Below are 57,671 nucleotides of genomic sequence, written 5' to 3' on the forward strand. Positions count from 1 at the left end.
CCCGCCGATATAAATGGCGTCGGCGCCATGCAAGATAGCCTCGCGCGCGATGGCAACGTCGCGGGCAGGGCTGAGCAATTCCAGGTGATGCTTGGGCAAGGACATAGTTTTTTTAGTCAGGCTTGTCACGGTCGAGGCGCGCATTGTAGCTGTGAAATGCCTGAGCGGCATCTACCACAGGGCTGTGAGGGCAGCATGTAACCAATGGGGAACCTGATGGGGAACTGAGGGCCGATCAGGATTTTGTGTCGATCCCGGTCCAAATGTGGGAGGGGGCTTGCTCCCGATGGCGGCCTCTGGGCCGACCAGGATGTTGGATTGGACCGAGTACATATCCGTTTCTGCGGTAACGGCTGCAATGGGTTCCGCTTTTACAGCGGCTCACTTTTGAAAAGCGCAAAAGTAAGCAAAACGCTCTTGCCCCACCACTCGGCACCTCGCTTAGGCTCGGTGTGCCCGAACGCAGGCTTGAATCCGTGGGCCGCCGCAATGGGCCATCCATGGCCCAGTGCGGCTAACCCGGCGTCCTGCCGGGTTACCCACGGATTCAAGCCTGCGTTCGGCCAGCGTGGTTTAACGGGGCGCCTAAGATCGAGATCAAAAGCCAGATCAAGAGCGACTCGCTTCGCATCGTGGTTAGGGTTGGGCGCTTCGGGGTAAGCCCCCTCTCACATTTGCTACAGCATCCCCAGGTATCAGGCCTTGGCGGCCATCGCGGTGACTTCAACCCGCATGCCTTTGACCGCCAGTTCGGCAACGCCCACCGCAGCTCGTACCGGCCAGGGCTTGGCGAAAAAGCGTTTGTACACGTCGTTGAACGCGGCGCGGTCAGCCATGTCGGTGAGGTAGATGGTCAGGTGCATCACCCGGTCCATGGAGCTGCCGGCTTTTTCCAGGGCGACTTTCAGGGCTTGCAGGGTGCATTCGCTTTGCGCCGTGATATCGCCCAGTTCCAGGCTGCCGTCGGCGTGGGTCGGGATCTGGGTGGACACCAGGATGCCGTTGAAACCGATCACGTCGGATGAGATGGACTCCGCATCCGGATCAGGGGTGAAGTCTAGATCGTGGTTTGCCATGAAAACCTCTCGCGTAGGGCGTAAACGTTGCCGCGCAGTCTAACCATTGAGGACCTGCGGGTCACGGTAGCCTCCAGCAGTTTTTTTGACGTCAAAAAAGAAAATTCCGTACCGGGTAAAGTCGCTCAAAGCCGCGCCGATAGCGAGTTAGAGACTGATTCTCTGCACGCTGAGGGCGACATCATGTTCAACACGAAACTCAAACAAGAACTGGCGGCCAGGACGGTCGAAGTCGATGAGTACAAAGGACTGATTGCTGCGCTCGAACGCTCCATGGCCGTCGTCGAGTTCGACCTCAACGGCAAGGTGTTGCGTGCCAACGATAACTTTCTGAATTCCCTGGGCTACAGCCGCGACCAATTGGCCGGCAAGATCCATCGCGATTTTTGCTTTCCAGCCCTCACCGGCAGCCCGGCCTACGCTCAGTTGTGGAGCGACCTGCGCGCCGGCAAGTTTGTCTCCGGCACCTTCAAGCGCATGCATAGCAGCGGCGCGACCATTTGGCTGGAGGCCAGCTATAACCCGCTGTTGGATGAGCGCGGGCAGGTGCTGAAGGTGGTCAAGTACGCGCTGGATGTCACCGCCAAGGTCGAGCAGGAAGCCGCCACCCGCAGCAAACTCGTTGCACTGGACAGGGCGATGGCAGTTATCGAGTTCGATTTGAGCGGCCAGGTACTGGACGCCAATACCAACTTCCAGCAGGTGATGGGCTATTCGCTGGCGGAACTCAAAGGCAAGCACCACCGTCTGTTTTGCGAGCCTAGCCTGATCAACAGCAGTGAATACGCCGATTTCTGGCGACGTTTGAACAACGGTGAGTTTTTCACCGGTCAGTTCAAACGACTCGGCAAACACGGCCGGGTCGTGTGGCTGGAGGCCAGTTACAACCCGGTCTACGACGGCGACGGCAAGTTGATCAAGATCGTCAAGTTCGCCAGCGATATCACCGAGCGCGTGGAGAAGTTCGAGGAGGACTCGCGGGGAGCGTCGCGGGCTTATCATATTTCATCGGAGACCGAACGCTTTGCCGAGCACGGCACTCAGGTCATCCAGGACACTGCCACCGAGATGCGCCGCATTGCCGATAATATCGGCGCCTCGGCGCGGCTGGTAGGGCAGTTGGGCGACCGCTCCGAGCAGATCACCGCGATCGTCAACACCATTCGCGGGATTGCCGACCAGACCAACCTGTTGGCGCTTAACGCGGCCATCGAGGCTGCACGCGCCGGTGATCAGGGACGCGGCTTTGCGGTGGTGGCCGATGAGGTCAGGCAACTGGCGGGGCGTACCAGCCGCTCCACTGCGGAAATCGCTGAGATGATCGGCATGATCCTGACCGAAACCCGGGATGCCGTGAGCAGCATGAACGCCACCCAGGAAGGCGCGCAGCGCGGGGTGAACCTGGCCGATCAGGCCGGATCGGTGATTTTGCAGATCCGCACCAGCACCAGCGATGCGGTGCAGGCGGTGAGCATGTTTGCGTCCAAGCTGGACGAGTCGGAGGTTATTCCCAAGGCCGCAGTGGGCTGGGTGGGTTGATGCTGATCCATTAAAAGCGCGCCCCGGTGCTGATCGCCAGGACCAGCACCGGCGCGGTGGTTACTCTTTCACATCCATGAACTCTTCAGCCCACGCCACGTAGCTTTCCGGCAATGTGTAGGTGTGGGTCAACTCCGTGGCACTGAGGTTGGAGGTGCTGTGGGTGAGTTGGCGTTGCGCACGCAGGCTGTCGTAAGTGGCCTTGATCGCGGCAAAGTAGGCGCCATGCCCGGCCACCACAATACGCACGCCCAGGCTGGCCAGGCGCTCGCTGTCATGCAGCTGCGGGTTGCCGTAGGTCACCAGCATCAGCGGTACCGTGAGCTTTTCGGCGATTTTTTCCAGGTGGTCGAAGTCTTTGACGCCGACCATGCAGATCCCGTCGGCACCGGCCTTTTCATAGGCCCGGGTGCGGGCGATCACGTCTTCGGTGGGCAATACGCCGGCGTTGGTGCGGGCAATGATCGACAGTTCAGGGTCGACACGCGCTTCGAGGGCCGCCTTGACCTTGCCGATGCCTTCCTCGACGGAGATCAGATCCGTGGATTTACGCCCGAATTGCGCAGGCAACAGGGTATCTTCGATGGTCAGCGCCGCAACGCCGGCGCGTTCCAGTTCTTCAACCGTGCGCATCACGTTGAGGGCGTTGCCGTAGCCATGGTCGGCGTCGGCAATGAACGGCAACTGCGCGACACGGCCGATACGGGTGGCCTGCTCGACGAACTCACTCAGGGTAATCAACGCGAAATCGGGTGCCGCCAGTACCTGCAGGGAGGCGACGGAGCCGCCGAGGATACCGACCTCAAAGCCCAGGTCAGCGGCGATACGCGCGGACATGGGGTCGAAAACCGAGGCGGTTTCGACACAGATTGGCTTGGCAAGCAGTTCGCGAAAGTTGCGGCGCAGCGCTGAGTGAGAAATCTTGGGCATGTTCTTTCCTGGCTTTGGTCATCGTCAAGTGACGATCAATGTCTATTCGTGGTGGCGCGAGATTACCACGGGACGGGCAGGGGTTTATGACGTTTGAAGGCATGGGATGTGGTTTGGATGTGGTTTGACTGCCCCGTTTTGCACAACTGCTGTGCGGCGTTGGCGATTCATTCACTGGCGCGCGATGCCTATAGTTCATCCACCGGCGCAGTGCTCGACCGTGCTGTGCACACCAGCCCAAGACTGAGGTAAGCCTGATGAACCGTGAATTCGATCCCGCCCTGAGTGCCATCAACCAACTGGACGCCGAGTACTTCGAGTACAGCAAGGCGGCCAACCCCATCAGTGCCAATCTCATCACGCGCATTCCCTACCACAGCTTTCCCGCCGCGCTGTACGACAGCGGCCCCTCGCGCGTGGTCCCGCTGGACCTCAGCGACGCATTGGGCTGTGAAGGCCCGGCGACCGGTCCGGGGCTGTGCGCGAACTTCATGCGGCTTAATCGCGGCGATACGCTCAGCGTGCACCCCAATGCCACTTCGCAGGTGTTCTACGTGATCGCCGGAGCGGGCCATGCGGTTCAGGGCGAGTCCACGATTGAATGGTCCAAGGGCTGCTTTATCGCGCTGCCCGGCCGGCAGGAGGCGCAGTTCAGCGCCAGCCAGGATGCGCGTCTGTACTATGTGCACGATGAACCGTTGTTGCGTTACCTGGGCGTGACAGCCAGCGCCGATCGCTTCACGCCCACCTTGTACCCGGCGGCACTGGCCAACGCGAAGCTGCGCGAAGCCGCCGATGATCCGCGTGCCCAGGACCGCAGTCGCATCAGTATCCTGCTGGGCAACCGCAACTTTCCCCAGACACGCACCGTGACCCATGTGCTGTGGGCCATGTATGGAATCCTGCCGGCCGGGTCGGTGCAAAAGCCCCACCGCCATCAGTCGATAGCCCTGGATTTCATCATTGACTGCCCGCCGGGTTGCTACTCCCTGGTGGGCACCGAGCTGGAGCCGGACGGGCAGATTCGCAACCCGGTGCGGGTCGACTGGGCGCCTGGCCTGGCTTTCGTGACGCCGCCAGGGTATTGGCATGCGCACTTCAACGAGTCCGACACCGAGGCGTTCCTGATTCCGATCCAGGACGCGGGGCTGCAAACCTACCTGCGTGCCCTGGATATTCGCTTCAGCTGAGTCAGTGCCAGTCCGGCGTCTCGCCCAGGCGCTCGACGATAAAGTCGATAAAACAGCGGACCTTGGACGACACGATGCGCTTGGGCGGGTAGACGAACCACACGGCAAACGCTTGTTCGACGCCCTGGACGCGCCATTGCGGCAGCCACACCACCAACTCGCCGGCCTTGAGGCTGCGAGCCACCAGCCAGTCCGGCAACAGCGCGAACCCCAATCCCTGGCGCGCGGCGATCAATTGCGCGTCCAGGTCATTAATCCGGATGCAGTCACCATGCACCAACGACGCTACGCGGCTGTCGGCGACGAAGGTGATATCGCTTACGGCACTTGTGCCCAGTACCGCAGGCACACTGGCAAGATCGGTCGGCGTCGAGGGCAGCGGGTGCTGCATGGCGAATGCCGGACTGACCACCAGGCGGTAGTGGCCGTCGCAGAGTTTGCGCGCTTTCAGCGTGGAATCGGCCAGCGCGCCAATGCGGATGGCGAGATCGACGCCGGTATGAATCAGGTTGACCTGGGCGTTATCCAGCACCAGCTCGACGCCGATCTGCGGGTAGCGCAGGCGAAAGTCGTTCAAGGCCGGGAGGATATGGTGACGGGCAAAGGCCGGCGGCAGGTTGAGCTTCAATAACCCGCGCGGCTGCTGGTTCAGCGCCGACGTCGCCGCTTTGGCGTGTTCCAGTTCATCGAGCACTCGGCGGGCGTGCATCAGGAATGTCTGGCCCCCTTCGGTCAGGTGCAGGGTACGTGTGGAGCGGTTGAACAGCGCGATGCCCAGGTCCTGCTCGAGGTCCTTCACGTAGCGTGAAACGGTGGAGGCCTTGATGCCCAGGCGTTCGGCTGCGCGGGAAAAGTTGTTGCCTTCGGCGGCTTCGACGAAGGCGGTCAGGGCGGCGAAATAATCCAAGGTCGGCCTCAGGGGCAGGGCGGGCAGAGGTGCAGGTTGTGGAGGTTTGCCCCGTGCTGTCAACAGCCAACTGACAGTGGAGATACCCTGTGGGAGGGGCGGTGCGACGATTCGACTTGCCCCCGATGGCGGCCTCTGGGCCGACCAGGATGCTGGATCAGACTGAGTACATATCCGTTTCTGCGGTAACGGCTGCTAATGGTTCCGCTTTTACAGCGGCTCACTTTTGAAAAGCGCAAAAGTAAGCAAAACGCTCTTGCCCCACCACTCGGCACCTCGCTTGGGCTCGGTGTGCCCGAACGCAGGCTTGAATCCGTGGGCCGCCGCAATGGGCCATCCATGGCCCAGTGCGGCTAACCCGGCGTCCTGCCGGGTTGCCCACGGATTCAAGCCTGCGTTCGGCCAGCGTGGTTTAACGGGGCGCCTGAGATCAAAAGCAGATCAAGATCAAGAGCGACTCGCTTCGCATCGTGGTTACCGTTGGCTGCTACGGTCTGGAAAGTTGTGTAGTTACCTATGCCCCGATAGCAGTCAGTCAGGCACCGATGTGCAAGCTGACACACTGCAATCGGGGGCAAGCCCCCTCCCACATTTGGACCGAGGCGTTATCAAGGGGATATAGGGGCGCTGGCCGGGAAGGTTTCTTCGATAGCCTCATCAAGCTGGCTATCGCTGACCGCGCGGTCCTGCACCTTCACACTCGACTCGCAATGGCATTCGGCATTCGGGCACGGCTGTCCGCCTGGATGCCGGTCGGCGCATGCCTGGCTGCAGTAGGCTTTACCGTCGCGTTGATGGTGGGCGGCGTCGCTCACCTGGCACATGCAGCCTGGGCAGGCGCATGGCAAATCCGGGGTGGCGTGGTTCATGAGTCCTCCGATCATCAGTCATGATTGAGCGGTCCACACCTGGTTTTGATCAGCCAAAACCCACGAGTTTTAAAAAAATACCCGGTGCGGGTGATGAACGGTAGATGCGCGTCTGGCGCGGCAAAAAAACGAACCGTGCACACCATCGGCCGTCTATGGTGAAAGAGCGTCTTAACAGCCACCAGGAGGTTTGCAGATGAACGATTACCCAGTGGGCAACACCGATTCAGAAGCACGCAACCGCTCCATCGGCAACGCCATAGGCCTGGCGGCGGACGAGGTCGAGTTGTGGGTCACGTCGGTGGAAGAGGACGGCAGCGGCATGGGCTATGTGCTGACGTTTTCCGCGCGCATGCCCGGCGAAGTCCTCGCCAAGGTAGAGGGGCTGGGCGCCGATCGCACGCTCAACATCGGTCCGATAGACTGAGTTCGGCAATGCGGGAGCAGTGGCCTGGCTAACTGAGCCCCTGCTCGGCAAAAACAGCGACGAGCCAATCCATGAACGCACGCACTTTGGGCGAGCGGTAGTTGCGGTCGGTGGGAAGCAGCGGGACCGGTTCGGGGACGCCGCGCGTCATTTGATCGGATGAATGCGTTTCTCGACACCCATCACATCCGGCCGGTGATCGACCATGTCTACCCGTTTGAACAGGCGCGTGAGGCCTACGAGCACTTGGCACGCGGCCCATTCGGCAAGGTTGTTATCAAGGTCAGCTAAAATATAGTGACCGGCGAGGCTCATCATTGATCCTGATCAGGTGTCCTTGCCGGCCCGCTCTGTAACATCAGGCCTCCATTCAAGACTAGGGACGGTTCAACGCGCGTCCCTGGTCGCGCATCTCAAGGACGAGTCAGCCATGCGATCAATGAAGATCCTTTTATTATCATCGGCATTCAATGGTTTGACCCAGCGCGCCTGGCTGGATTTGCGCCAGGCGGGTCATGACCCCAGTGTTGTCGTGTTCACGGATGAAGCCACGGTGTGTCGGCAGGTTGAAGACTCAGGCGCGGACCTGGTGATCTGCCCGTTTCTCAAGGACCGTGTGCCCCGGCAACTGTGGAGCAATCCGCAGCGCCCGGTGGTGATCATCCATCCGGGCATTGTCGGCGACCGTGGCGCCAGTGGGCTGGACTGGGCCATCACCCGGCAGGTCGGCCGCTGGGGCGTCACGGCGCTGCAGGCGGTGGAGGAAATGGATGCCGGGCCGGTCTGGTCGACCTGTGAGTTCGACATGCCCGCCAATGTGCGCAAATCCGAGTTGTACAACGGTGCGGTGAGTGACGCCGCGATGGTGTGCATCCGCGACGTAGTGGAAAAGTTCGCCAAGGGTTTCGTGCCTGTGCCGCTCGACTACACGCGAGCCGACGTTGTCGGGCGTTTGCAGCCGAACATGACCCAGGCTGACCGCACCTTCAGTTGGTTCGATTGTGCAGCCTTCATCAAACGCAGCATCGACGCCGCCGATGGCCAGCCCGGTGTGTTGGCCAGCCTCCAGGGCGGGCAATATTACCTGTACGACGCGCACCTGGATTCACGCCAGGGGACGCCGGGGGAAATCCTTGCGGTACAGGACGACGCCGTGCTGGTGGCTGCCGGGGATCACAGCGTCTGGATCGGCTCGCTCAAACGCAAGGCCCAGCCAGGGGAAGAGACTTTCAAGCGGCCGGCGCGGCATGTTCTGGCCGACGGCCTGCTTGGTATTCCGGTGCTCGATAGCGCCATCGCCCGCCAGGCATTCAATCCGCAGGCCTATCAACCGATTCGCTACCGGGAGTTCGGTCACGTCGGCGAACTGACGTTTGAGTTCTACAACGGTGCCATGAGCACTGAACAATGCCAGCGGCTGTTGGCTGCGTTGGAATGGGCCAAGGGGCGAGACACCCAGGTGTTGTTGATCAAGGGCGGTCGCGGCAGTTTTTCCAATGGGGTTCACCTTAACGTCATTCAGGCTGCCGAGGTGCCGGGGCTGGAAGCCTGGGCCAACATTCAAGCCATCGACGATGTCTGCCAGGCGATTCTGACCGCCAGGCAACTGGTGATCAGCGGCCTGACCGGCAGTGCGGGCGCAGGCGGCGTCATGCTTGCGCTGGCTGCCGATATCGTATTGGCACGCGAAGGCGTGGTGCTGAACCCCCATTACAAAAGCATGGGACTGTACGGTTCCGAATACTGGACCTACAGCCTGCCACGGGCCGTCGGCAGTGAAGTCGCGCACAGGCTCACCGAAGAGTGCCTGCCCATCAGTGCCCTCCAGGCCCGGCAGTATGGAATGATCCAGGACATCGGCCCCCGTTGCCCACACGCCTTCAGCCTGTGGCTCGCGCAACAAGCCGGCAGCGCGCTGACCGATGAGCGATACCTGCTCGCGCGCACCCGTAAAGCCACGATGGAGATCGAACAGGTTGAGCGCTGTCGCGAACGGGAGCTGGCACAGATGCAGTTGGACATGGTGCAAGACCGCCAACAATTTGCGCAAAAGTGCCGCAACTTCGTACTCAAGCGCAAAACCTGCCGGACCCCGCAGCGCCTGATCGCGGCATGGGCGTTGGGGTTCGAGACCGGGTTGGCGGAAAGCCAGAGAGGGATGGTCGGCTAAGCCAGTCGCGATGCTATGCTTGGCGTTTGGCAACAGGATAACAAGGGAGCTATGAGTCGCCCGCTGTTCGTTTCGCTGGACGGGCCCAAGGGCACCGGCAAGACCACGCTGCTGGAGGCGGTGACGGCAGCCCTGAGGGCCAATCATAATAAGGTCGTCAGGCTGTGCGAAAAAAACAGCGATCCCCACCGGGGTGAAACCATGGGACTGGTCAACCAACTCGTGCGACATCCAAACCCGGCGCTGGAGTGGGCGGTGTGTGAGCGGTTTGCCGACAGCCGTGGCTGGATTTCCAGGCACGTGCTGCCTGAACAGCCCTCTGACAGCATCATCCTGATCGACCGCTGGTATCCGTCCGACGCGGCCTTTCGCCGGCTGATTCCGTTTGCGCAGATTTTACAGCTGAACCTCGACCGTCAGGTGCAGGTGCCGGACCTGCATGTCGGGGTTGTCACCGACCCGCAAATCTCATGGGCGAGGGCGGCGGCACGACGGCGTGGGCTGAACAGTACGGTGCTGCACACGCTGGAAGAGCATGCCGCCTGCACCCATGCGTTTGAGCGGGCGGTTGCCGATCACGGCTGGGTTTTATGCCGCAATGAGGGATCGATCGAGGAGGCGACGAGGCAGGTGGTTTGCGCGATAGAAAATCTGCCGAGTGGGCGCCAGCACGGGGGCCTTCAGGGTAACGCTGAAGCCTAGCTCAAATCATGCAGATCTGGATCCGACGTGTCATTTGGAACGACCCACTCTGCCTGTAAGTCTACCTGTATCTACTCATGGCTAAGGTACAGCGCAATGGATAAGACAATCACCGCCGATAAACTGGCCACTACCGACCTTGGACCCATCAACGAAATATGGCTCGGCGGGACGCATACCCAGCTGTGCCTGTGGCGTGGCGAACAGGCCTTCACCCACGAAATGATGAGCGAGGGCACCCACGATCAGAATATCCGACGCCTGTGCTTGCAGTTGGTCAACCCTGACGATCAAGCCGCCGTCGCCAGCATTGAGGCCATTGTGCGCGAACGCCTGAAAGAAATCGGCAAGGAGGGTGAGTTTTATCCGGCTGAGGAAGCGGACACTCATCAATAAGACAAGGCGCGCGACCATTCATGGCGCGCGCACCGCCTTCACCGGATACGGGCGGCAAGAACGATCAAGGTTTATTCCTGGAACGAAACGCCGCCACTTTCATCCGGTTGCCGCAGGTCGCCATGCTGCACCAGCGGCGGCGGTGTGATTTGCTCAGGTCATGGAACAGCAGCACGCAGTCGTGAGCCTCGCACTGCCGCACGTATTCAAACTTATCGTGAGTGACCAAGGCCACCAGCGCCTCGGCCACCGGCCCAAGCAGGCTGGCCGGACTGCTGTCCCGAGGATAAGTGGCCGCTCGAAATGCCTTCTTCTCCTGTTCCCATTCCAGCCGGTTCACCGGCTGCCCCGCTTCAAGCACCTGGTTGATCACCGCAGGATCGACGGGAACGCCTGTCATTGCGGCATTCACCACCGCCCTTGAACTCGCGCGAAGCGTGCGCGCGAGCGCCAGCAGCCCACTCTGAGCCTGCTGCTCAACGTACTCGGACAACAGCCCCGCTTGCGTCAGCCAACTCATGACGCTGTGATCATCGACGAAGCAGTCATGGTGCTGATCACCCACCCCGTACTCGGAGTTGATGAAATCGAGGGCAAGGTTGTCAGCCAGAAAAAGTGCGCCTGAGGCAGTGCTGTTCGGATTCATGGGGCAGCCTGTAACCAATAAATTATGTTTGACAGGTTACCAAATCCGGGGATAACCTTCAAACACCAACTTTAACGGTTACATAGGAAGCCACATCATGACTCCATCCAACGCCTCCCTGGCCGCTGCCGGGCTCGCTGCCTCCTTGCTGATGAGCAGCGCTGTCCATGCCGGCAACACAGTGCATTACCGCTATGAGCAGGTCGGTGACGTCAAAGTGTTCTACCGCGAGGCCGGCGACCCCAGCGCGCCGACCGTGTTGCTGCTGCATGGCTTCGCCGGTTCATCCTTCATGTTCCGCGAACTCATGCCCGAGCTTGCCGACCGCTATCACGTCATCGCGCCAGACCTGCCGGCCTTCGGCTTCACCCAAGCCCCTGCGCGCGGCGAATACGCCTACACCTTCAGCCAACTGGCCAAGACCATCGGCCAGTTCACCGAGCAGCTCAAACTCGATAAATACGCGCTGATGGTCCACGACTACGGCGCCCCCGTGGGCTGGCGCATGGCCAGTGCCCATCCGGAGCGGGTGACCGCGATCATTTCCCAAAATGGCAACGCGTACGAAGAAGGCCTGGGCAAAGGATGGGCTCCTATCCAACGCTACTGGCAGGCTCCGACCCAACAAAACCGTGAGGCGCTGCGCGACTTCCCAACCCCCGCCTCGATCAAGTGGCAGTACCTGGAAGGCGTGGCCGACCAAAGCGCGGTTTCACCCGATGGCTACACGCTGGAAGGGCTGCAAGTATCCCGGCCGGGCAATGCCGACATCCAGCTCGACCTGTTGCTGGACTACGCCTCCAACGTAGCGATGTACCCGGCCTTCCAGGCGTACTTCCGCCAGTACCAGCCACCGCTGCTCGCGGTCTGGGGAAAGAACGACCCATTTTTCGTGCCGGCCGGCGCCGAGGCGTGGAAGCGCGATATTCCCAAGGCGGATATTCGTTTTTATGACACCGGGCACTTTGCGCTGGAAACCCATGCCAAGGAGATCATTCCAGTGATACGGGCGTTCCTGGACAAGAACCTGCGGTGACCAACGCAACCCCTTTGTAGGCGCGAACTGGCTCGCGAAGAACGTCAACGATAACGCCGCGGCGCAGTCTCACGCGGCGCTCCGAGACTCTTCGCGGGCCAGCTCGCGCTTACGGGTGGAGGAGGGGACAGATGAATTGCCTGGTTCACCTTCAAGTCATCAGTTTTGTTGAGCGCCAGTGGCTGCTCTGGAACGTCGTAAATACTTGTAGACGGTAGCCCGGGATAGCGTTAACAGTTCGCAGATGTAATGGGTTGCATTGCGCAGCGCGAAGACGCCGCCTTTATCCATTTCACCAATCAGCGCCACCATTTCTTCTGACGTCAGCGACGCCAGCGTCACCCTACGGGCCCTCAAAAACTCATCCATAATGGAGTGCGCCAACTCTTGAAAATCTGTGGCGAACAATGCTGCAGGCTTCTCGACTGTATTTTCAAGACCCAAAAATGATGCGGCGATTTCTGCCATCCCGCTCATGACAGTGATGTCGAAATTCACGCACAAGAGCCCGATCTGGATGCCGTCAGGATCTCGGAGCACCGCTGTAACCGACTTTAGCTGCCGGCGATCAAAATTCACCTTTCTATAAGGGCCCGAAACATCGCCATCGAATGATGCCCCATCGTTGATATCCGTCAGTGAACTGTCGCCGACCCGCCGCTGAGAGAACGCATTGAAGATATGTGCAATCTTTCCTGAAGCCAGGTCATGAATAATGACCTCGGCGTGCGGGTCCAGGAGCTTGGCAATCGCCTGGGCGATGCTGATGTAATTATCCAGACGTTTATTCACGGTAAAGTTTTGCCTCGAAAAATACCAAATGTATGCGGAATACTAAATGTATTTTTATGCTAGGGTTAAGCCCGCGTTCACTCAAATGCCTGATTGTAGCGTCATATCCCCGCTGACGGCGGCGAGTCGCCGCTGACCAGCCGGTTAAGTGCAACGCCCGTCTTTAATAGCGATGGAGCAATCGATGCATATCTATACCCAAGCGCAAATCATGAGCGCCTTGCGCCCCAGAGACGCTGCTGCGCTGATAGCAGAGGGGTTCATTGCCCATGCGAACGGGCTTGTGCAGCAACCTGCGGTTCAGAGCTTTCAGTTCCCGGCCAGCAACGGTGACTGCTGCGTGAAGTCGGCCTGGGTGTCAGGAGACGAGGTGTTTTCAGTCAGGGTCTCGGCAGGTTTCTACGACAATCCCGCCAAGGGTTTTTCCAGTAATGATGGATTGACGCTGGTTTTCTCGGCCTTGACGGGGCAACCCGTCGCGTTGCTTCGCGATGGCGGCTGGCTGACCTCGATGCGTACGGCGCTGGCGGGGCAGATCGTGGCAAGGGCTATGGCGCCTTCCAATGTGAGAGGCATTGGCGTGGTCGGTACTGGCGAGCAGGCACGCATGCAACTGGAACACCTGATGCCCGTCACTGCATGTCGACGCTTGACGGTTTACGGTCGTAACCGGCAAGGCCTGGAACACTACCGTGAATTTGCCGAGGTGCTGGGTTTTGATGTTACTGCCACCCAGGATGCAAAGGACGTTGCGACCAACTCCAATCTAATCATCACGGCAACACCTTCTCGCGAAACAATCATAGCGAATGAATGGGTCAACCCTGGAACACACATCACCGCTATTGGCGCAGACAGCCTTGGCAAGCAGGAGCTGGATGTGCGCCTGGTTGCACGTGCAGATGTCATTGTCGTGGACTCAATAGAGCAATGCTGCCAATTCGGTGAAATTTCAGCGGCCCTCAAATCCGGCCTGATCGACAAGGGCAGGCTTGTAGCACTCGGCAGCGTATTGAGCGGTCACGCCATCGGACGGCAGGACGACAGGCAGATTACCGTTGCAGACCTCACAGGCTTAGGCGTGCAGGATGCTCAGATTGCGAAGTGCGCCATGGCATCATTGGCGCACGAGTGGACAGCGAACCGATTGGACGGGGTTTAAATGATGAAGCTTGACCCATCAGGAGTCAGTAAGGCCCCGGCGATTCAATGGGAGGCCCATGCGTGCCTGCCATTGATTCCCGGACAGGATATGTCGCGCCTGAACAGGTACCGAGAAGCCGGCTTTCATCATGTGTCGATCAACGTTGGTATGGATATGACCCCGTTTGAAACCGTGATGCGAACGCTTGCGGGTTTCAGGAGCTGGCTCGCTCAACACCCTGAAGACTTTGTCCTGGTCGCCAGCGTTGACGATATCTACCATGCGCACACGTCTCGAAAGCTTGCGGTCTCCTTTGACCTCGAAGGTTCCAATATGCTGCTGCAGGACCCTGCGATGGTGGCACTGTTCGCAAGCCTGGGGGTTCGCCAAATGTTGCTTGCCTACAACCGCGACAACAGTTGTGCTGGCGGCTGCCATGGTGCAGGTAGCGGATTGACCACCCTGGGACGCAAGGTCGTTCAGAGTATTAATACAGCGGGAATTGTTATTGACTGTTCGCACGCCAGCAAACGCTCAAGTCTTGAGATTATGGAAATTTCGCAGCGCCCCGCGATTTTCTCCCACACCAACGTTAAAGCGGTTTTTGATCACCCGCGAACAATCGATGACGAGCAAATATTCGCCTGTGCGGCTCAAGGTGGCGTCATCGGACTTACAGGCCTAGGCATATTCCTGGGCGACCCATCGGCCTCCGTAGACGCTTACGTTCGACAAATCGACTATCTGGCAGAGCGCATCGGGACGAGCCATATCGGTATCGGTTTGGATACCGAGTTGTACCCCGAGCATAAGGATTTGCCGGAAGGTGAAGAAGAGAACGACTGGTGGCCGATTGAGCACTATGGCCAGATGAACGGACATGTTCAGTTGCAGCCCGAGACACTGGGTGAGGTCGCACACCAATTAACGCGCTTGGGTTATTCAGATACGGATATCCACGCGATCTACGGCAATAATTTCATGCGTATTGCAGAGGCAACCTGGCCAAATTCTGTGCGCGAAAAAACGTCTACACGCTGATCAAGGCCTCAACCCCTACCTTGCCGTCTTCCAGACGCTTGTAACGTCTCAACACCTGTGCTCCACTAACTTTACAGATGGTAGGTTGTAGGTATGCAAGTGAAAAACACAAAGATCGTCGCCGACAAGAGGACCTCAGGCCGTCTGCCGAAGCCCGAGCGGCGTCAGCAACTGCTCGAGACGGCGCGTGTGATCGTCCGGGAGGAAGGTGCGGATCGACTCACGCTGGGCCACCTGGCAGTGCGTGCGGGCGTTTCAAAGCCTGTGACCTACGAGCATTTCGAGACCAGAACCGGTCTTTTGATTGACCTCTATCGTTGGATAGATACCGAACGCATTACCGCGTTTCGCACGCTTATGGCTCAGGAAAATCGACCGGCGAAAGACACTGTATTGGCTTTGGCTAAAGCCTATCTGGCCTGCGGAACCGACCAGGGTGACGAATTTCATGCTGTCGGCGCGGCGCTTGCAGGAAGCGATGAGAAAGCTGGCGTGTACCAAGAGTTAGTTGACGCTGTGATCGACATGTTCGTGGAAGTCTTACGGCCTCACTCAAGCGTTCGCCTGGAATCGCTGGCATTGGCCTGCGGGGCACTGGTTGCGGCGGGAGACGCGCTGACATGCGCCGTTACACGTGGAAAGTGCTCCGTTGCCGAGGCAGAAGAGATGTTTTCGACTCTCGTTGGAGCTGTAGCCCAGGGCAAACGGTAAGAAGAGGTGCCGCTCGACACGGCTGAGGGATATCAGGTTGTATGCCTTTGAGGAGTTAGGGCTTCACCGTATCGAAGCCAATATTCAACCTGTGCGATCAATAGCGCTGGGCACCTCTGGCCGTTTGAAGTCTGCTGTGAGAGGCAACAAACGGCCTGGCGTCTGAAAAACGCTTGGTCAAAATTGAAGTGCGCGCATCCTGCTGGGAATCATCTGAGAATATCTGCTCATGAACGGCTAGGGTATCAAGCGTATCTCGCGTAGTTTGTCGAACACGTCGAAAAATGCCTGATCGCTCGCCTGGTAGGCGGTGAAGCCCATGGCACGGCTTTTCGACATGTCCGTGACCACTTCGATGGGTCGACCCAAGTCTGCATCGGTATGCCATGGGGATATCAGCCGACCGATATCGGATTCCTTCAGTCCGAACTGCGCGACCATTTGCGTCCATACGGCTTGGTCGTCAGCCATCTGCCTGGCAAGGGGGGAGGGTGAAGCGGGATAATCGGCGGCAGGCACGTCGAAGTATTCGGCAATTCGGCTCCACATCCATTTCCAACGAAAGACATCGCCATTCGTGACGTTGAATGCCTGATTGGCCGCAGCCGGCGTAGTGGCCGCCCACAATTGTTGTTTGGCCAACTGCCGTGCATCCGTCATGTCGGTGAGGCTGTCCCACTGCACTGTTGATCCGGGAAATACAAAAGGGCGATGGGTCTGTTTGCAGATCGAGGCATAGACAGCGAGGGTGGTGGCCATGTTCATCGCGTTGCCTACGGCAACCCCGGTGACCGTATGCGGGCGATGAACGCTCCAGGTAAAGCCGTCCTTTGCAGCTGCGGCGAAGAGTTCGTCTTCCTGGGCGTAGTAGAAATTTTCGATGTCCAGACGACCCTGATCCTCGCGGAACGGTGTCTGCGGAAGGCTGCCGTTACCATAGGCTTCGAATGGGCCGAGGTAGTGTTTCAGCCCAGTGACCAACGCTACGTGTTCAACGCTCTTGGCTGGGCGAATAGCGGCCAGCACGTTGCGAACCATGGCCGCATTGACACGAATGTTCTCGGCCTCGGTGGCTTGCCGTGACCATGTCGTAATGAACACATGCGTGGGCTTCAAACCCGCGAGCGCCTGTTCCAGCGAAGCAGGATCCTGAAGGTCTGCCGCCACGGGGATCACGCCTGGCGCTTGCGATGGGTGCCTGGACAGCGCGGCGACCTGCCAGTTGTTGTCGATTAATAACTGAGTGATGGCGCTGCCGACGATGCCGCTGGCGCCGACGACCAAAGCTGTTTGGCTCATATGTTTCTCCTGGATTCAGGTTTGGGAGTCCGCCTGAGTGACAGAGGTTCAACCTGATCTGATCCGCAGGGGCGTCAAAATCGCGGCTCGGAGCGGCTACTGTCTACCGGTCTTGATGTTGACAACATTCTTTCTGGGCGGCTCGCCAAACAGCCGTTTATATTCTCGACCAAATTGATTGGCACTTTCATAGCCGACCATCAAGGCCGCTTCTGTAACATCGCAATCTTCAACCAGCATCAGGCGTTGCGCCTCATCCAAACGCAGACGCTTCTGATATTGCAAAGGGCTGAGTGTCGTTATTTTTTTAAAATATTTATATAAAGTGGAAGGCGCCATATTCAATGTCCCGGCCAATTTATCTACCTGCAACGTTTCCCGGTAATTATCCCGCAGCCACATGATCGCCTGATCAATTTTATTGTTTTGAGAACCGACTGTATTCAAAAGTCGAAGTTGATGTCCAAAGGGTGTCGTGAGCAGTCGGTAGTGAATTTCTTGCGATATTAGCGCTCCTAATGCCTTGGCGTGCTCTGGCTTATCGAGTAATTCAAGCATTCTTAAAAAAGCATCAAGCAATTCCGGGCTGAGTTCTTGTACCGCTGCGCCAACTGCAATGTCGGAATTATATTCGGTCGACGGTGGAATTTTAGCAGCTAATGCAGCGATCAAAGGCCTGTCCAGATCCAGGGAAACTGACAGGTAGGGCATCTCGGAAGTCGCTTCCAGGAGACAACTGGAGACGGGCATGTTCACGCCGGCGATAAAACATGTGTACTCCCCGAATGAAATATCATTGATACCCATGCGGACCCACTTCCTCCCCTGTACTGCGACAATAAGTATCGGCTTGTAGAAGTGGGGTTTTGCCGTGTCTGAATGGTCATAGCGGTGCAGCGTAAAACCCTCGATAGGGGTTGGGAAGCGGCCCTCCTCAGGGAGAAGCCCACGAATCATCTCCCTGAGCGGCACTCGGCCATCTTCAGCCGCAAAACGATAGTTTTCCGCCAATTAGGGCCTCCTTTGCAAGCACAGTGGGATAAGTGCCATATTTACACATTGTCATACGAAATTATGACACATGCAGAACGCGCAGCGTGTTGGAAAAATCCACACGTAGAGGATCAGGCAGTAATCGTGCAGAAACGTGACTATTGTCTTTTGCCGGACTTTGAGAACATGACTAACTTGAAAATCACCTGACCACGTACTTTAATTCATAAACCCACAATCACCCATGCACTAAAATTCGGACTTACTCATATGCCAAGCGCTAATATCGAACGTAAAAATTACCCGGCACTTCCTCCCGCAGTGGGGCCCTATTCGCATTCAGTAAAAAATGGCCACACGCTCTATCTGTCAGGCTTTACTGCATTCGGCACTGATGCTCAAGGGCAAAGTCTTGAAAAACAGGCCAATGCTATTTTGCAGCAGATTAAAACGGTTGCAGTCGAGGAGGGCACCGATATGTCTGCACTCTTGAAAGTGACTATCTTCATCACCGACTTCAGCCAGGCCGGCGAACTGCGCAAGGTGCTGGCGCAGCACTATGATGGGCATCTCCCTGCCAGCTCCCTGGTCGAGGTTTCCAAGTTGTTTTCCCCGGAACTGAATATCGAAATTGAAGCTATTTTCGCGATATAACAGGCGGTAGAGGCGGCGTTGCATGTTAGCAGCGTGCAACCCGCCTCAAACTGGCCATGGAAATGTGTGATACGTGATGTCAATCCCACCCTGGCGGATGGACCTGAATGCACGGGCCTTTCGATGCTTTAGCCGGCGTTTTCCGTACTTTGCTGCGGATAAAGCGCTCGCCAATGTGAAATTTGCTGCTGGATGTTCCAATAAATGATGTGCTCGTAGAGTTTTTCCACAAAATCCACATCGAATCCAGTGTCGACCGCCCACTCCCGGCGGTCCTGCAGCATCGCCGCCACCCGTTCCGGCGCGGGGATCGCTTGTTCGTTGACCTTGAAGCGCACGGCGGCTTTCACGTAACCCAAGCGTTGTTGCAGTGACTCCAGGATCTGACGGTCGAAAAAGTCGATGCCCGCGCGGATGTCGGTGAGGCTTTCGCACGCCTCGGGTGTTTTCAGTGACGACATAGTGTTTGTCTCTAATAAAGGGTTCGTTTCAGATGACGTCGAAGCGTGGACACGCCAGCCGGGCAGCGGCGGGGGGCTGTTCATGGGCGCCTTGACGCGCACGGGCGGCGCCAGTGCCCCAGGCGTTGCTGTCACGCTCGGCGATGACCTCATCAATCAAGGCGTCGATCATGCAGTTGTCGTGATGATGGGGCGTGGTGATCAAGTGCGCGGTGCCACCGGAGATGGCCAGGCAATACTTTTTCGCGATGCTTTCCGACGGGCAGGGAAACACCACGGTGATGGAGTTCTCGTTGCGCCATGCATCGATGCCGGCTGCCTGGAAGCGATCCACGGCATATTGCGCCTGGTCCAGGCAGTGGCGGACACGCTGGCGCCAGTCGGCGAACGAATGGCTGCGCAGTGCCGCCCACATCATCAGCGGCGTGTGGCCATTGCGTGAGCCGCTGATGGTTTTGTCATGGGCCAGGATGTAGTCGACTTCCACGCAGATGCGCGCCACGTTCTTGCGCTTGGCGACCACGATGCCGCACGGGATCGGCGAACCAATCATCTTGTGCCCGGACACGCAGATCGAATCGATGCCGTCGGCAAACGTGAAGGGTTGCGGGTGGTCGACGAAGGGCAGGATCATCCCGCTCAGCGCCGCGTCGGCATGCAGGTAGTAGTCACGCCGGGCAATGCCCGCCAGTTGCAGCCGTTGCTGGATGGTCGCGATGTTGTCCACCGCGCCACGCATCGTCGTGCCGATATTGGCGAAGATGATCGGGTGACGCTCCTGGTCGGCGGCGATCTTGAGCATCAGGTCGTCGTAGTCGATCTCGCCGTTGGGCAGGGATTCGACGGCGCGGCATTTGATGCGCAGCAGCTTGACGATCTTGGCCACCGAGTAATGGGTGTCCCTGGAGTAATACAGGGTGCCGTCCGGGAACAGTTCGCGGGCCAGGTAGCAGCCGAACATATTGCCTTCGGTGCCGCCATTGGTGACGTAGCCCCAACTGTCTTCGAGCGCAATGTCGAACAGCTCGGAGAAGTACGTCATCACGTCCTTTTCAAAGTCGAACGAGTTCAGCACATAGTTGCTGTACTCGTTCCAGTCCCCGCAATTGTTGATCGAAAACTGCAGGAAACGGTGCAACTGGGAGTAATCGAAATCGGCGGATTCGGGGTAGCCGATGTTGAAGTACTGATGGGTCACGCAGTGCTGCCAGAAGTGTTCAAGCCTGCTTTGGTCGGCCTTGGATAAAGTCATCTCTAACTCCTTTTAAATCGACTGGGCGAAGCGGCCCGTTCAGGCCGCTTTTTGCCGCGTGTCCACCAGCGACCACCAACTGGCGAGCGTGGGCGAGTCGGCCAACTCTTCAAAGGTGACGGCGATTCCACGCGCCTTGAGTTCGGCGGCGAGTTTCATCACTTGCAGGGAGTCGAGGCCGTAGAAAATCAGGTTTTCCTCGGGGTCCAATTCTTCGCCGTCTTCGATCAATTGCAGCACGCGGGTTTTCAGCCAGGCGCGGGTGGTTTCCGCCGTCAGCAGTTGGCGCAGCTGTTTCTTGTCGATCTTGCCCACGGCGGTGAGCGGCATGGTGTCGATCAGCCGGATGCGGTCGGGCAGTTTGTATTCGGCGATGCCCAGTTCCATCAGGTGGCGACGCAGGGCGGGCGGCTTGAGGTTGGGGTTGCACGAGACGACGAAGGCGCAGCTCTTTTCCCCCAGTGCGGCGTCGGGCATGGCGACCAGACCGGCGTGGGTGACGTCGGGGTGCAACACGATGAGGTTTTCGATCTCTTCGGAAGCGACTTTTTCGCCACCCCGGTTGATCTGGTCCTTGACCCGGCCGACGACGCGCAGGTCACCGCCGGGTGTCATTTGCACCAGGTCACCGGAGTAGTAGTAACCCTCGTTATCGAAGGCCTGGGCGTTCTGTTCGGGACTCTTGTAGTAGCCGCAGAAGGTGTAGGGGCCGCGGGTGGCCAACAGGCCGGGCTCGCCGGGCGCTACGGGCACACCCTGTTCATCGACGATTTTGATTTCGTCCCCCGGGCTGATCGGGCGGCCTTGGGTGGTAAAGATTTGCTCGTCGGTGTCATCCAGACGGGTGTAGTTGATCAGGCCCTCGGCCATGCCGAACACCTGCTGCAGTTTGCAGCCGAGCACCCCGGGCACCTGGCGGGCCAGCGAGTCGGCGAACACGGCGCCGCCGACCTGCAGGAATTCAAGCGATTGCAGTTGTGCGGCGTGCTGCGGCGCGGCCTGCAGCCACAACGCGACGGCACTGGGCACCAGGGCGACGGTGTTGACTGCGTGGCGCTGGATCATTGCGAAGCAGGTCTGCGGTTCCGGGCTTGGCGCCATGATGAGGGTACCGCCTGCGTACAGCACGCCCAGGGCGCCCGGCGAACTGAGCAGGAAGTTATGCGCTGCCGGCAGGGCGCACAGGAAGCGTGTTTGTGCGGTCAGGCCGCACACCTCGGCACTGGTGCGGGCGTTGTAGTGGTAGTCATTGTGGGTGCGTGGGATGAGCTTGGGTGTACCGGTGCTGCCGCCGGACAACTGGAAGAGGGCCACTTCACCCGGTGCGCTGGGGGAGAAATCCACGGGGCTGTCGCTCGGGCTTTCGATCCAGGCAGCCAGGTGGTTGGGGGCGTGCTGTTCGCCGAGGAACAGCGTGACCTCAGGGCTTGCGCCGACTTCGTTGAGGTCGGCGAGGTAGCCGTCATCACGAAACACTTCATGCTCACGGGAGGCGATCAACAGCTTGGGCGTGATTTGCCGGGCGTAGCTTTTAAGCTCCAGTTTGCGATGGCTGTAGAGCGCGTTGAGCGGCACGATGCCGGCCTTGAGCAGCGCGAACAGCACGATGTAGAACTCGGCGATGTTGGGCAGTTGCACCAGCGCCGTGTCGCCGTGGCCAAGCCCGTTGGCGGCCAGGCGCGAGGCGAGGTTGGAGGACAGTTGATCCAGCTCGTCATAACTGAAGCGACGCTCGCCGCAAATGATCGCGCAAGCCTGGGGCTGTGCCTGGCTGCTTGCCTGGAGCAGGTGGGTGAGGGGTTGATCGATCCAGTAGCCGTTTTCCCGATAGCGTTGTGCTCTTTCGAGGGGCCAGTGTGTGAATTCTAGGGTCATGAGGGTCACTGCTGAAAAATGGGGGAATTAGTGGGCCAGGCCGCATGCGCGCAGCATGGTGCCGAGCTTGGTCTGGACTTCTGTCCATTCGGAGTCGGGGCTTGAGGCTTCGACGATGCCGGCGCCGGCGAACAGGCGGACCGTGTTGCGCTTGATAGTGCCGCAGCGGATGGTCACGACCCATTCGCCGTTACCCTGGGCGTCGCACCAGCCGACCATGCCGGTGAACAGGCCTCGCTCGACGTGCTCGACGAAGCGGATCAGGTGCCGCGCGCGCTCGGTAGGGAAGCCACACACCGCAGGGGTTGGGTGCAGGCGGCACGCCAACTGCAGGGCCGAAATGCCGGGGTCGGCCAGGGTGCCTTCGATACGGGTGGAGAGGTGCCACAGCGCGGGCGTGCTGATCAGGCTAGGGCGCTGTGGCACGTCCAGCCGTGTGCACAATGGGCCGAGCTGGGAGGCGATGTCTTCGGTCACCAGGCGGTGTTCGTAGTGGTCTTTTTCCGAGGCGGCCAGCCAGTCGGCGTTGCGCCGGTCGGCTTCGGGGTCAGCCATACGCTTGGCCGAGCCGGCGAGGGGATTGGACACGAAATCCAGACCGTCCTTGTGCACCAGCAATTCGGGGCTGACGCCGATCAGCGTGGCACCGTCCGGCATGGGCACGCGGAAGTGGTAACCGCTGGGGTTCTGGGCACGCAGATTGTTCTGCATGGCGCTCACGTCCACATCCTGGGCAAACAGCAGTTCACGCTGCACCGAGAGCACGGCCTTACGCACGTCGCTGTGGCGGAAGTTGACGATGGCGTGTTCGACCGTGCGCTTGAAGCCTTGCTCGTCCGGTATGTTTTTTTGTTCAAGCAGTTCCGGCATCGAGGCCGCACCGGTGTGCACCGCACCGCCGCGGGCGCGCCACTCGGCGTGTTCGGGGATGTAGAGGCAGGACGCTTCAGCGGGATCGAAGGGGATGGCGCCGACGATCATCGGGTTCGCCTGGCCCGCCTTACGCGCTTGTTCAAAGGCGTGCGAGACGGTTTTTTGAAACAGGCTGCTGGCGTTTTCACCGGCGATGGCCGGCGTTTCGATACGTTGCAACATGCCGCTGACCGCCAGCTCACGATCGCCGGAGGTGAATGAAAAACTCCGCGTTTCGTCAAGCTGTTGCACCTCATCCATGTCGCTCGTCCTAAGGGTGCCCGTTCTCATGTGCAGAAAGCCTCCGTGGCTTGTGGTCAAAAAATTATACCTTGAAATATAATCATTATCGTTTCTAATAGGTGACGCTAATCATTTAGATTTGTCAATCACATGAGTGGACCATGAGAGAGTTAACTTCGATGCAGGCCGCCTGTTGGATCGGGCGTACTGCTCATGCCTTTTTAGGGAGAGTTTCGGCTCATCTTTATGCCGAGTTCGATGGCCAGTGCATTGACCTGGACCTGTTACGCCAAGCGCTTGAACGGGCCAGCCTGCTGCACCCGATGCTGCGAATGCGCGTGGATGCGCAAGGGCTGCAATCCATCGCGTCCATGGACCAATCGCCGCGGTTGGAAGTCGAAGACCTGCGTGCCATGACCGAACCGCAGGCCGCCCGTCATCTGCTGGCCAAACGGGAGACGTGGACACATCAGCAACTGGATCTGCGCCATGAGCCGGGCGCCCGGTTTGCAGTGAGCCTGATGGCCGACGATAGGTTTCGCCTGCACGTCGATACCGACATGATCGCCATCGACCCCTCCAGTTTCCGCACGCTGATGGAAGACCTGGCCCGACTTTACGAGCAGCCCGATGACACGCTGGCGAACACGCCATCGTTCTTCGATTGGTACGACAAGGTGCGTGTCGATCCGGCGCTCAAGGCCGCTCGGGATCGCGACCGTGCCTGGTGGCGTGAACGTTTGGCGCACGTTGCCCCGGCCCCCACCTTGCCATTGCTAGAACACCCGCCGGAGCAAGCGCAAAGCCACCGACTCCATACCTGGCTGGGCCCCGTCGAGCGTCAGGCCTTGGAACACCTGGCACGGGAACGCAGGATCACCCTGTCGACCTTGATGATGGGGCTGTTTGCGGCGGTGCTCGGGGAGCAGACCGGCGACCGTAGCTTTCGTCTCAATGTCCCGACGTTCTGGCGCCAACCGCTGGTGGATCATGTCGAGCGCGTGGTGGGTGAGTTTGCCAATGTGTTGATTCTGGATGTGGACATCGAGTCCGCCGCCACGCCGGCCGCGCTGTGTGCGCAACTGGCGAAAAAAATGGTCGGCCTGCTTGAGCATTGCGCCTATCCGGGGGTGAATGTGATGCGCGATCTGTCCCGCCATCACGGCTCGCCACAGCTGGCGCCGGTGGTCTTTACTGCCGCGCTGGGCATGCCCGGTGGGGACTTGCTTTCGCCGCGCGTGCAGCGTGTATTCGGCCCGATGAATTGGGTCATCTCCCAAGGGCCTCAAGTGGCGCTTGATGCACAGATCGCCTGCGCCGATGGCGGTATCCTGATCAACTGGGATATCCGTCTTGATGCGTTGCCACTGCCGTGGGTAACGACGTTCTTTGAGCGCTTTGTGGCGATCACGCAGGAAGTGGCGGCCGATTCGCGGGCGTTGGATCAAGCAATCAATGTCGGTGTTTCGCGCACACTCGAAAAACCACTGTCAGCCCTGCAGCAGGCGTACCTATTGGGGCGTGGCACCCAGGTGCCTCTTGGCGGCGTGGCCATGCAGGAGTTTCGTGAATACCACGGGGCCATGGACCCGACGCTGCTGCGCAGTCGGCTGGCAGCAATGGTGCAGCGCCATGACAGCCTGCGCACACGGGTGGATGCGCTCAAGTTGGTCAGTTACGTCAGCGATGAAGCCCGCATCAATCTGGACGAAGTCGACCTTACATCGATGTCGGCGCAAGCCGCGTCGGCGTACATCGATGGGCGCCGCGAGGCCTACGCCCACGCCATCTTCGAGCTGGACCGTGCGCCGTGGAATGTCACGCTCTTCCACCTGCCCGACGACCAGTTGACCGTGTTCGTGCGCCTGGATGCGTTGATCCTCGACGGCCGCTCCATTGCGGCGTTGTTGGTCGAGCTGTTCGACGGACTGACCGGCGCTGAGCCCGCTGCCGAGGCTGCGCCTGCCCAGGTGGATCAGGCCCATCAACGCAAGGCCGACGCGGTTTACTGGAAGACCAAGCTCGCCGACGTGACGGGCGCACCACGCCTGCCATGGCGCGTGCCGCTCGATCAAGTGCGGGCCTCGCGCTACGCGCGCCAAAGCCGACAAGTGCCCAAGGCGGTATTCAACGGTTTCTGCAAATTGGGCGCCCGGCACCGGCTATTCAAGAACTCCGCACTGATGGCGCTGGTGATGGAGGTGCTGTCCCACTGGCTCGATGAAGGCGGCTTGTGTGTGGCGGTGCCCGTTGCGCCGCAAACGGGCGGTGCATTTGCCAACCGTTCCAGCTTTATCGCGATCAACCGAAGCGAGGCGCCCGGCACCTTTACGGAGCGTGCGGCGAAGCTGCAAGTGGACGTGCTGGAAGGGCTGCAACACTTGGCCTATTCGGGCGTGGACCTTGCCCGGTTGCTGTTCGAATCCCACGGCCCAGGCCCTGTGCTGCCGGTGGTGATTACCAATGGTTTTTCCTGGGCGCTGTCGGCAGCGGACAGTCCCATGCAGTTGCAAGGCGGCCTGACCCAGACGCCTCAAGTGGCCATGGATATTCGCTTCTGGGCTAACGCCGAGGGCGCGCTGGTGCTGGATATCGACTATGCACGGGAAGTCCTCGACCCAGCGGTGGTTCACGACATCCTGGATGCGCTGGAAAAGGCCATCAGCCAGATCAGCGCCAGCGGTGAGTTTGCCGTGGACGCCGGCGCGATCATCGACACGTCTCACTATTGCTTTAATAGCGCGACAACCGAGGCCCGTGCCGAAGGGTTCCTGGCGCAAATCGCCAGGCACCTGTTCGACCCCGCCAACCAGCGGATCGCCCTGATCAGCGGCGCGCGGCAGATCAGCTACGCCGAACTGGGTGCGGATGTGTCGCGTGTCATTGCGGCGTTCAAGGCCCGTGGCATCGGCCCCGGCCAAGTGGTCGCCATCTGCCTGCCACGCAGCCCGGAGCACACCACGCTGACCTTGGCCTGTGCATTGACGGGCGTGATCTGGGTGCCTATCGACGCCTCGGCGCCGGACGAGCGCCGGCAGTATCTGTTGGAAAACTGCCGCCCCGATCTGGTGATCATCAGCTCGGGCGAGACGGTCGAGCAGGCCCACGCCACGCCGAACGAGTTGCTGACCGGGCCACAAGCCAGTGCGCCAATACTGGATGATCGCTCGATGAGCGAAGCGCCGGCGTACTACCTCTACACCTCGGGCACCACCGGCAAACCCAAGTGCGTGGTGCTGTGCAACCGCGCCACGGCCAATGTCATCGGCAGCACCTTGTCACACTGGCGCGTACGCCGGAGCGATGTGTTCATGTCGGTAACCCCGCTGCACCACGACATGTCGGTATTCGATGTGCTCGGCTGCCTGACGGCCGGCGCCACGCTGGTACTGCCTGGCGTCGGCGAGGAAAAGGATGCGCTGCGCTGGAATCAGTTGATCGCCAGGCACGGTGTGACGCTGTGGTGTTCCGTGCCGGCCATCCTCGAAATGCTGCTGGCGTGCCGTGGTGACCATGACTTGGCCAGCCTGCGCTTGATCGCCCAGGGCGGCGACTATATCAAGCCGGGCGTGATCGCCGAGTTGCGCGGGCTGCTGCCATCGGCGCGCCTGATTTCCCTGGGGGGGCCGACAGAAACCACGATCTGGAGCATCTGGCACGACATCACTGCCGATGACCAACTGCAAATTCCCTACGGGCGACCGTTACCGGGCAACCGCTATCTGGTGCTCGACGCCCAGGGAGCGCATTGCCCGGCAGGGGTTGTCGGCCGCATTCATACGGCAGGCGTCAACCTGGCCCTGGGCTACCTGGAAGACGGCGCGCTGGCACACACCGAATTCATCAGCGTGACCGATGAGCACGGCCAGGCCGTACGTGCATTTCGTACCGGTGACTGCGGGCGCTATCGCCGTGACGGCACGTTGATGTTCGACAGCCGCGTGAATGGCTACGTAAAGGTGCGCGGCGTGCGCGTGTCGCTGCCCGACATCGAGAACGAGCTGATCAAGCATCCTGCGGTCAGGCACGTGCTGGTGGTGGACTACGGCGAACAGCGTCAGGGCGAGGTCAACATCGGTGCGCTGTACGTGAGCGCCGAAGACGCCGCCCCCTTGACCGCCGCCGCGTTGCGCCAGTTCGCCCGCGAGCACTTGCCGCAATCCCACGTGCCCACGCGATTGCTGGCGGTGGAGGCGCTGCCGTTGTCGCAAAACGGCAAGCCTGATCGCCCGCGCGCGCGCAGCTTGTTGCTGGAGCCTGCCGAAGAGGTCGTTGAAACCCCGTGCAGCAAGGTCTTGGCGATCTACCTGAGTGTGTTGGGCAGGCCCCCGCAGGACGGCGCCAATGCCTCGGTCGACTTCATCAGTCTGGGCCTGCGGCCCCAGCATTTGAAAGCCATCGCTGCGCGGTTCCAGGAGGAACTGGCGGTGACGCTTTCCCCCGGACAATTACTGCGTTGCCGTAACGCACACGATGTCGAGCGATTGCTCGCCTGCGCATAACCACACAGCACTACCCAGGGAGACAGATTGGATGACGGATTTACCCACTGTAGATATCGCCGGTGTTGGCATCGGGCCCTTTAACCTCGGGTTGGCCGCTTTATTGTCCAAACATTGCGAGGTGACCAGTCTTTTCCTGGATCGCAAAGCCGAATTTCGCTGGCATGAAGGGTTGCTCTTGCCGGGCACCACGTTGCAGGTGCCGTTTCTGGCGGACCTGGTGACGATGGCCGACCCGACCCACGAACTGAGCTACCTGAATTACCTGCACCAGCACGATCGCCTGTATCAGTTCTATTACTACGAGAACTTCCAGGTGCCGCGCCGCGAGTACGACCACTATTGCCGTTGGGCTTCGCAGCAGTTGCCGACGTGCCACTTCGGCGAGGATATCTGCGACGTGACTTACGACGCGGGAGCCGGCAAGTTCCTGATTGAAAGCCAGTCCGTGTCAGGCTTCAAACGCTGCTATTCCAGCCGAAACCTGGCGGTGGGCATCGGCACTACGCCGACAGTGCCGCAATGGGCTCAGGTGAAAAGCGCGGCGCCCATCCTGCATTCGGCGGAGTTTGGCAAGCGCCAGGCGCAGTTGTCGCAATGTCGGCGTGTCACCGTGATTGGCTCCGGCCAGAGCGCCGCCGAGTGCGTGCTCGCGTTGTTCAACGAGCTGACCCCCGAGCGGATCGCCGCAGGCGCTTCGATCCGCTGGATCACCCGTTCAGCCGGTTTCCACCCCATGGAATACTCCAAGCTGGGGCAGGAATGCTTTACGCCGTCCTACATGGAGTACTTCCACAGCCTTCCGCGTGAACGCCGTCGCGAGGTCGTGGCCAAGCAGGGATTGTTGTACAAGGGCATCAGTTTTTCCACGATCGCCGCTATCTACGACTTGATCTATGAGCGCTCCATCGGCGGCAGTGACCCTGGCCTGACGTTGCTGTCGAACTGTGAAGTCGAGAAGGTCGAGGACGTCGCCGGTACGCTGCGTATTGCCTATCGGCACCGTGAGCTGGATCAGACCGGCAGCCTGGAGGCCGACGCGATTGTGGCCGCGACGGGCTACGGGCATGCCTGGCCGCAGTGGTTCGAGCGGCTCAAGGGGACGGTGCTGGAGACCGATGAGCACGGTGACTGCCTTGTGGAGGATGACTTCACTGCGCGTCGCTGTGATGACGGGGCTGGGCGTATCTTTGTGCAGAACGCCGAGATCTTCCAGCATGGCGTGGGCTCGCCGGACCTGGGCGTTGCCGCGATTCGTAACGCGAGCATTGCCAATCAACTGCTCGGCCGCCCGCACTACCGCCTGCCCAAACGCTCGTCGTTCCAGCGTTATGGCATGCATGAGGTGTAGTGCGTGAACGACAGGGCCCTGGTGTTACCAAGGCCCTGTTGAAGGTCAGACGCGGATGTGGTCCAGGGTGAGGCTGTCGGCACCAGGTGTCGCAAACAGCGCGAACATCTGCTCAATCGTGGCGCTCATGCGAGCCATCTGTTGTGCACTGTAACGGTCCGAACGGTAGGTCACCACCAGGCGCAATACGCGCTTGCCGTCCAGCGTGTTTTCCATGATTTCGAACTGAATACCGAACATCGACTGGTTCTTGTCCGGGTCAATCTGGCGGTAGCGGATCGCGCGGTTATCCGGTGTGCGCAGGGCGCCGTTCAAGGCGTTGTTGGCGTGAATCTGGATGTACACGTCGAACAGCAGTCCATCCGCCGGGGTCATGCCCAGGGCCTGTTGAATCTGCTCCATCGGCACATCGGCGTAGGCCATCGAGTCGTTGATCAAGCGACTGACGTTTTCAATCAGGGCGCCGACGGCTTGCCGAGCGTCGAATTGCACGCGGTGCGCGACCATGGTGGTGAAGTAGCCGACCGTGTCGTAATACGCAGGATCCGTGCGACCGGAAGCCGACGTGCCCACGACCAGGTCTTTCAAATCGCCGAGCTTGTGCAGGGAGAGCACGATTGCCGAATAGACCACGCCGAACAGTGAAGCGTTGTTCTGCCGGGCGAAGGCGTACAGGTGGTCGGTCGTGCCTTGGGTGGGCTTGATCTCGAACCACTGAGCCTTGGTCGATACCTGTGCCGGCGGTGCCTCGGAGGAGGGCAGCGTCAGGCCACGGGTGGCATCGCGCAGCATGCCGGTCCAGTAGTCGAGGTGCTTCTGGTTGATCCCGGCGGCTTGCTGGCGCACGGCGAACTCATGGAAGGACGGTGCCGGGCTTTTCCAGACGGGCGCTTTGTCGGCGGCTCGGGCCAGGTAGGCCTGGGCCAGTTCTTCCATCATCACATTGAGCGACCATTCATCAATGGCCATGTGATGGACGAGCAGCGACAAGGTTTGCCGTTGATGCTGCGTGTCCTGAATGAAGCGCACCCGCAGGGGCAGCTCGCGGGTCAGATCGAACTGATAGGTGGCTTCGCTTTGCAGGGTGGCACCCTGGCTTTCGCGGCTGGGCCAGAACCACTTGAACTGTGCTAGCTGCGAGGTCGGCACGATTTGCTGGTATGCCTCGCCACGCTCGAAGTGGAAGGTGCTGCGCAGGCTTGCATGGCGCTCAAGCAGGTCATGGAATGCCTGCTCGAACAGCGCTTCGTCCACCGGGTCGAGAAACTCCATGGCAAACGGCAGGTTGAAGATCGTGCCGAATTCGAAGGCGGCGTAAGCGCGTCCCAGGGACGCCTGGGCCAGTGCAAACGGCGCTTTTTGCAGGTCTTGCGGCGAGCCGGTGGTGGTCGTTGGTGCAGCGTTTTTCGCGATGACCCGGGCGCGTGCCGCCAAGGCGGTTGCCGAGGGCGCGCTGAAGAAATCGTTGAACTGGACTTCGATGCCGTGGCTGCTCGACAGCTTGCCGATGATGCGGGTGGCCAGCAGTGAGTGGCCGCCAAAGTCGAAGAAGTCATCCTTCGCCAGCATGCCCGGTTCCGCCAGGGCTTCGCGGAACTCGGCGAGGATAACGGCCGCGACTTCAGGTGTTTCGGTTTGGGCGGCGTTCTCGCCGATGTCCGCCTGGCGGTGCAGCCACGGCAGTGGCGTATCAGCGGTGTGCATGATCTTGCGGTACAGGTCGTTCGCCTGGCAGGTCTGGTCAAGAATCGGGTGAAGGACCAGCGCCAGGATGGGCGCATCCGGCGTTTGCATAATCAGCGCCTTGAATGGCGGCTGGTGTTCGGCGTCCCACGGCGCGGCTTGTTCGGAGAGCAGGTAGTGGCCGGCGTCACCGGTCACCTGAATGCGCTCGATGCACGCTTGCCAGTCGCGCGCCTGGACCTTGTCGACTTCGCCGTCATCGTTGAACTGATAGCGGGCATTGAGCTCGGGGATTGATTCGATCACCGCCTGGAGTGCCGACTCCAGCCTTGCGGGGTCGACAGTCGCGTCGAGTTTCCAGGCACTCAGGTGCTTTGAAATGCGTTCGGGATATTGCTGCTGCAAGAGCCAGATATGCGCTTCGTAATCGGTGGCAGATCGTTTAGAAAACGTATCTGGAGTGAGTTCCATCATGGAAGTTTCCCGCCTTATCAAACTGAACAGTCAGAAGTAGAGATGGCACCAAGGCCGACAGACCCATCCTCGGTCTGGTGTAACGCCTGGGAACCCGGGCGTCAGAGGACGTGCAATCCGGTTGCGTTGCAGGGGCTTTATGAACACCGTATGATCGCAAATAATAATCATACATATTCGCATTAGTCAAAATCTGATCGCGGGTGGATTCGTCTCAGGAGAGGTGTTGTGAACAACGGAGCGTTTGCGTCCAAACGGCAATTCGAAAAGCTGTACATCGACCATCACCGCTGGTTGTGCAGCCTGCTGCGGCGCAAGCTGGGCAACTCGTTGGATGCTGCGGATCTGGCCCACGATATCTATCTCAACCTCATCAAGAAGGGCCGCGTGCCTTCGATCGAAGACTCGCGCTGCCATTTGACCCAGATCGCCAAAGGCATGGTGATTGACCTCTATCGTCGCCGTCACCGCGAAGCCCGCCACCTGGAATCCCTGATGCAACAGGCCGAACCGCTGGTGCCGTCCGAAGAGGAGCGGGCGCTGGCCGCCGAGGCGCTGGTGCAAATCGATGACGCACTGCAGGCCAAACCGCCCAAGGCCCGCGAAGCACTGTTGCTGTGCAAGCTGCATGGCATGGGCCATCGGGACATCGCTGCCGAATTGAACGTGTCGGTGTCCTCTGTCGAAAAATACATCGCGGCGGGCCTGCGGGCCTGCCATCCCTTCGCATCGACGGCCGGGCTGTGAACAATTAAATCCGCAGCGCCATTGAGGGTTTCGTCGCATCGTTCGAAATACACGGTATGCACTGTGCAAAACGCTCGAACGCAAAAGGACGCCAGGTACGCCACACGGTGGCCGGCAGTGGTTATTCAGGAGAGCTCATGAGCGTTAAAGACACACCCATCGGTTCGGTATCCCAGGTATTACGCCCCATTCGCGGGCGGCTGATACTTGCTGCAGTACTGGCCGCCCTTGGGACCATGCTGACCCTGGTCCCCCTGGCCGGCATCGCCCACATTGCGCGACTGGCCATGGGTGACGCGGCCAGTTGGGTCCAACTGCAAGGCCCGGTCTGGCAAGTGGTCGGCGTCAGCCTGGCCTGCCTGTTCCTGGGCATGACCTTGATTTCGCTGGGGGAGATGGTCGCGCACCTGGCCGACAACCACATCACCGGCCACCTGCGCCAGGCCATCACCCGTCGGTTGGCCAGGGTGCCGCTGGGCTGGTTCACCCGTCGTGCTTCGGGTGAGGTCAAGCAGGCGATGCAGGATGACATCGGCACCTTGCACAGCTTGACGGCGCATTTTTTCACCACCCTCGGCCGCACGCTTGGGGCGGTGATCATCGCCATCCTCTACCTGTTTGCCATGGACTGGCGCATGGCGATTGTCTCGCTGCTGCCATTCCCGCTGTTTTTCCTGTTTTTCACCCGCGCCACCAAGGCCAGTGGCGCGAACATGCAAGCGTTCGGCGCCGGCATGATGCGCATCAACAATGCCGTAATCGAGTTCGTCAACGGCATTCCCGTGGTCAAGGCATTTGGCGCCGAGGGCAAGGCCCATGGCAGTTACCGGAGTGCGGTGGATGCCTTTGCCGCTGCGTTTACCGACTTCACTCGGCCACTGGTCAGTGCGATGGCCAACGCCCACGCCATGATCACACCCGTGGCGGTACTCGGTGTGGTGCTGGCGTCCGGTACGTTGGGGGTGAGCCAGGGCTGGCTGGCTCCGGTGGACATCCTGCCGTTTGCCCTGGTCGCTCCGGGCATCTGCGCGCCGCTGTTGCTGCTGAGCTATATCACCCACGACCTGAACAACGCGACCGCCGCCGCCCAGCGCGTGCAAAGCCTGCTGCAAACCCCTGTGCTCGAAACCCTGCCAGGCACGTCAGCACCATTGCCGGAAAACGCTGAAATTCGCGTCGAACACCTGAGCTACCACTATAACGACGACGCCCCGGTGCTCCAGGACCTGAACTTCACCCTCAAGCCGGGCACCGTGACCGCCATCGTCGGCGCATCCGGTTCCGGCAAGTCGACCCTGGCGCGCCTGCTGCTGCGTTTTTTCGACCCTACCGAAGGGCGTATCACCCTGGGAGGGGTCGACCTGCGCCACATCGAGAGCACTCAGTTGTACCGGCGCATCGGTTTCGTCTTGCAGGAAGTACGCCTGATTCACGCCAGCCTGCGCGACAACATCGCCCTGGGCCGTCCCTCGGCCAGCCAGCAGGAAATCGAGGCCGCCGCGCGTATTGCGAACATCCACGAACGCATCCTGGACCTGCCACGGGGCTATGACTCGGTGATCGGTGAAGATGCACAGCTTTCCGGCGGTGAGTTGCAGCGCGTCAGCATCGCCCGCGCCGTGTTGCTCGACCCACCCGTGCTGGTACTGGATGAAGCCACGGCGGCAGCCGATGCCGAGAATGAGGTCAAGCTGCAACAAGCCCTGTCGCGATTCGCCCAGGGGCGCACGCTCATGGTGATCGCTCACCGGCTCGACACGGTGATGCACGCCGACCAGATCATCCTGATCGACAACGGCACCCTCTGCGAGCAAGGCACCCACGCCGAGTTGCTCGCGCGCAAAGGTCGCTACGCCAGGCTGTGGGCGTTGGGCGGTTATGAACAAGCCAGGGAACAGGCGGTGTCGTCATGCTGAAAACCTTTATTCAACTGCTCGGCGAAGACGCTTCGGTGCTGCGCCGCTACCTGGCGATGGCGCTGGTCTATGGCCTGCTCTGCGGGGTGACGATTGTCATGCTGGTGCCGATCCTCACCCACTTGTTGGCGGGGGATACCCACATCGCCGCGCAATGGCTGATCGCGCTGGTCATCGGTGTGGTGGTGTGCTGGGCACTGCGACGCAGCGTGGAAAAAGCCGGCATCCGCGTCGGCATCGCCGTGCTCCAGCGCGGACGCCACCGCCTTGGCGACCATGTGGCGCAGTTGCCCGTCGGCTGGTTCAGTGCGCACAACACGGCGCGGCTCAGCCATCTGGCGACCTCGGGCATGATGGAAATGGCGCAGTTGCCCGCACACGTGTTCACGCCACTGTTGACCGGTGTGGTCACGCCGGTGGTGATTCTCATCGCGCTGTTCACCCTGCACTGGCCAATGGGCCTGGTTGCCCTGGCGACCCTGCCGGTGCTGCTGGGCGTGTTCGTGTTGACGGCACGGTTGGGGCAGCGAGCCGACCACGACTTCCAGCACAACGCCGCCCTGACCAGTCAGCGCATGGTCGAGTTCGCCCAGGCGCAGTCGGTACTGCGTGCCTTCAATGGCGAGGACGGCGGTACCCGGTTTCTCGAACAGGCCATCGGTCGCCAGCAGCAGGCTGCCAGGCATCTGATCCACGTATCGGCGATGTCGGTGGTGTTCAATGCGTGGGCGGTGCAGGCCGGTTTTGCTGCGCTGCTGGTGGCTGCTACCCTGTGGCTGGGCGACCTGCTGGGCGCCGGCCTGGAGGCAGGCTCGGTCATCGCCGTGATGATTACGCTATTGCTGGTCAGCCGCTTTATCGACCCGCTGCTGGAAGTGGCCGGCTACAGCGAAGTGCTGCGCGGTGCCCGTGGCCAGTTGGGCGCGGTGCGCGAGATTTTTGCAGTCAAGCCGCTGCCGCAACCACAGGCCCCCGAGGCGCCTGTCGATAGCAGTGTCGAACTGTGCAACGTCAGCTTCGCCTATGCCGAGGGCCAGCCCGACGTGCTGCGCGAGGTCAGCCTGCGCATCGAACCGGGCAGCATGACCGCACTGGTGGGTGCGTCCGGCTCGGGCAAGACCACATTGGTGCGCTTGATCGCACGCTTCTTCGATGTGACCCAGGGCCACGTGAGCGTCGGCGGCGTGGATGTGCGCCAGATGTCCGGTGAGCAACTGGCCGGCCAGATCAGCCAGATCTTCCAGGATGCCTACCTGTTCCAGGGCAGCATTGCCGACAACATCCGTATCGGCAAACCATCGGCCGGCGATGCCGAAGTGATGGAAGCGGCGCGACAAGCCGGCGTGCTGGAAATCATCGAGCGATTGCCCCAGGGCCTGGACACACCGGTGGGCGAGGGCGGGGCACGCTTGTCCGGTGGCGAACGCCAACGGATCTCCATCGCCCGAGCGCTGATCAAGGATGCGCCGATCCTGCTGGTCGACGAAGCCACCGCAGCCCTGGATGCCGAAAACCAGGCCGCCATCGCCGAAGCGCTGGCGCGGCTGCGTGGCAAACGCACGCTGATCGTTATCGCCCACCAGCTGTCGACCGTGGTCATGGCCGACCAGATCCTGGTGCTCGATCAAGGCCGGCTCAGCGAACAGGGTTCCCATGCCCAATTGAGCGCCCAACCCGGGCTGTATGCCCACTTTCTTGCCCAGCGCAGGGCGGCAAAAGGCTGGCGGATCGCGGGTGAGGACGCTTCTTGAGTCGTACAGCAGTAGTCGTCCTGTTTGTCGTGCTGTGCGGCCTGTCGCTGATGGTGGGGGTCAAGCAGGTGTCGTGGGTCGAGCTGTTGAGCTTTTCCGACGACGCCTGGCTGACCCTCACCGCCAGCCGGCTGCCACGCCTGGCCGCGCTGATCCTCACCGGGGTGGGGTTGGCCGTGTGCGGGGTGATCCTGCAGCAGATCGTGCGTAACCGTTTCGTCGAGCCCGGTACCAGCGGTGGGTTGGATGCCGCCAAGCTGGGCATTCTGATTTCTCTGACGGTCGCGCCGGGCGCCGGGGCCGCCGGCAGAATGCTGTTCGCCCTGGCCTTTTGCTTTGCCGCCAGCCTGATCTATGTCGCGATCATCCGGCGCATACAGTTCAAGAACACCGTAATGGTGCCGGTGATCGGCCTGATGTACGGCAGCGTGCTGAGCGCCGTCGCCGAGTTCTACGCCTACCGCCACAATATCCTGCAGAGCATGCAGGGTTGGATGCTCGGCGATTTTTCGAAGATCGTGCAGGGCAATTACGAGATCATCTACCTGATCCTGCCCATTGTCGTGCTGACCTACCTGTATGCCCATCGCTTCACCGTACTGGGCATGGGCGAGGGCATGGCCAGCAGCCTGGGCCTGAACTACGCCGCCAACGCGGCGCTGGGCTTGATGCTGGTGGCCGTCACCGTCTCTGCCACGGTGATTACCGTGGGCGCGATTCCCTTCGTCGGGCTGGTGATTCCCAACCTGGTGGCCCTGCACTACGGTGAAAACCTGGAGCGCACGCTGCCCATCGTCGCCCTGTGCGGTGCCTCGTTGCTGTTGATTTGCGACATCCTCGGCCGCCTGCTGATCTACCCCTTCGAAGTGCCGATCGGCCTGACTGCCGGCTGCATTGGCGGTGTGGTGTTCCTGGTGCTGCTGATCCGGAAGTACACATGAGACACATGGCTACCCGTTATGGCCTTTGGTTGCTGGTCTTGTTGCTGGCCCTTGGGTTCCTGTTGCTGGGCTCGGGCCTGGATTTCGATTACGTCATTCCCAAGCGGCTTACCCGCCTGGCCGCAATCGGCATTGCCGGCGTGTGCATTGCGTATTCGTCGGTGATATTCCAGACCATCGCCGGCAACCGCATCCTCACGCCGGCGATCATGGGCTACGAGGCGATCTACCTGTTGTTCCAGGCGTTGCTGATTCTGCTGCTGGGCACCCAGAGCCTGCTGCTTGGGCGTGACGGCAACGTGCTGTTATCGGTGCTGTTGATGCTCGGCTATTCGTGGCTCATCCACCGTTGGCTGTTGCGCAACGGCAGTCACAACGTGTACCTGCTGTTGCTGCTGGGGTTGGTGTTGAGCATGGTGATGGGCACCTTCACCCAATTCATCCAGTTGAAGATCAGCCCCGGGGAGTTCTCGATTTTCCAGGGATTCAACTATGCCTCGTTCAACAAGGCGCAACCGGGGCAGGTGATCTATTCGGGCGTGTTGGTGGCGGCCGTGTGCTTCATCGCCCAGCGCACGTTGCCGGTGCTCGATGTCCTGGCCCTGGGACGTGACCAGGCGATTTCCCTGGGGGTCGACTACCCACGCAGCGTGCGCCTGCAACTGGCGCTGATCGCCATTCTGGTGGCGGTGTCCACCAGCCTGGTGGGGCCGACCGCGTTCATGGGCGTGTTCGTCGCCAACATCGCCTACGCCCTGGCCGGCACCACGCGGCACCGGGTCACCTTGCCCCTGGGCTGTGCGATTGGCATTGGCATTTTCATCATCGCTCAGTACCTGGTGGAGCAATGGTTCAACTACAACACCTCCGTGAGCATTCTCATCAACCTGCTGTGCGGTGTGTATCTGCTCGCGCTGATGATCCGAAACCGAGGCACCGCATGATCTCTCTCCAACACGTCTACAAAGCCTATGGCGCCAAGCATGTGCTGAGTGACGTCAGCGTGCAGTTCCCGCCGGGGCAAGTGACCTCATTGATCGGCCCCAACGGGGCGGGCAAATCCACCTTGTTGATGTTGATTGCCCGTCTGTTGACGCCTACCCGTGGCGACGTACTGATGGGCGGGCGCAACATCGCCGAGGTGCCGGTACGCGACTATGCCAGGCGCGTCGCCACCTTGCGTCAGTCGCCGGATTTCAACCTGCGCCTGACCGTCGAAGAACTGGTGGCTTTCGGGCGTTTCCCCTACAGCCGAGGCGCACTCACCGCCCAGGACCGGGTGGTGATCGACGAAGCCATCGAGTTCCTTTCACTGCAACCGCTGCGCCTTTGCTACATCGACGAGCTCAGCGGCGGGCAGCGGCAGATGGCGTTCCTGGCAATGACCATCGCCCAGCAGACCGATTACCTGCTGCTGGATGAACCGCTCAATAACCTCGACATGAAGCACGCTGTTCACATCATGCGCGCCTTGCGCCGCTTGTGTGATGAGCAAGGCCGCACGGTGATCCTGGTGGTGCATGACATCAACTTCGCGGCCAATTATTCCGACCATATCGTGGCGATGAAGGGCGGCGCCATCCACCGTCACGGGCCGGTCGACCTGGTAGTGACCGAGGCCAACCTGCGCGAGCTGTTCGACCTGGATTTCGAGATTCTGCACAGCCAACAAGGCTTCGTTTGCAACTACTTCAATCCATCACCTTCAAGGGAACTGACATGAGCACTGATCACACGAACAGAATGCGCGCGCTGCTGCTGACGATGGCCGTGGCGGCCGGGCTGCAGGGGTGTGACAAACCGGCACCGGAGGCCAGGGCCCCGGTCGCGGCGCATGCGGCCTACGCGCCGATCACCATCGAGCATCCGCTGGGCACCACCGTGGTCACTCAGTTGCCCCAGCGGGTAGTGGCCTTCGACATGAGCGAACTCGACACCCTGGATCAACTCGGGGCGCCGGTGGCCGGCATCGCCAAGGACTACGTCGCCAGCTTCCTCACTCGCTACCGTGACGACACGAATGTCGCGGATGTGGGCACGACCATCCAGCCCAACCTGGAGCGCCTGCATGCGCTCAAGCCCGACCTGATCCTGATCTCTCCACTGCAGGCCCAGAGCTATAAGGAACTCAGCCAGATCGCGCCAACCGTTTACGACGACGTGGACCTGACCAACAAAAAAGGCAATTTCATCGAGACCGCCAAGGCCCATTTGACCCTGCTGGGGCGCATCCTCGACAAGCCGGAACTGGCCCGCCAGAAAGTGGCTGAGATGGATGCCAAGGTCGAGCAGACCCGCCAAGTCACTGCCGGTCGCCCCGAGAAGGCCTTGATCGTGCTGCATAACAACGGTGCCTTTACCTCCTACGGCGTGAAATCGCGCTACGGTTTTGTGTTCGACACCCTGGGCGTTAAACCGGCCAGCCCCGACATCGAGGCCGGGCTGCATGGCCAGCCGATTTCCAATGAGTTCATTCAGCAGGCCGACCCGGACATTCTGTACGTCATCGACCGCACGGCAGTGATGGAGCACCGCCCGGCCCTCGACCTCAAGAGCCTGGACAACCCCCTGTTGCGCAAGACCAAGGCATGGAACAACGGCCGGGTGATCTTCGTCGACGCCCAGACCTGGTACCTGTGCACGGCCAGTGTGACCTGCCTTAACCGCATGGCGGACGAGGTGGTGCAAGGCTACAAAGGCTGATCCAGACACGCGTTCGTGTACCCAAAGCCGCTGCCATTCAGGCCGCGGTTTTTTTCTTGCGAATATTTATCATTTAGATTGAGGGTTTGGGGTTCTGGTACGGAATCCTAGTGAATGCACTTCAATACTTCGCATCGAAAGGAATCCAGCATGTCGGAACACGGCCGCCCAACTCGCGCCCACCCTGATTTATCCCAGGCCACACCGCGTACTTTCCCGTTTACCTTGAACCGCACGTTCTCAGCCGTGCAGATGGCCTTGCTGCTCGGTTTGAGCGGCGGCTCGCTGGCCGTGTCGGCGGCGCCTGAACCGGAGGCGGCCACCGAGGTTCGGCCCGAAGCGGAAAAGAACCGCCTGGTGCTGTCGGAAACCACCATCGTGGGCGAGCGGCTCGCCGCCGACGACCTGCCACCTGCGTACGCGGGTGGGCAGGTCGCCGCGGGCGGTCGTATCGGGCTGCTGGGCAACAAGGACTTCGTGGAAACACCATTCAACGCCATCAGCTACACCGATGAATTCGTACGCAACCACCAGGCCAAGGACATCGGCTCGGTGATTGGTGCCACTGACCCGTCGGTCAACGTGCCGTCCAAGCGGTCCATCCTCGAAACCTTCTTCATCCGCGGCTTCAACACCAGTGCCAGCGACGTCACCTTCAACGGCCTGGCCGGCATGGCGCCGAACCTGCGCGGTTCGACCGAACTGGCCGAGCGCATCGAAGTGCTCAAGGGCCCGTCTGCGCTGCTCAACGGCATGCCGCCCGATGGCAGCGTCGCCGGCAGCATCAACATGGTGCCCAAGCGCGCCGCCGACGAGCCGCTGACGCGGATCACCACCAGTTACGAATCCAGGGGGCTGTACGGCGCCCACGCTGACGTGGGTCGACGTTTTGGCGAGCAGAACCAGTTCGGTATCCGCTACAACGGCGTGTACCGCGATGGCGACACCAGCGTGGACGACCAGCAGCAAAAAATGCAACTCAACGCCCTGGGCCTGGACTGGCGCACTGAGCGCGTACGCCTGTCCCTGGACGCTTACAAGCAGCGTGAGCGCCTGGATGGCGCCACCTATTTCGGCATCGGCATCTCGCCGGCGGTCAATAAAGTGCCCAGCCCGAGGAAGGGCAACCACTCCCTGGCACCGGACTGGGCCTACACCATCAACGACACCGAAACCGTGCTGGTCCGTGGCGAGGTCGACGTGAACGACTCGCTCACCGCCTTTGCCGCCTATGGCCAGCGCGACGGTGGCCGCAATGCCCTGATGACCCGTGACACGCTGATCAACAACACCGGGGACATCAACGTGCTGGCTTATCGCTCGGACGGGCAGGGCACGCAGAAGTCCGGTGAAGCCGGCCTCAAGGGCACGTTCGACACCGGCCCGGTAGGCCACGCCTGGTCTGTGGCCGCCACCCAGTACAAAACGGAGATGAGCTACAAGGACTTGATGATCCCCAACTATGTGGTCACCAACTACGACAACCTCGACTTCGGCCCGACACCGCCTCTGGGCAAATACGGCGCCGTCACCTCCCGCAGCGAAGCCAAGCTGAGAAGCTTCGCGTTCCTCGACACCCTGTCGTTCCTCGATGGCCGCGTGCAATGGACCGTAGGCTGGCGCAACCAGACCGTGGAAAGCGCCGGCCTGACGCCGGCCCGGGTCAAGACGTCCCGCTACAGCGACAGCAAGGTGTCGCCGGCGACGGCGTTGCTGGTCAAGGTCACCGACGACGTTTCGCTCTATGCCAACTACATCGAAGGGTTGTCCCAAGGAGGCACGGCACCCACCAGCGCCGCCAACTCGGGTGAAATCCTCAGCCCTTACCAGACCAAGCAGTATGAGGCCGGCGCCAAGTTCGACCTGGGCACCTTCGCCACCACTCTGGCTGTGTTTCAGATTGAAAAACCCAGCGCCTACACCGACCCTGTCACCAATATCTACGCCACCAACGGCGAGCAGCGTAACCGTGGCGTGGAATGGAGTTTCTTCGGTGAAGTACAACCCGGCCTGCGCCTGATGGGCGGCGCATCCTATACCCAGGCTGAGCTGACCAAGGCGTTGGTCAAGTCCAACGAAGGCAACCAAGTGACCGGCGTACCGAAGATCATCGCCAAACTGGGCGCCGAATACGACCTGGAAATGGTGCCGGGCCTGACCCTGACCGCCAACACCAACTACGTGGGCCGCCGCTACGTCACCGACGACCATCGTATGGAGCTGCCGTCCTACACCGTATTTGACGTGGGCGGCCGCTACACCACCAAGGTCATGTCCAAGCCCGTGACCTTGCGCGCCAATGTCGAGAACGTGGCCAACCGCGCCTACTGGATCGGTTCGTACAGCGGCGGCGACGGCAGCGGATTGTCCGGTGGCCTGGGTACGCCGCGTACGCTGCAGCTGTCGGCGTCGGTGGATTTCTAACCTTTAACCCGAGCGTGGGGGCGTCCGAGGATGCCGCCATGCCGGGTTGGCAAAGCGTTACGAACTCTCTGACGCATCGTGGGAATTAATCAAGGATCTGGTTTCTCCAGAGCGGAGAATGGGTCGCCCACTGCCTCTGTCCGTCAGGCAGATAAGGCCGCGCGCCGCAGCAAGGGGCTTGCTCGGCGCGCGGAGCGGCAGATCACCAGTTGAAGTTCACCGAGGTCAGCAGGGTGCGCTCGTCACCGTAGAGACAGGTGGAGAAACTGCACTGCGCGTAGCGCTTGTCGGTCAGGTTGTTGGCGTTGACGGTCACGTCCCAGTGTTCGTCGATCCGGTAGCGCGCCATGGCGTCGAACAGGGTATAGGCTGGCATGGCCGAATCCATACCCGAGGCCTGTGTTGTGCCCATGTAGCGAGCGCCGGCGCCCACGGTCAGTTTCGGAATGCCCCAGTTGACGAAGTCGTAGCGGGTCCACAGGGCTGCCTGGTGGTAGGGCGTTTCGTCGGTACGTTGACCCACTTCGGCGGCGATCGCGCTCTTGGTGGTGCGTGCATCGGTATAGGCGTAGGTGGCGATCACGCTGAGTGCCGGGGTGATATCCGCCTTGGCTTCCAGCTCCAGACCGCGGGAGCGTTCCTCGCCGGTTTGGCGGAACTCGTCGGTCGCTGGATCCTGCTTGAGCACGTTGGTCTGGGTCAGCTCGTAGACGGCTGCGCTGAGCAGCATATTGCTGTCCTTGGGCTGATAGCGCACACCCACTTCGTACTGTTTGCCTTCGGTGGGGGTGAAGGTCTGGCCGGTGACTTGCGCAACGGAAACCGGGAAGAACGACTCGCTATAGCTGATATAGGGTGCCAGGCCATTGTCCGCCAGGTAGACCAGGCCTGCGCGCCAGGTGGTGGCTTCGTCGCTTTGGCTGGCCTTGGCGCCATTGCGATGCGCTGTCTGCTGCTGGTCGGCCCAGTCGTGGCGGCCACCCACCTGCAGGACCCACTTGTCGCCGAACTTGATCTGATCCTGGAAATAGGCACCTTTTTGCAGCATGTCGAGCTGCGAACCACGGTCTGAGGCGGGGTTTTTGTTGACCGTTACGGGCTGACCATAATTGTAGCGACTCAGGTCCAGGCTGGGGGCTGCGCCTCGGAAGTTATGGGAGTCGTAGGAAGTGTCATAGCCGTCGAAACCGACCAGAACGGTGTGCTCGACGCTGCCGAGCTGCCATTTCGATTCGATATTGGTGTCGCTGCCCAGGGTTCGAGCACGCTCACGGCGATCACTGTATTGCCGTGCAAGGATGCCGGTGTTGGCGGCATTGCGGATCGCCGCTGCGGACGTCTGAGCTTGCAGGTAGTTCCACTTCACATCGGACTCGGAGTAACGCAGCTTGTGATTAAGCGTGAAGTGTTCGTTGAAGTGGTGGGTGAATTCGTACCCCAGGGCCGACATCTCGCCATTCATGTCGTCGTAGCCCGGCTCGCCGATAAAGTCGTGGCGGCCGATCTTGAAGGCGCCGTCACCCGCACCTTTGACCAACTGATAGGGCAGGGGCGCAGGGAAACGCGTATCGGTCTTCTGGTAGAAGGACAGCAGGGTCAGCGATGTGTCTTCGTCAGGGCGCCAGGTCAGCGCCGGGGCGATGTAGATCTTGTCGTCGTTGAGATGATCCTGCTGGGTGTCGCTGTTGCGGCTGAGCAGGGTCAGGCGATAGCTCAGGGTGTCGCTACCGGGCAGTGCGCCGCTGAAATCGGCGGCGAGCTGCTTGCGGTCATTGGAGCCTGTCTGCAGTTGCAGCTCATGAAGCGGCGTTTCGGTTGGGCGCTTGCTGACGCCATTTACCATGCCGCCGGGCGAGAGCTGGCCGTAGAGCACCGAGGCAGCGCCGCGAATGACCTCGACGCGCTCCAGGCCATAGGGTTCCTGAATGCCGTCGTAGGAGTTGTTCTGCAGGCGCAGGCCGTCGCGCAGCGAGCCGCCGGTGGCGGATTCGACGGAGAAGCCGCGCATGCGGAAACGGTCCGCAGTGCGGTTGAACGAGGTCGCGCTGGCGGTGAACCCTGGCGTGTAGCTCAGCGCCTGGGCCAACGTTTCCGCCTGGCGGTCGCGGATCTCGTCGCTCGTCACCACCGACAGCGACTGCGGCGTCTCGGTGATCGGCGTGTCGGTCTTGGTAGCGCTCATGTTGCGTTTGGCTACATAGCCGACCACATGTTCGGTGGGCTGTTCAACGCTTTGCCCGGTAACGTTGATGGCATCAATCTCCAACGGCGCAGCCGTGGCTGCCGGGTTGGTCTCAGCGGCATGCAGGCTGCCCGAGCCCAGGCTGGCCATGGCCAGTGCTAGCGCGGTAATGCTGAAGGCTGGGCGTCGGGCGAAACGTTCGGGGCTTAGGTGCGTAACCTGGCGCATGGCGAAGGTACATCCTCTGGTCTTCTGTTATGTGTGCGCAATGCGGAGGACTTTCTGTGATCCTTCACGCCAGTGCGCCGTGGCAGTCAGCAATAGCGCGCGAACTCTACATCTAAATGAGAAATATTTGTACTAGCTCACGCGTTATTGTCATCACCAAGATATTACTGCAAGCTAATGCGCATAAATGTTCAAGGCCTGGACGCTGCCCGAAAGGCAATGTCCGCCCTGAGCTGGACGAGATTCGCGGTGAACCCGCATGCCCGGCAATCTGCGCTGGCTCTGAGCCAAGAGGGCGCTGGCGCGGTGGTTCGAATTCGAGTGTGTATGCATGTTGAAAGCGATGGGGCTTCAGCTTCAATTCGACGAATTGAAGGTGCTCGATGACATCAGTCTGACCATTCACGAAGGCTGCTTTACCGCATTGATCGGGGCCAATGGTTGTGGCAAGACCACGTTGCTGAACGTGCTGGCGCGCATGCTACGCCCGGCCAGCGGCGACGTCCTGCTGCAGGGTAAGCCCCACGTTCAGCTCTCGCGACGTGATCTGGCGAGGCAAATAGCGCTGTTGCCGCAACGCACCGCTTCGCCTGCCGGCATAACCGTGCGCGAGCTGGTCATGCAGGGGCGCTACCCCTGGCAAAGCTGGTGGCAGCAGTGGAGTGACGCCGATCAGCAGGCGATCGACCGCGCCGTGGCACTGGCCGACGTCGGCATGCTGCTGGACCGCACCCTGACCAGCCTGTCAGGAGGGCAGTTACAGCGCTGCTGGATTGCCATGACTCTGGCGCAGGAGACCCCGGTCATCCTGCTCGACGAGCCCACCACCTTTCTCGACATCGCTCATCAGATCGCCTTGCTCGAACTGCTCGCCGATCTGCGTGACCAGGGACGCACGGTCGTCGCGGTTCTGCATGACCTCAACCAGGCCGCGCGCTACGCCGATCAACTGGTGATGTTGCGCCAGGGCAAGGTGCACGCCCAGGGCACGCCTGCCGAGGTCTTCACTGCGGCCAACCTCAAGGCGGTGTTCGATCTGGATGCGCATATTCTCATTGATCCACATTCCGGTGATCCTCTGTGCGTGCCGGCTTCGCCTGCGCGCATTCGCGCACTCCACCGCCAGGTAGCCCGATGACGGGTGGGTGGCGCTGGTCGATCTGGTTATCGATCTTGATCGGCATCGGTCTGGCGTCGACGCTGCACCTGGCCGTGGGGGCCAAGTCGATCCCCTGGAGCGATGTCTGGCAGGCGCTGCTGGCGTATGACCCGAGTAATTCTGATCACAGTGTCATCCGCGGTTCGCGCCTGCCGCGCCTGTGGGTGGCGATGGTTGTGGGCGCCTGCCTGGGGCTGGCCGGCACGGTGATGCAGGCGGTGGGCGACAATCCGTTGGCCGACCCGGGCATCCTCGGCATCAACAGTGGTGCGGCCTTGTTCGTGGTCATTGGCTTGCTGGTGCTACCCGGCAACGATATGACCATGATTCCCCTGTTTGCCTTCAGCGGCGCTCTGGTGGCCGCCATCGGCGTCACGCTGCTGGCCGGGCGCACGCCCAATCCGGTGCGCCTGACGCTTTCGGGAGCGATGATGGCCGCGCTGTTCGGCGCCATCACCGCGATTCTGCTGCTGCTCGATCAGCAGGGGCTGGACAGCCTGCGTCGCTGGCTGACCGGCTCGCTGGGTATCAGCGGGGCAAACCTGCCGAGCTGGCTCTGGCCCTACCTGATCGTCGGCATGTTGCTTTGCCTGATCAATGTGCGGGCGTTGAATGCCTATCGGCTGGGCGCGCAGGTGGCCTCCAGCATGGGCGTCAACCTGTTGCGGATGCGGCTGTTGAGTTTGGCGGCCGTGGTGCTGCTGTCCGGTTGCGCGGTGGCGTTGGCTGGCCCCATCGGTTTTGTCGGGCTGGTAGTACCCCATGCGGCGCGGCTGCTGGTAGGCCACGACCTGCGGCAGCTAATGCTGGCCGCGCCGCTGCTGGGCGGCTTGCTGCTGGTGCTGGCCGATATAGTGGCGCGCACCCTCGTGAGCCCGTACGAACTCAACACCGGCATCGTCACCGCGCTGATTGGCGGCCCGGTATTCGTCGCGCTGGTACTGAGGAAGCTCAATTGAGTCGCTGGCTGACTACGCCAAGGCGTTGCCCCGGGTTGCCCTGGGTCGGCCGACCCATCGATGTGCTGGCGGCGTTGGTGCTGCTCTTGTTGCTGATGGGCTTGACGCTGTACGCGGCGAGCGTAGGCAGCTACACGACGGGCATGGCTCAGCTCTGGCAGAGCCTGTTCGCCGATGATGAGACGGCGCTGGCGGCCAGCGTGCTGTGGGAGTTGCGTCTGCCGCGCATCCTGCTGGCGATACTCGGGGGCGCGGCGATGGCTCTGGCTGGCGTGTTGATGCAGTCACTGACGCGTAACCCACTGGCTGCGCCGGGATTGGTCGGGGTGGAGGCGGGCGCCAGCGTCACCATGTTGCTGATCCTGGTGCTGTGGCCGCAGGCTTTGCCGCTGTCGCTCTATCCTCTGGCAGCGTTGCTCGGCGGTCTGGCGGTGGCGCTGTTTATCGTCGCGCTATCCTGGCGCGGTGGCATTGCCCCGCTGCGCCTGATTCTGGTTGGTGTGGGGCTGACCGCCATGCTCGGTGCCGTCGCCGATCTGCTGATCACCTACGGCAATATCGATCGCGTCGAATCGGCGCTGATGTGGCTTGGCGGCAGCCTGCATCGCAGTGGCTGGCCGCAGGTGCAGAGCCTGCTGATCTGGCTGCTGGTGGCGGGCCTGCCCCTGTTGTTCTGTCATCGCCAGCTCAATCTCCTGCAGCTGGGCGAGAGCGTGGCGCTCAGTCGCGGCCTGAATGCACCGGTGATAATGCTCTTGCTGTTGCTGTGCAGCGTCGCGTTGACGGCGGCAACGGTGGCCAATATCGGCGTGATGACCTTCGTTGGTCTGGTCGCGCCGCACCTGGCGCGGCAGTTGTGCGGTGACCGGCATGGTGCGTTGTTGCCGCTGTCGGCCCTGTTCGGGGCCGTACTGGTTCTGCTGGGTGACACTTTGGGGCGCGGCTTGCTGCCGCCGTTGCAACTGCCGGCCGGTCTGGTGGTGGCGATTATCGGTGCGCCTTATCTGTTGGTTTTGCTGGCGCGGCAACGCAACCGTTGACGCGTGGTCACTTAAGGATATGACGAAGATGTTGGTGAAGTTCAAAGCCCTTTCCCTGATAGCCTGTGTACTGTTGGGCCTGAGTTCGATGCAGGCCGTCGCCGCCGAAACCCGTGTCTTCGAGAACCGTTTCGGCCGTGTCGAAGTGCCCGTCGCACCGCGTTGCGTGGTCTCCCTGCATGACCTGAGCCTGACCACCCAACTGCTCGAACTGGGCATAACCCCGTGCGGGTCCACGGGGCGCAAGAAGATGTTCTCGGACGCGTTGTTCCGCGGCGCTCAGCAGCGCTTCGATGTCTCCGGCATTCGCTATGTGGGTTCGCACCAGTCGCCCGATCTCGAGGCCATCGCGGCGCTCAAGCCTGACCTGATCATCGGACTGTCCTATCACCAGGACCTGAAAGAGCGCCTCAGCCGCATTGCCCCGGTGGTGCTGCTGCCGGCGCGCGAGACCGACATCAAGACTTACGCCAAGGAGCTGGCCGAACTGGTAGGCAAGCAGCAGCGCTACCAGAAGCTGCTGAACGAATACGAATGGATCGTCGGCGAATTCGCCAAGCGGGTGAAGGAACCGGGGCGTATCACGGTGACCACCCTGGAGGTGTATCCGGACGGTTTCCAGCTGATCGGCCGTTCCGGCATGGATGACGTAATCGCCGATTTCGGCCTGGGGCGCGTGTCGGCCTTCAAGGAGGCGCGTCAGAACGTGCCCTACAGCCTGGAGCGCATTGGCGACTTCGACAGTGATTTCATCATCGATACCTATGAGGAAATGCTCGGTTCGCAGGCAAGCACCGAGGCCTTCCGCCGTTCGCCGCAGTGGCAGAACCTGTTCGCGGTGAAGAACCATCAGTTCCTGTATTTCAACCGCAGTCGTTTTGCCGACACCATGCAGGGCATGATCGGCTCGGCCTACCTGCTGCTGTCGCATATTGGCGAGCGCGATTACAACCTGCAGGAAAAGTGATCCATCCAGCCTGGGTAAGCGGCTGCGGCCGCGCAGGTGATGGCTGAATAGTGCCCAGGACCTTAGGTTTAAATAATATTAGTTCGTGTTTGATAATGAGTCGGTTTTGCGATAATTTTGTGCCCCTCGTCAGTAGCACAAAGGAACGCAGATGCTTACCGATTTGCTCAACCGCGAAAACCATTCACTCGATGAGGTTCAGGCGGGTGTCGAGGGACCGCTGCCCTTTGTGTTGCGTGCCCCTGTGCCAGGCGACTCCTGGCGTGATCACGCAGAGCTGATCCGGCGTGCCGCCGACAGCAACCTGCAGACCACCGGTGGCATCCTCTTTCGCGATTTCGCCTTCCGCGACGCTAACGACTTCGAGGATTTCGCCCGCTGTTTCGGTCACGAACTGCTGACCTACGACTACGCCTCCACGCCACGCACCAAGCTCAACAGCCGCGTGTATACGTCGACCGAATACCCCGCTCACCAGGTCATTCCTCTGCACAACGAGCAGTCCTACTCGTTGAACTGGCCGATGAAAATCTGGTTTCACTGCATCCAGACCGCGCCGGTCGGCGGTGAGACGCCCATCGCCGACAGTCGCCTGGTCTATCAGCGCATCGATCCCGCCATCCGCCAGCGTTTCGCCGACAAGCGCCTGATGTACGTGCGCAACTATGGCAATGGTCTGGATCTCTCCTGGCAGCAGGCGTTCAGCACCGAGGACCGCAGCGAGGTCGAGCGTTTCTGTCGGCTCAACCACATCGACTTCGAGTGGAAGGACGACGGCGAGCTGCGCACGCGCCAGGTCTGCCAGGCCGTCGCGCAGCACCCGGTCACTGGGGAGTGGGTCTGGTTCAACCAGGCGCATCTGTTCCACATCTCCAACCTCCCCGAAGCGCTGCGCGAAACGCTGGTGTCGATCGTCGGCGAGGAGGGCGTGCCGCGTAATGTCTTCTACGGTGATGGCTCGCCCATCGAGCTGGAGGCGCTGGAGCATGTGCGCGATGTCCTGCAGCGCACCCAGATCAGCTTCCCCTGGCAGGCGGGCGATGTGCTGATGCTCGACAACATGCTGGTCGCCCATGGCCGCTCCACCTTTCAGGGGGCACGCAAGGTGGTGGTGGCCATGGCTGAGCCCGCCTCGGCCGTCTGACGCTGAATAATCCTCGAAGCCACTGCCAGGGTGGCTGACCTCGAATCCGCACGATGAAGGACGACACATGCTCGATCGCTTGATGCATGACTGCTGGCTGCGCGGTATCCGCCTGTCCGCGAGCGAAGGCCGCCTGATGATTTCCACAGGCTTGCCTGAGGCTCTGAGTACCGAGTTGGAGCGTGAGCTGCACGTGCGCAGTGCGGAAATTCTGCCCTGGTTGGCGCGTCACCCTGACTACTTCCAGGCGCGCCCGCTCAACGATAACGAGCGGGCCCTGTGGTTCCTGCAGCGTATGGAACCCGGCAGTTGCGCCTACAACATCGCCCTGGCCGGGCGTATCAGGCCGCAGTACCTCTGGGCAGATCTGCCCCATCGTCTGGAGCGGGCCTGGCAGACGGTGCAGCAGCGTTATCCGCACCTGTGCAGCGCCTATGTCGAACGTGATGACGAGTTGCTGCAGTGGGACAGCCGCCCGCAGCCCACCTCATTGCAATGCGAAATCCGGCAGGACGCGGATGCCGCCAGTGTGCAGCGACGTGTCATTGAGCTGGCCGACAAACCCTTCGATCTGGCTGCCGGTGAGGTCAGCCGGCTGGTGCTGTTGAGCAACCAGTTGGGCGACCGTGTCGAGCATACGCTGCTGCTGGGCATCCACCATATCGCTTCCGACCTGACCACCTTCGACGTGCTGTTCGGTGAGCTGTTCGCCCTGGTCGATGGCGACGCGCTTGCTGATGTCGACCCCGAGGCCTATCGCAACTGGGGCAGCGCGTTGTACCTGCGCAGCGAGGCGATCGAGGCCGAGGAACTGACCTGGTGGCAGGCGCAACTGGCCGAAGCGCCGGCGCTGGACCTGCCCATCGACTTCGCCCGTGGCAGCACCCAGGGCTTCGAGGGCGCAGAGCTGTCGTTCCATTTTGGCGCGGACAACAGCGAGCGGCTGCGTGCGGTCGCCAAACGCCTGGGCGTGACGCCCTACGTCTATTGGTTCTCACTGTTCCAGCAATTTCTCGGGGTGCTGTCCGGGCAGGATGATTTCGTCCTCGGTACGCCCAGTGGCTGGCGCCTGAAGCGCGAGCAGGCTGAACTGCCGGGTTATCTGGTCAACCCGTTGCCGGTGCGCTGCCGTTTGCGCCGTGACCTGTCCAGTGCTGAGTGGGCCAAGCAGGTGGCGGGCACTGTCCGGCAGACCTTGCGCCATCGTCACTATCCCTTCGCGCGCCTGGCCAAGCACCTGGATCTGCCGCGGCAGATGGGCCGGGCACCGGTGTTCCAGCACATGTTCACGCTGAACAAGGAGCGTGACGTGCCGTTCGAGCGCTACATTGAGCGCATGATTGGCGAGCAGCGGGGTGCGGCCCACGAATTGAACCTGGTGATCATCGATGACCTGCCCGAGTTCGTCGGGCGCTGGCGTTACAGCAAGGCGCTGTATCGGCGCGAGAGCGTCGAGCGTTTTCAGGCGCAGTTCATTGCCCTGGTCATGGCGGCCCTGGAGCAGCCGGACGTGCCGTTTGCCGAATTGGACTGGCTGCCTCTCGACCAGCGTTCGCAATTGTCTGGCGAACGCCTGCCGGTACCGGAAGAGAGCGCCTGGAACGCTTTTGCCAAACACTGCATGGAGAATCCCCAGGCCATCGCCCTGGAGGATCAGCAGGGGCAACTGAGCTATGCCGAACTCGCCAGCGCCGTGGTTGCCCGTGGCGAGCGCCTGCACGGTTCGCTGAGTGCGAGCGGTGATCGGGTTGCCCTTTGCCTGCCGCGCAGCCGCGAACTGGTGATGCACATGCTCGCCGCCTGGCAGTGCGGCGCGACCTATCTGGCCCTCGACCCGCAGTGGCCCGCGTCGCGTCTGCAGGATATTTGCCTGGATGCAACGCCCACTGTCTACGTGGGTGAGGGCGAACGGCCAAACTGGTTACCGACGCAGGTGCAGTGGCTGGCCGTGCCGGTCGAGGCGCTGTTCAGCGATGCGCCGCTGCGCACCCGCGTGCCGGCGGACGTGCCGGCCTACGTGGTCTACACCTCTGGCTCCAGCGGGCGGCCCAAGGGCGTGGAGGTGACCCAGGGCAACCTTGTTCACTATGTCAGCGCCTGCCTGGCGCGGCTGCGCTTGAGCGCCGACGCCAGCCTGACGAGCCTGGCCAGTTGCGCCACGGACCTGGGCCACACCGCCTTGTTCGGCGCGCTGCTCAGCGGCCGGCGCTTGCGCCTGCTGGACGAAGCGCTGGCCTTCGATGCCGAGGAGCTGGCGGCGCTGCTCGGGCAGCAGCCGGTGGACATGCTGAAGATCGTGCCTTCGCACCTCAACGCCCTGCTGGTGGCCAGCGAGCCGCAGCGCCTGTTGCCGCGCCAGTGCCTGGTACTCGGTGGCGAAGCCCTCGGCGCCGATCTGCTGGCGCGGGTGCGCGCCCTAAGCCCGCAGCTGCGCATCGTCAACCACTACGGGCCCAGCGAAACCACGGTGGGCGTGCTGACGCACGACGTCGAAGGTGAGGGTGACGCACCGCTCGGACGCCCCCTGGGCAACGTGCAAGTCAGCGTGCGCGGGCCGGATGGCGCAGTGCTGCCGGCTGGCGTCAGCGGCGAGTTGTATATCGAGGGCGCGACCGTGGCGCGTGGCTACCTGAGTGCCGGCGAGGCCGATCGGGCGCGCTTCGGTGCACGGGGTTACCGCACGGGTGACCGGGTACGCCTCGATCATCTGGGGCGGGTGCTGTTCCTCGGGCGCCTGGACGAGCAGGTGAAGATTCGCGGCTACCGCGTCGAGCCTTCGGAAGTGGCGGCGCAATTGCGTGCGCTGCCACAGGTCGATGACGTGCGCGTACTCAACGCACCGACGCCCTTGACCGGCAACCGCCTGGTGGCCTTCCTGGTCGCCGGGCCGAGCGCACTGGCGGACATTCAGGCCGCGTTGCAGGCACGCCTGCCGGATTACATGCTACCGGCGCAATGGCATTGCCTGGAGGCGCTGCCACTGCTGGCCAATGGCAAGGTCGATCGTCAGGCGTTGTTGAACCTGGCCGAGCAAGCACCGCGCAATCTAGAGGCGCGTACCGAGCAGCCGTTGAGTGCACTGGAAAGCGCCTTGCTGGCGATCTGGCGTGAACTGCTGGGTCACCCGAACATCGGCCCGGACGACAACTTCTTCGCCCATGGCGGCGATTCGATTCTCGGCCTGCAGATCATTGCCCGTGCACGCCAGCAACAGATCACCCTCACCCCCAAGCAACTGTTCGCCGAGCCCAGCGTGCGGGCGCTGGCGCGGGTGGCGCAGACGCCACAGCGCGCCAGGGTCGAGCGCCTGCTGGTGATTGCCCGGGAGATTCTCGAAAAGCCCGAACTGCAAGCCGACGACAACTTCTTCGCGGTCGGTGGCGATTCGATCCTCAGCCTGCAGATCATCGCCCGTGCCAAGCAGCAGGGCCTGCAGCTCAAGCCCAAGCAGATCTTCGAGTGCCCTTCGGTCAGCGGCTGGGCCGAGCAGGCCGTGGACCTCGCCAGTGTGGTCGAGCAAGCCAAGGTCGATAGCGCCGAGCCAAGCGCCGCTTTTGCCCTGACGCCGATCCAGGCCTGGTTCTTCGACCAGCAGCAGACCACGCCACAGTATTGGAACCAGTCCCTGTTGCTGGCCGTTCACCAGCCGCTGGAACCGGCGCGCCTGGCCCCGGCGCTGGCGAGCTTGTTGCGGCGTCACAGCAGCCTGCGGCTGATCTTCGAGCAGAGCGGGCAGGGCTGGCAGCAACGCTATCAGCCGCTGTCGGCGGCGATGGAAGACACGCTGCTGCAGGTGGTCGAACAGCCGCTGGACGACGCGCTGCTGCAGCAGTGGCAGCAGGGTTGGCAACTGGATCGAGCCCCGTTGATCCGCTGGGTGTATTTCACCGGCAGCGGACACCTGCTGTGTACGGCGCATCACCTGCTGGTCGATGCGGTGTCCTGGCAGGTGCTGCTCGACGAGCTGGAAAGCCTGTACCACGACCCGCAGGCTTCGTTGCCGGCGGTTTCCACCCGCTTCGATCGCTGGAGCGAGGCCTTGCAGCGTCATCGCCAGGCCCCTGAGGTGCTGGCCCAGCGTGACTACTGGCAGGCGCAGTTGGCCGAGGAGGGCGACGTCGCCCGTGATGTCAGCGTGTATGGCGAAAGCCGCACGCTGGAAACGAAACTGTCCCTGGAGAAAACCGAATGGTTGCTGGGCGACTGCCATGGGGCCTACAGCACCCAGGTGCAGGATCTGCTGGTCGCGGCACTGGCTGGCGTGATCGGCCAATGGCAGGGGCGTGAGCAGGTCACCCTGGAGATGGAAAGCCACGGTCGCAGTGGCTGGGAGCAGGGCCCGGATCTGTCGCGCTCGGTGGGTTGGCACACCAGCCGTTACCCATTGGCCGTGCGTGCCGCCGAACAGCCGGAGGAGGCGATCATCGCCGCCAAGGAGGCATTGCGCCGCGTACCGGAGCAGGGCATCGGCTACGGCCTGCTGCGCCTCGACCCACAGCACGGGCTGGGTGCCGCTTCGCTGCTGACCTTCAACTACCTGGGACGGGTCGACCAGTGGCTGGGGGGTTCGCGCCTGTGGCGCCTGGCGCAGCCGCTGTGCCCGGCCATGCGCGCCCCCGACACCCGTCGTACCCATCTGCTCGACGTGACCGCCCTGGTCGACCAGGGCCAGTTGCACATCGAATGGCGCTACGCCCCGCACGTGCATGACCAGGCCCTGATCGGTGCACTGGCGCAGCAGTTCCAGCAGGGTATCGAAGCCCTGCTCGAACACTGCCTGGCCCCCGAGGTTGGGCGCGCCACCGCTGCCGACTTCGCCGACTCGGGGCTTTCCGACGACGAATTCCTCGGCCTGCTCGAGCAACTGCAATGAGCACCCCCGGCGCCCCCACATCCCCAGCCCATGGCAAGGAGACCCTCGACATGAACGACAAGGTCAAAGCACTTTCCCGCAATATCGAGGCCATCTATCCCCTGGCGCCCATGCAGCAGGGGTTGCTGTTTCACAGCCTGATGCATCCGGGCAAGGGCATGTACCTGCTGCAGTACCGCCATGTGATGGTGCTGCCGCAACTCGATCTGCAGGCGTTCCGCCAGGCCTGGGCACAGGTGGTGGAGCGCCACGAGCTGCTGCGCACCTCCTTCGTCTGGAAACAGCAGAAGCGGCCGATGCAGGTGGTGCACAAGCAGGTCGAACTACCGATCAGCTATGAGGACTGGTCGGCTATCGACGAGGCCGAGCAGCAGGCGCGTCTGGAACGTCTGCTGGCCGAGGAGCGTCGCGAGGGGCTGGATTTCACCCAGGCACCGCTGATGCGTGTGCGCCTGTTCAAGCTGGCCCCGGACACCTACCAGTTCGTGCGCAGCTATCACCACATCCTCATGGATGCCTGGTGCTTCTCCATCATCATGATGGACTTTCTCGACGGTTACCGCGCCGCGCGTGAGGGGCGGCGTCTGGAACTGCCCAAGCCACGCCCGTACCGCGACTTCATCCGCTGGCTGGAGCAGCACAAGCCTGAGGATCATCAGGCCTTCTGGCAGCAGCGCCTGGCCGGCTTCGACACCCCCACCTCGTTCGGTTTCGGCCACCCTGGCCGCGTGATCGATGCACCGGAGCCGGTCGAGGATTGCGTCGAGCACCTCAGCGTCGAGCAGACGCAGGGCCTGCAGCAGGCCGCCAGCGGTCTGGGCATCACCCTCAACACCCTGGTGCAGGGTGCCTGGGCCTTGGTACTGGCGCGCTACAGTGGCAATCGTGACCTGCTGTTCGGCGTCACCGTGGCCGGGCGCCCGGTGCACATGCAGGGCATGGAGAGCATCGTCGGGCTGTTCATCAACAGCCTGCCGCTGCGCTGGAGCTGGCAACCGCAGCAGCCCCTCGGTGCCTGGCTCAAGGCCTTGCAGGCCGAGAACCTGAGCCTGCGCGAACATGAAAGCGTGTCGCTGGCGCAGATCCAGAGCTGGAGCGAGGTACAGCGCCAGGATCTGTTCCAGAGCCTGTTCGTGTTCGAGAACGCGCCGATCTCCGCCAGCCTGCGCCAGGGCCAGTTGGACTACCTGATCAGCGACATGGCCAACCGCACCCACACCAACTATCCGGTGACCGTGGTGATCGTGCCCGGCGAGCGCCTGCACCTGCAGTTGACCTACCAGACCGACTGGTTCCTGCGCGAGGAAGTCGAGCAGATGCTGCGCCACTTCCGCACGCTGCTGTTGAACATGGGCGACAGCCTGGCCAGCGAGGCGGATATCCCGCTGCAACGCATCGCCATGCTCGATGCGGCGGAGATCGCCCAACAGCGCGCCTGGGCCAGCGGTGACCTGGCGGCGGACGCGGCGCAACTGCAGCCGTTGTACGTCGAGCGCCTGCAACAGCAAGTGCGTCGCACCCCCGAGCGAATCGCCGTGGTGCATGGCGAGCGCAGCCTGAGCTTCGATCAGTTGAACCGGGCGGCCAACCGACTGGCCCGTCATCTGCGCGCCAATGGCGTGCAGGACGGTGACCTGCTGGCGTTGCTCGATGAGCGTGGCCTCGACCTGGTGGTGATGATCCTCGCCACACTCAAGGCTGGCGCCGGCTGGCTGCCCCTGGACCCGCGCAATCCGCCGCAACGCCAGGCCCAAGTGCTTACCCAGAGCCGTTCGCCGCTGCTGTTGCATGGCGCGGAGCAGGGTGAGCTGGCACAGCAGGCGCTGCAGCCGATGGCGCAGCCGCCGGCGGCGATCCGCTACGAGCCAGCGGCGCTGGGCGGCTACAGCGATGCCGACCTGGACATCCCCGTGCATGGCCTGTCGCTGGCCTACTGCATCTTTACCTCGGGCTCCACCGGCACGCCCAAGGGGGCGATGGTGGCCCACGCAGGCATGCTCAACAACATGCTCGGCAAGGTGCCCGGCCTGGGCCTGAATGAAGATGACGTGATCGCCCAGAGCGCGCCGCAGTGCTTCGACATCTCCGTCTGGCAGACCCTCGCCGGCCTGGTGCTGGGGGCGCGCACGGTGATTCTCGGCGACTGCGTGATGCAGAACCCCGAGGCCCTGGCCGAGGCCATCGCTCGCCATGGCGTGAGCATTCTCGAAGCGGTGCCGTCGCTGATGCAGAGCCTGCTCGAGGCGGGCCTGGAGCGCACGGCACTGCGCTGGGTATTGGCCACTGGCGAGGCGCTGCCACCGGCGCTGGCACGGCGCTGGTTCGAGCGCTACCCCGGCATCCCGCTGATGAACGCCTACGGGCCGGCCGAATGCTCCGACGACGTGGCCTTCCATCCGCTCACCGAGCGCCTGGCCCAGGCGCGCAGCAGTGTGCCGATTGGTCGCGCCACCCTGAACAACCGTCTGTACCTGCTCGATACCGAATTGCAACCGGTGCCGCGCGGTGCGGTGGGTGAAATCTTCGTCGCCGGCGTGGGGGTTGGCCGTGGCTATATGGCCGACCCGGCACGCACGGCGGCGGTGTTTTTGCCCGACCCCATTGCCAACGACGGCAGCCGCCTGTATCGCACCGGCGATCTGGCGCGTTTCCTGGCCAATGGCGAGCTGGAGTACGTCGGTCGTACCGACCACCAGGTGAAGATTCGCGGCCACCGTATTGAGCTGGACGAGATCGAAGCCTGCCTGACCCGTTACCCCGGCGTGCGTGAGGCGGTGCTGCTGGCCCGTGACGACCAGCAGCGCGCCAAGGTGCTGGTCGCCTACCTGGTGGCCGAGCCGCAGCCCTCCATCGAGGCGCTGCGCGAGTTCGTTACCGCCAACCTGCCGCCCTACATGCTGCCCAGCGCTTTCATGCTGCTCGAGCGCATGCCGCTCAACGCCAACGGCAAGATCGACCGCAAGGCCCTGCCGGCGCCCGACTTCGCCGCGCAGAGCGAGGCGCGCTACGTGGCGCCACGCAGTGAGCTGCACGCGCAGTTGGCCGAAGCCTGGCAGGGCGTGCTGGGGCTCGCGCGGGTCGGCATTGAGGATCACTTCTTCGAGCTGGGCGGGCATTCGCTGCTGGCCACGCAACTGATCGGCCAGATCGGCAAGCTCAGCGGCAAGGACCTGCCCCTGCGTGTGGTTTTTGAGCGCCCGACCATCGCCGCCATGGCCGAGTGGCTGGAACAACAGCAGGCCAGCGAGAAAACCACGCCGATGCGCCTGCCGCGTCCGCAGACCCTACCGTTGTCGTTCGCCCAGCAGCGCTTGTGGTTCCTCCAGCAACTGCAGCCGCAAAGCCCGGCCTACAACCTGGCC

The 57,671-nt window shown here is 61.6% G+C and carries 41 protein-coding genes and 3 pseudogenes (1 of these 44 cut by a window edge); 30 read left to right on the plus strand and 14 right to left on the minus strand.

Features of this window, described 5'->3' with window-relative positions; translation table 11 throughout:
• Nucleotides 1–695 precede the first annotated feature (695 nt).
• Nucleotides 696–1,076, minus strand: a complete 381-nt coding sequence (locus tag BFQ00_RS08170; protein WP_065933143.1) for a RidA family protein — start codon at nt 1,074–1,076, stop codon at nt 696–698.
• Between the two features lie 183 nt (nt 1,077–1,259).
• Between BFQ00_RS08170 and BFQ00_RS30385 the strand changes: the two are divergent.
• Together BFQ00_RS30385 and BFQ00_RS30390 are read left to right on the plus strand one after the other, a co-directional pair.
• Nucleotides 1,260–2,027: pseudogene (locus BFQ00_RS30385) on the plus strand (PAS domain-containing protein); the annotation flags it as partial.
• Nucleotides 2,028–2,138: 111 nt separating this feature from the next.
• Nucleotides 2,139–2,615: pseudogene (locus BFQ00_RS30390) on the plus strand (methyl-accepting chemotaxis protein); the annotation flags it as partial.
• Nucleotides 2,616–2,675: 60 nt separating this feature from the next.
• On the opposite strand, the gene BFQ00_RS08180 reads toward BFQ00_RS30390, so the two are convergent.
• On the minus strand, nt 2,676–3,545 hold the full coding sequence (locus tag BFQ00_RS08180) for an isocitrate lyase/PEP mutase family protein (RefSeq protein WP_065888139.1): 870 nt from the start codon (nt 3,543–3,545) through the stop codon (nt 2,676–2,678).
• Nucleotides 3,546–3,802: 257 nt separating this feature from the next.
• On the opposite strand from BFQ00_RS08180, the gene BFQ00_RS08185 reads away from it, so the two are divergent.
• The gene (locus BFQ00_RS08185; protein ID WP_065933145.1) at nt 3,803–4,735 is read left to right on the plus strand and encodes a cupin; all 933 of its coding nucleotides are present in this window, start codon (nt 3,803–3,805) and stop codon (nt 4,733–4,735) included.
• A 1-nt stretch (nt 4,736) separates the two neighbouring features.
• Here the strand turns inward: BFQ00_RS08185 and BFQ00_RS08190 are convergent, their stop codons facing one another.
• A complete protein-coding gene (locus tag BFQ00_RS08190; RefSeq protein WP_065933146.1) occupies nt 4,737–5,642 on the minus strand; it encodes a LysR family transcriptional regulator in 906 nt (301 codons plus the stop codon).
• A 608-nt stretch (nt 5,643–6,250) separates the two neighbouring features.
• A complete protein-coding gene (locus BFQ00_RS27840; protein ID WP_170827541.1) occupies nt 6,251–6,511 on the minus strand; it encodes a metallothionein in 261 nt (86 codons plus the stop codon).
• A gap of 196 nt (nt 6,512–6,707) precedes the next feature.
• On the opposite strand from BFQ00_RS27840, the gene BFQ00_RS08200 reads away from it, so the two are divergent.
• The 5 genes and pseudogenes from BFQ00_RS08200 to BFQ00_RS08215 all read left to right on the plus strand — a co-directional run bounded on the left by BFQ00_RS08200 (nt 6,708) and on the right by BFQ00_RS08215 (nt 10,206).
• Nucleotides 6,708–6,938 carry a hypothetical protein gene (locus BFQ00_RS08200; protein WP_065933148.1) on the plus strand — a complete coding sequence of 77 codons (231 nt, stop codon included), beginning with the start codon at nt 6,708–6,710 and terminating at the stop codon, nt 6,936–6,938.
• A 141-nt stretch (nt 6,939–7,079) separates the two neighbouring features.
• A pseudogene (locus BFQ00_RS27845) lies at nt 7,080–7,229 on the plus strand (zinc-binding dehydrogenase); the annotation flags it as partial.
• A 139-nt stretch (nt 7,230–7,368) separates the two neighbouring features.
• Nucleotides 7,369–9,108 (plus strand): hydrogenase maturation protein, encoded by a 1,740-nt coding sequence (locus BFQ00_RS08205; protein WP_065933149.1) that lies wholly within the window; start codon nt 7,369–7,371, stop codon nt 9,106–9,108.
• Between the two features lie 51 nt (nt 9,109–9,159).
• Nucleotides 9,160–9,810 carry a dTMP kinase gene (locus BFQ00_RS08210; RefSeq protein ID WP_065933150.1) on the plus strand — a complete coding sequence of 217 codons (651 nt, stop codon included), beginning with the start codon at nt 9,160–9,162 and terminating at the stop codon, nt 9,808–9,810.
• 96 nt (nt 9,811–9,906) lie between these two features.
• The gene (locus BFQ00_RS08215) at nt 9,907–10,206 is read left to right on the plus strand and encodes a hypothetical protein (RefSeq protein ID WP_065897403.1); all 300 of its coding nucleotides are present in this window, start codon (nt 9,907–9,909) and stop codon (nt 10,204–10,206) included.
• 64 nt (nt 10,207–10,270) lie between these two features.
• On the opposite strand, the gene BFQ00_RS08220 is transcribed toward BFQ00_RS08215, so the two are convergent.
• Nucleotides 10,271–10,852, minus strand: coding sequence for a CGNR zinc finger domain-containing protein (locus BFQ00_RS08220; RefSeq protein WP_065933151.1), 582 nt, complete (start codon nt 10,850–10,852; stop codon nt 10,271–10,273).
• Nucleotides 10,853–10,949: 97 nt separating this feature from the next.
• On the opposite strand from BFQ00_RS08220, the gene BFQ00_RS08225 reads away from it, so the two are divergent.
• Nucleotides 10,950–11,888 carry an alpha/beta fold hydrolase gene (locus BFQ00_RS08225; protein WP_083227323.1) on the plus strand — a complete coding sequence of 313 codons (939 nt, stop codon included), beginning with the start codon at nt 10,950–10,952 and terminating at the stop codon, nt 11,886–11,888.
• Between the two features lie 159 nt (nt 11,889–12,047).
• Here the strand turns inward: BFQ00_RS08225 and BFQ00_RS08230 are convergent, their stop codons facing one another.
• Nucleotides 12,048–12,680: a helix-turn-helix transcriptional regulator gene (locus BFQ00_RS08230; protein ID WP_083227324.1), complete on the minus strand. Its 633-nt coding sequence runs from the start codon at nt 12,678–12,680 to the stop codon at nt 12,048–12,050.
• Nucleotides 12,681–12,864: 184 nt separating this feature from the next.
• Between BFQ00_RS08230 and BFQ00_RS08235 the strand changes: the two genes are divergently transcribed.
• From BFQ00_RS08235 to BFQ00_RS08245, 3 genes are all read left to right on the plus strand, one after another.
• Nucleotides 12,865–13,842: an ornithine cyclodeaminase family protein gene (locus BFQ00_RS08235; protein ID WP_065933152.1), complete on the plus strand. Its 978-nt coding sequence runs from the start codon at nt 12,865–12,867 to the stop codon at nt 13,840–13,842.
• Nucleotides 13,843–14,865, plus strand: a complete 1,023-nt coding sequence (locus BFQ00_RS08240) for a membrane dipeptidase (RefSeq protein ID WP_256536004.1) — start codon at nt 13,843–13,845, stop codon at nt 14,863–14,865.
• Between the two features lie 93 nt (nt 14,866–14,958).
• Nucleotides 14,959–15,576, plus strand: coding sequence for a TetR/AcrR family transcriptional regulator (locus BFQ00_RS08245; RefSeq protein ID WP_083227325.1), 618 nt, complete (start codon nt 14,959–14,961; stop codon nt 15,574–15,576).
• 237 nt (nt 15,577–15,813) lie between these two features.
• Here the strand turns inward: BFQ00_RS08245 and BFQ00_RS08250 are convergent, their stop codons facing one another.
• Together BFQ00_RS08250 and BFQ00_RS08255 are read right to left on the minus strand one after the other, a co-directional pair.
• A complete protein-coding gene (locus BFQ00_RS08250) occupies nt 15,814–16,875 on the minus strand; it encodes an SDR family oxidoreductase (RefSeq protein ID WP_065933153.1) in 1,062 nt (353 codons plus the stop codon).
• A 96-nt stretch (nt 16,876–16,971) separates the two neighbouring features.
• Complete coding sequence (locus BFQ00_RS08255; RefSeq protein ID WP_207223905.1) at nt 16,972–17,886, minus strand: AraC family transcriptional regulator; 915 nt, start codon at nt 17,884–17,886, stop codon at nt 16,972–16,974.
• A 252-nt stretch (nt 17,887–18,138) separates the two neighbouring features.
• On the opposite strand from BFQ00_RS08255, the gene BFQ00_RS08260 reads away from it, so the two are divergent.
• Entirely contained in the window at nt 18,139–18,522 is a 384-nt protein-coding gene (locus BFQ00_RS08260) for a RidA family protein (RefSeq protein ID WP_065888153.1), read from the plus strand.
• Between the two features lie 128 nt (nt 18,523–18,650).
• Here BFQ00_RS08260 and BFQ00_RS08265 read toward each other — a convergent pair whose 3' ends face one another.
• From BFQ00_RS08265 to BFQ00_RS08280, 4 genes are read right to left on the minus strand one after another with little or no spacing between them, the layout of a single operon-like run.
• Entirely contained in the window at nt 18,651–18,983 is a 333-nt protein-coding gene (locus tag BFQ00_RS08265; RefSeq protein ID WP_065933154.1) for an isochorismate lyase, read from the minus strand.
• Nucleotides 18,984–19,011: 28 nt separating this feature from the next.
• Nucleotides 19,012–20,235: a histidine decarboxylase gene (locus BFQ00_RS08270; RefSeq protein WP_065933155.1), complete on the minus strand. Its 1,224-nt coding sequence runs from the start codon at nt 20,233–20,235 to the stop codon at nt 19,012–19,014.
• Nucleotides 20,236–20,274: 39 nt separating this feature from the next.
• Nucleotides 20,275–22,110, minus strand: coding sequence for a (2,3-dihydroxybenzoyl)adenylate synthase (locus BFQ00_RS08275; protein ID WP_065933156.1), 1,836 nt, complete (start codon nt 22,108–22,110; stop codon nt 20,275–20,277).
• 27 nt (nt 22,111–22,137) lie between these two features.
• Nucleotides 22,138–23,313, minus strand: coding sequence for an isochorismate synthase (locus tag BFQ00_RS08280; RefSeq protein WP_065933157.1), 1,176 nt, complete (start codon nt 23,311–23,313; stop codon nt 22,138–22,140).
• A gap of 113 nt (nt 23,314–23,426) precedes the next feature.
• On the opposite strand from BFQ00_RS08280, the gene BFQ00_RS08285 reads away from it, so the two are divergent.
• On the plus strand, nt 23,427–27,767 hold the full coding sequence (locus BFQ00_RS08285; protein ID WP_065933158.1) for an amino acid adenylation domain-containing protein: 4,341 nt from the start codon (nt 23,427–23,429) through the stop codon (nt 27,765–27,767).
• 31 nt (nt 27,768–27,798) lie between these two features.
• Nucleotides 27,799–29,118: a putative histamine N-monooxygenase gene (gene basC, locus BFQ00_RS08290; protein ID WP_065933159.1), complete on the plus strand. Its 1,320-nt coding sequence runs from the start codon at nt 27,799–27,801 to the stop codon at nt 29,116–29,118.
• 45 nt (nt 29,119–29,163) lie between these two features.
• Here basC and BFQ00_RS08295 read toward each other — a convergent pair whose 3' ends face one another.
• Entirely contained in the window at nt 29,164–31,275 is a 2,112-nt protein-coding gene (locus BFQ00_RS08295; protein WP_065933160.1) for a condensation domain-containing protein, read from the minus strand.
• Nucleotides 31,276–31,503: 228 nt separating this feature from the next.
• Between BFQ00_RS08295 and BFQ00_RS08300 the strand changes: the two genes are divergently transcribed.
• The 8 genes from BFQ00_RS08300 (at nt 31,504) to BFQ00_RS08335 (ending at nt 41,757) form a co-directional block, all read left to right on the plus strand.
• Entirely contained in the window at nt 31,504–32,022 is a 519-nt protein-coding gene (locus BFQ00_RS08300) for a sigma-70 family RNA polymerase sigma factor (protein ID WP_065888161.1), read from the plus strand.
• A 137-nt stretch (nt 32,023–32,159) separates the two neighbouring features.
• A complete protein-coding gene (locus BFQ00_RS08305) occupies nt 32,160–33,938 on the plus strand; it encodes an ABC transporter ATP-binding protein (protein WP_065933161.1) in 1,779 nt (592 codons plus the stop codon).
• Entirely contained in the window at nt 33,932–35,689 is a 1,758-nt protein-coding gene (locus tag BFQ00_RS08310; RefSeq protein WP_065933162.1) for an ABC transporter ATP-binding protein, read from the plus strand. The genes BFQ00_RS08305 and BFQ00_RS08310 overlap by 7 nt, the downstream gene beginning before the upstream one ends.
• Nucleotides 35,686–36,630 carry an ABC transporter permease gene (locus tag BFQ00_RS08315; protein ID WP_083203258.1) on the plus strand — a complete coding sequence of 315 codons (945 nt, stop codon included), beginning with the start codon at nt 35,686–35,688 and terminating at the stop codon, nt 36,628–36,630. The genes BFQ00_RS08310 and BFQ00_RS08315 overlap by 4 nt, the downstream gene beginning before the upstream one ends.
• Nucleotides 36,627–37,574 (plus strand): iron chelate uptake ABC transporter family permease subunit, encoded by a 948-nt coding sequence (locus tag BFQ00_RS08320; protein ID WP_065933163.1) that lies wholly within the window; start codon nt 36,627–36,629, stop codon nt 37,572–37,574. The genes BFQ00_RS08315 and BFQ00_RS08320 overlap by 4 nt, the downstream gene beginning before the upstream one ends.
• Nucleotides 37,571–38,353 carry an iron ABC transporter ATP-binding protein gene (locus tag BFQ00_RS08325; protein ID WP_065933164.1) on the plus strand — a complete coding sequence of 261 codons (783 nt, stop codon included), beginning with the start codon at nt 37,571–37,573 and terminating at the stop codon, nt 38,351–38,353. The genes BFQ00_RS08320 and BFQ00_RS08325 overlap by 4 nt, the downstream gene beginning before the upstream one ends.
• Entirely contained in the window at nt 38,350–39,333 is a 984-nt protein-coding gene (locus tag BFQ00_RS08330; protein ID WP_065933165.1) for a siderophore ABC transporter substrate-binding protein, read from the plus strand. Before BFQ00_RS08325 ends, BFQ00_RS08330 begins: the two co-directional genes overlap by 4 nt.
• Nucleotides 39,334–39,483: 150 nt before the next feature.
• The gene (locus tag BFQ00_RS08335) at nt 39,484–41,757 is read left to right on the plus strand and encodes a TonB-dependent receptor (RefSeq protein WP_065933166.1); all 2,274 of its coding nucleotides are present in this window, start codon (nt 39,484–39,486) and stop codon (nt 41,755–41,757) included.
• 202 nt (nt 41,758–41,959) lie between these two features.
• Here the strand turns inward: BFQ00_RS08335 and BFQ00_RS08340 are convergent, their stop codons facing one another.
• Nucleotides 41,960–44,089, minus strand: coding sequence for a TonB-dependent siderophore receptor (locus BFQ00_RS08340; RefSeq protein WP_065933167.1), 2,130 nt, complete (start codon nt 44,087–44,089; stop codon nt 41,960–41,962).
• 409 nt (nt 44,090–44,498) lie between these two features.
• Between BFQ00_RS08340 and BFQ00_RS08345 the strand changes: the two genes are divergently transcribed.
• The 7 genes from BFQ00_RS08345 to BFQ00_RS08375 form a co-directional block, all read left to right on the plus strand.
• On the plus strand, nt 44,499–45,305 hold the full coding sequence (locus BFQ00_RS08345; protein ID WP_065933168.1) for an ABC transporter ATP-binding protein: 807 nt from the start codon (nt 44,499–44,501) through the stop codon (nt 45,303–45,305).
• A complete protein-coding gene (locus BFQ00_RS08350) occupies nt 45,302–46,285 on the plus strand; it encodes a FecCD family ABC transporter permease (RefSeq protein ID WP_065933169.1) in 984 nt (327 codons plus the stop codon). Before BFQ00_RS08345 ends, BFQ00_RS08350 begins: the two co-directional genes overlap by 4 nt.
• Nucleotides 46,282–47,325, plus strand: a complete 1,044-nt coding sequence (locus BFQ00_RS08355) for a FecCD family ABC transporter permease (protein ID WP_065933170.1) — start codon at nt 46,282–46,284, stop codon at nt 47,323–47,325. Before BFQ00_RS08350 ends, BFQ00_RS08355 begins: the two co-directional genes overlap by 4 nt.
• Nucleotides 47,326–47,353: 28 nt before the next feature.
• On the plus strand, nt 47,354–48,292 hold the full coding sequence (locus BFQ00_RS08360; protein ID WP_164420444.1) for an ABC transporter substrate-binding protein: 939 nt from the start codon (nt 47,354–47,356) through the stop codon (nt 48,290–48,292).
• Nucleotides 48,293–48,443: 151 nt separating this feature from the next.
• Entirely contained in the window at nt 48,444–49,436 is a 993-nt protein-coding gene (locus tag BFQ00_RS08365) for a TauD/TfdA family dioxygenase (protein ID WP_130183951.1), read from the plus strand.
• 67 nt (nt 49,437–49,503) lie between these two features.
• Entirely contained in the window at nt 49,504–54,309 is a 4,806-nt protein-coding gene (locus BFQ00_RS08370; protein WP_065933172.1) for a non-ribosomal peptide synthetase, read from the plus strand.
• Between the two features lie 50 nt (nt 54,310–54,359).
• Nucleotides 54,360–57,671, plus strand: the 5' portion of a protein-coding gene (locus BFQ00_RS08375; RefSeq protein ID WP_139114979.1) for a non-ribosomal peptide synthetase. 6,168 nt of this gene lie beyond the right edge of the window; the window shows 3,312 of its 9,480 coding nt (coding positions 1–3,312); it begins with the start codon at nt 54,360–54,362; the stop codon falls past the right edge of the window.

This window comes from Pseudomonas sp. 28 E 9, assembly GCF_900004785.1.
Lineage (GTDB): Bacteria > Pseudomonadota > Gammaproteobacteria > Pseudomonadales > Pseudomonadaceae > Aquipseudomonas > Aquipseudomonas orientalis_A.

Coding starts and splice junctions, on each gene's coding strand:
- BFQ00_RS08170 (WP_065933143.1), bottom strand. CDS start 1,076: ATGGCAAACCACGATCTAGACTTCACCCCTGATCCGGATGCGGAGTCC.
- BFQ00_RS08180 (WP_065888139.1), bottom strand. CDS start 3,545: ATGCCCAAGATTTCTCACTCAGCGCTGCGCCGCAACTTTCGCGAACTG.
- BFQ00_RS08185 (WP_065933145.1), top strand. CDS start 3,803: ATGAACCGTGAATTCGATCCCGCCCTGAGTGCCATCAACCAACTGGAC.
- BFQ00_RS27840 (WP_170827541.1), bottom strand. CDS start 6,511: ATGAACCACGCCACCCCGGATTTGCCATGCGCCTGCCCAGGCTGCATG.
- BFQ00_RS08200 (WP_065933148.1), top strand. CDS start 6,708: ATGAACGATTACCCAGTGGGCAACACCGATTCAGAAGCACGCAACCGC.
- BFQ00_RS08205 (WP_065933149.1), top strand. CDS start 7,369: ATGCGATCAATGAAGATCCTTTTATTATCATCGGCATTCAATGGTTTG.
- BFQ00_RS08210 (WP_065933150.1), top strand. CDS start 9,160: ATGAGTCGCCCGCTGTTCGTTTCGCTGGACGGGCCCAAGGGCACCGGC.
- BFQ00_RS08215 (WP_065897403.1), top strand. CDS start 9,907: ATGGATAAGACAATCACCGCCGATAAACTGGCCACTACCGACCTTGGA.
- BFQ00_RS08220 (WP_065933151.1), bottom strand. CDS start 10,852: ATGAATCCGAACAGCACTGCCTCAGGCGCACTTTTTCTGGCTGACAAC.
- BFQ00_RS08225 (WP_083227323.1), top strand. CDS start 10,950: ATGACTCCATCCAACGCCTCCCTGGCCGCTGCCGGGCTCGCTGCCTCC.
- BFQ00_RS08235 (WP_065933152.1), top strand. CDS start 12,865: ATGCATATCTATACCCAAGCGCAAATCATGAGCGCCTTGCGCCCCAGA.
- BFQ00_RS08240 (WP_256536004.1), top strand. CDS start 13,843: ATGATGAAGCTTGACCCATCAGGAGTCAGTAAGGCCCCGGCGATTCAA.
- BFQ00_RS08245 (WP_083227325.1), top strand. CDS start 14,959: ATGCAAGTGAAAAACACAAAGATCGTCGCCGACAAGAGGACCTCAGGC.
- BFQ00_RS08250 (WP_065933153.1), bottom strand. CDS start 16,875: ATGAGCCAAACAGCTTTGGTCGTCGGCGCCAGCGGCATCGTCGGCAGC.
- BFQ00_RS08260 (WP_065888153.1), top strand. CDS start 18,139: ATGCCAAGCGCTAATATCGAACGTAAAAATTACCCGGCACTTCCTCCC.
- BFQ00_RS08265 (WP_065933154.1), bottom strand. CDS start 18,983: ATGTCGTCACTGAAAACACCCGAGGCGTGCGAAAGCCTCACCGACATC.
- BFQ00_RS08270 (WP_065933155.1), bottom strand. CDS start 20,235: ATGACTTTATCCAAGGCCGACCAAAGCAGGCTTGAACACTTCTGGCAG.
- BFQ00_RS08275 (WP_065933156.1), bottom strand. CDS start 22,110: ATGACCCTAGAATTCACACACTGGCCCCTCGAAAGAGCACAACGCTAT.
- BFQ00_RS08280 (WP_065933157.1), bottom strand. CDS start 23,313: ATGAGAACGGGCACCCTTAGGACGAGCGACATGGATGAGGTGCAACAG.
- BFQ00_RS08285 (WP_065933158.1), top strand. CDS start 23,427: ATGAGAGAGTTAACTTCGATGCAGGCCGCCTGTTGGATCGGGCGTACT.
- basC (WP_065933159.1), top strand. CDS start 27,799: ATGACGGATTTACCCACTGTAGATATCGCCGGTGTTGGCATCGGGCCC.
- BFQ00_RS08295 (WP_065933160.1), bottom strand. CDS start 31,275: ATGATGGAACTCACTCCAGATACGTTTTCTAAACGATCTGCCACCGAT.
- BFQ00_RS08305 (WP_065933161.1), top strand. CDS start 32,160: ATGAGCGTTAAAGACACACCCATCGGTTCGGTATCCCAGGTATTACGC.
- BFQ00_RS08310 (WP_065933162.1), top strand. CDS start 33,932: ATGCTGAAAACCTTTATTCAACTGCTCGGCGAAGACGCTTCGGTGCTG.
- BFQ00_RS08320 (WP_065933163.1), top strand. CDS start 36,627: ATGAGACACATGGCTACCCGTTATGGCCTTTGGTTGCTGGTCTTGTTG.
- BFQ00_RS08325 (WP_065933164.1), top strand. CDS start 37,571: ATGATCTCTCTCCAACACGTCTACAAAGCCTATGGCGCCAAGCATGTG.
- BFQ00_RS08330 (WP_065933165.1), top strand. CDS start 38,350: ATGAGCACTGATCACACGAACAGAATGCGCGCGCTGCTGCTGACGATG.
- BFQ00_RS08335 (WP_065933166.1), top strand. CDS start 39,484: ATGTCGGAACACGGCCGCCCAACTCGCGCCCACCCTGATTTATCCCAG.
- BFQ00_RS08340 (WP_065933167.1), bottom strand. CDS start 44,089: ATGGCCAGCCTGGGCTCGGGCAGCCTGCATGCCGCTGAGACCAACCCG.
- BFQ00_RS08345 (WP_065933168.1), top strand. CDS start 44,499: ATGTTGAAAGCGATGGGGCTTCAGCTTCAATTCGACGAATTGAAGGTG.
- BFQ00_RS08350 (WP_065933169.1), top strand. CDS start 45,302: ATGACGGGTGGGTGGCGCTGGTCGATCTGGTTATCGATCTTGATCGGC.
- BFQ00_RS08360 (WP_164420444.1), top strand. CDS start 47,354: ATGTTGGTGAAGTTCAAAGCCCTTTCCCTGATAGCCTGTGTACTGTTG.
- BFQ00_RS08365 (WP_130183951.1), top strand. CDS start 48,444: ATGCTTACCGATTTGCTCAACCGCGAAAACCATTCACTCGATGAGGTT.
- BFQ00_RS08370 (WP_065933172.1), top strand. CDS start 49,504: ATGCTCGATCGCTTGATGCATGACTGCTGGCTGCGCGGTATCCGCCTG.